Raw genomic sequence first — 57671 nt, forward strand, 5'->3', positions numbered from 1 at the left:
TAAATGGCAGGATATCAGCGAGGAGGAGCGTCAGGAGAAGGCGGAGGAATATTTCACGGAGGTGACGGATCAGTACAAGAACGGTCTGCTTCAGGATACCTTCCGGAGCGTCATATGATGCAGACTATGAAGCGTGTGCTTAATCGTACGATCAAGACCATTTCCAATCAGATGGGGGATGGTGAGTTTGAGACAATCGGAAGTGAGCTTCGTTTTGAGCAGGTTCACGGACCGCTTGTGCTTCGGGGAAGTGTGGACCGCATCGACCGGCTTTCAACGGAGGACACCGACTACATTTCCATTGTGGATTATAAGACCGGTGAGAAGGAAATCTCTCTGTCGGATTTTTATTACGGACTTCAAATGCAGCTTGTTATTTATCTGCAGGCGGCGGTCGATGAGGCAACCGGCAGACGCAGAAGTCTGAAGAAGGAGATCGTGCCGGCGGGAATCTTTTATTTCCATCCGAAGGATCCGATGTTGGACGGTTATACCACCGAAGAAAACAGAGAGGCAGAGATTATGAAATCCTTCCGGATGAAGGGGCTGATCAACGAAGCCGATGAGGTTTTGCATGCGGTGGATCACAGACTGCGCCCGGAGAGCGGAAGCGGTCTGGCGGCAGGAGTTCACTCCGGTGTTGTACCAATATCGACGAAAAAAGACGGAGATATCGCGAAGGTTTCCAAGAAATATCTTGCGACCGAGGATGAATTTGATCTGCTCATGCAGTATACGAGAGATACCCTTGAGGGAATGAGCGAGGACATCATGGGCGGCGGGATCGGCATCCGGCCTTACCGGAAGGAGGACGATTCGACCTCCTGCGATTATTGTCCGTATCATGCGGTGTGCCGGTTTGATCCGCGGCTGGGACAGGAATACAGAAATCTAAAGGAGCTGACTGACGATGAGGTGTACACGAATCTGCGCAGCCGGTATCCGGAGAAGGAATAGGAGGAGTTCGGGAATATGGGAGAGATGAAATGGACCAAAGACCAGCAGAAGGTCATCGACTTAAGGGACAGCAATATTCTCGTGTCTGCGGCAGCAGGCTCCGGAAAGACAGCCGTTCTCGTGGAAAGGATCATACAGGAGGTTACACAGGACGAGCATCCGATCGATATTGACCGGCTTCTGGTTGTGACATTTACAAAGGCGGCGGCAGCAGAGATGCGGCAGAGAGTAGGCAGAGCCATGGAAAATGCGCTTACCGACCGTCCGGGGGACAAGCGGCTTCAGCGCCAGCTTTCCCTGCTGCACAATGCACAGATCACAACGATCGACAGCTTTTGTCAGAATATTATCCGCAATTATTTTCATGTGATCGATCTGGATCCGGTGTTCCGTGTGGCGGATGATACCGAGATCAAGATCATGAAACAGGAGGTGCTTGAGGACGTTCTGGAGGAGTGCTATGAGCGGGCTGCAAATGCACCGGAGGAGCAGGAAAATATTGATTATATTGCGATGGCAGACATGCTTTCGACCGGACGTGATGACAGCGCGGTCGAGGCGCTTGTTCTGAGTATGTACGATATGGCGCAGAGTGCGCCGTGGCCGTCCGACTGGCTGGATCAGGCAGAGGGATTGTATCTGTACGAAAATGTGGACAGTTTACGGGAAGCACCGTGGCTTCATGAAATGGAACAGTTTGCCGGAGATATGATCCGGGGCTATCTGGCACAGGCGTGCCGGACGCTCAGAGTGTGTGAGACAGAGGGACCATTCGAGTACAGCAGTGCGATTCAATCTGATATTGAACAGCTCGAGATGTGTGCGCAGGAAACGACCTTTGAGGGCTATGCGGATAAGCTGTGCAATTATCTGAATAAGGCACGTCTGGCATCCAGCAAGGCGAACAAGGAGCTTCGGGAGAATATCCAGGGTATGCGCAAATCCTATATGGATAACGGAATTATGCAGCTTCGGGATAAATATTTCGGACAGACCTTAGAAGAGCTGTGGGAGCAGCTTCATCATATGGCACCTGCCATGAGAGGTCTGGTGCAGACGACAAGACGGTTTACACAGGCATTTGCGGCACGGAAAAGAGATGAGGGTGTTCTTGACTTTGATGATATGGAGCATTTTGCGCTGGAGATCCTTGTGGATCATGAGCATGATGATGCGCCGAGCGAGGTTGCGAAGGAGCTGCAGGAGTATTATCAGGAAATCATGATCGACGAGTATCAGGACAGCAGTTATATTCAGGAGGCACTTCTGTCCAGCATCAGCCGAGCAGATCAGGGCATGCGTCCGTATCTGTTTATGGTGGGTGATGTGAAGCAGAGTATTTACCGGTTCCGTCAGGCGAGACCGGAGCTGTTTAACAGCAAATACGAGGCTTACGGGTGTGACCCGGAAATGGGACAGAGGATCGATCTTCACCAGAACTTCCGAAGCAGGGAAATGGTGCTTGCTTCGGCGAATTTCCTGTTTGATAAGGTGATGCAGAAATGTCTGGGGGGCATCGTTTACGATGAGGCGGCAAGCCTTGTGCCGGGTGCGGCATTTCCAGAGAATGAACACAGAACGGCGGGGAAGAGCGAGGTGCTTCTGATCCAAGAGAATAAAAGCTTTCTGGACCGGGATTCGATGGAGATCTCGGTCATCGGTGAGAAGATCCGTCAGATGGTGCAGGGCGGGGATCCGCTTTATGTTTTTGACGATGACGGCTACCGTCCGGTGCGCTACCGGGATATTGTCATTCTGTTGCGGAGTCCGTCCAGAGTATCGGACAAATATATTGAGGTGCTGTCGAGCATGGGAATTCCGGCGTACTGTGAAACGAAGACCGGATATTTCAGCTCGATGGAGGTGGAGCTGATCCTTGATTTCCTGCGGGTTCTTGATAATCCGAGACAGGACATTCCACTGGCAGCAGTGCTTCGTTCGGTGCTGGGCGGTTTTACGGACAATGAACTTGCTGAGATCGGCGTGGATAAGGAGGGGATCAATTATTATGATGCGTTGATGCGGGATTCTCTGTCGGATGCAACGAAAAAGAAGGTGTCCGATTTTTGGGACATGGTCACAAAGTACCGAGAGAGAGCCGGAGTGCTTCCGGTGTATGATCTGTTGCAGCAGATTTACCGGGAAACGGGCTATTACAATATTATGGCGGCGATGCCTGCCGGGGAGAAGCGTGCGGCAAATCTGGATCTGCTTTTGCAGCGCGCGCTGGAATATGCGGGTAAAGGTAATCACGGCATATTTTCTTTTGTGCGTTACATTGAGAGCATGAAGAAATCCGAGATTGATTTCGGTGAAGCGTCCCTGACGAATGAGGGAATGAATGCGGTACGCATTATGAGTATCCACAAGAGTAAGGGGCTTGAGTTTCCGGTGGTGTTCCTTGCGGGAACGGCACGTCAGTTCAATCAGGTCGATGCCAGAGGTGTCGTGAAGGACAACGATTACGGCATGGGAATTGATTATATCAATCTGGAGGATCGCTATAAAATGAAGACGATCCTGAAAAATTATCTGGCAGACCGGAGCGTGGCGGGAAGCATGGCGGAGGAGATCCGTGTGCTTTATGTGGCACTGACAAGAGCTAAGGAGCTTCTGATCATAACGGGAACCTCCAAGGATCTGGAAAAGGATATGGCGAAGTGGCAGGCACAGCCGCCGGAATATGGTCTTGTCGATCTGATCGGGGCGAAAAGCTTTCTTGCAATGCTGATGCCGCTGATCACGGATGTGTCGGCGCAGCCTTATTTTGCGATCGAGACATGGGACAGCTCGCGGCTGACCACACAGGCGGCGGAAGAGATGGCGGAGGATATCTTAAGCTATGAGGATCTGAAGCATTGGGAAAGCAGTGTGTGCTATGACGAGGAGATCCGGGACGAGATCTGTGCGGAGGAAGCGTATGTGTATCCGTATGAAGCGGAGCAGAATGTACCGGTCAAGATTTCCGTGACCGAGTTGAAGCGTCTCGAGCTGCAGGCGCGGCAGATGGAGGAGGTCGTCTGGGTGGACAGCGAGCTTCCGGAAGTCGGGGCGGCTGAAGGAATCAGGATGCCTGATCTGACGCAGACCGGAGAGGGCGAAGAGTCTGAACCGGCACAGAGCGGAGCTGAGGAGAAGGCAGATCTGACGCAGACCGGGGAAGCGAAGAAGCGTGATTTGCCGCAGACCGGAGAGAATACTGAAGAAACTAATGAAATAAGCGATATTCCGAGACCACGGTTTCTCGCCGAAAAGGAGCAGCTTTCCGGCGCACAGAGAGGTACCGTTTACCATCTGGTGTTTGAGCATTTTCCTTATGAACTGCTCGATGAGCACTCGGATGCATCAGTGCTGGAACGCTGGCTGCAATCATTTGCGTCAAAGGGATATCTGACGCCGCAGGAGCTTGCCGTGATCCGGGCAGATGATTTCATTGCGTTTCTGCGTACTGGCATTGGCAGACGGATGCGGGCGGCTGCACTGGCGGGAAAGCTTCAGAGAGAGCAGCAGTTTATGATGGGCTTTGATGCCGATAAGCTGTATCCGGAGGTCACTCACGGCGATATGGTGCTGGTGCAGGGAATTATTGATGCGTGGTTCTGGGAGGATGACGAGATCGTGCTTGTGGATTATAAGACCGATCATGTCAGAAACGATCTCCGGGAGCTGGCAGACAAATACCGGATCCAGCTGGAGTATTATGCGGAGGCGCTGGAGCGTGTGACGGGGCATGCGGTCCGGGAAAAGATCATTTATTCCGTCCGCAAACGGGATTTCATCCGGGTGTGATATTCCGGGATTTTGACAATTTTTAACATTGCCATAATTCTGACAGAAAGATATGGTACAAGTTTGATAAATTTATATATGGCATTTTTAAGAAAAAACCTGCAGTTTGAGACTTGTAGGGGATGGGAAAGGAAATCAAATGAAAAACAAAAAATGGACAGCATGGTATATTTTGACAGCAATCTGCATTTGCATGGTATTGGAACCGATGGGGCAGATAAACACAGCTTCGGCTGCAGGAGAAGGAACATACAGTGAGTCCGGTTTTTGGGACAGTGATACATCTGCTACTCCGTCGGCGACAGCAACAGGAGGAGGGATCACGACACCGACACCGGTGCCGACTCCGACGAAAAGACCTGCGGTAACAGCAAAGCCAAAGGCAGATATTTCTCTGAAAAATGAGTTTCAGAATGTGGTATTAACGGTTGGTACAACCGGTGAATTTGATATTGACCGCGTAAGCTTTGCATCGTATCCGCTGGAGGATCTGGTGGAGTTACATTACAGCAGTAATGACAGCAGTGTGCTTCAGGTGACCGCAAACGGCGGCTATCATGCCATGAAGGTTGGGGAGACGGTAATGACCGTAACCGGTATCGACCGGGATGGCAATACGATGTTTTACTGTACTTATACGGTGTCCGTATATCCGGACATGTCCAAGGTAACACTTGCGAAGCAGGCGGTGCAGATATACATTGTGAAAAACAGCTATAACAGCACCAACAGTGCACAGATCGCCATTCAGGGCGGTGACAGCCAGATTTTTGACAGCGACAGGAATGAGAATCTGATCTACGAAGTGATCTCTTCCAATAAGAAAATGTATGTTTCGACAGAGATCACGAACGGTAAGATTGTGATCACCTGCAGCGATGCCGGGAGCACGACATTGACGCTCAAGCTTTATGGGAAAGAATATAAGATCCAGTTGAAGGTATCCGTGCTGGAAATGTCTGCCGGATCCGCTTTGCTGGCCGGTCATCAGACGAAGCAGCTCCGGGTGAAGGGATATCAGGGAAGCGTTGTCTGGAAGTCCAGCCGTCCGAAGGTGGCAAGTGTATCAAAGAATGGTAAGGTACGTGCGAAGAAGACCGGCAACACGATCATTACGGCGAAGGTTGGCAATGTCCGTGTGGGCTGCGTGGTGTCTGTGACAACGGCCACCAAGAAAAAGGTTATCCGCCGTGCGCAGAAGATGGCGTCCACAAGCCAGTACAGCCAGCCGAAGCGCATGTTGAAGGGATATTACGACTGTAGTTCTCTTGTCTGGAGAGCTTACGCAAAATACGGATATCGTTTTGGCGTCACCGGGTATGCACCGACAGCAGCCGGGGAGGCACAGTATCTTGCAAACAGAAACAAGCTTTTGAAGGGAGGATTTAGCCAGAAAAATGCACAGACGCTCAAGTTCAAGGCAGGCGATCTGATGTTTAAGACCGGCGCATCCAATGGCAGATACAAGGGAATTTATCATGTGGAAATGATCATTGGATATGAATTCTACGGATGGGATCAGAACAACAAGCCGGTTCTGCTGGTGAAATGGGCGAACCGTCCGGATGGGTATTACGGATACGGTATTGGAATTGTTGGGAAGATGTAAACCGCACAGGATAATGTATTGAAGGGGATGAAACTATGAAAAAGAAAAATGTATTATGGGTAGTGGTAATTGCTGCCGCTGTCGCAATGGCAGCAGGTGGCGGAATCGGAAACGGAGAGGGTAAGCAGGAAGACTGGCTTAGTGCACCGAAGGTGCAGGCAGAGGAACCGGGACCGAAAGTAACGCTGTCTCCTCTTCAGAGGGAGAAAATCTCTTTGAAACAGGATGGTCTTTGTTATCATAAGACAACAGCGGGAGAAACGTGGAGAAATCCAAAGGAATATGGATATGAGGAATCCGATCCTGTTTATGAGCTGTTTGCGTTTGAGCAGGAATTTGACGGGAATGGCAATGCAAAGTATACGGATATTGTGGTGCCGAGAGAAATTGACGGTGCTCCGGTAATTGACTGCAACAGCTTTATTGACCATTACGAGATCAAAAGCCTCCGGATGCAGGCGGCGTACAGTGGCTGGCGCGATTACTCCACGCGGTCGCAGGAGGAAGATATTCTATTCTGCCGTGTATCAGGCTGCAAAAATCTGGAATATTATGAGATGGCAGATGATACAGATTATCTGGATGATATAGACCTGAAGGGATGTACCTCATTGAAGGAAATCGTTATTCCGAAGGGGATGAAGTCAATGGAGGACGGTGCCTTCGGCTATTGTGAGAATTTAAAAAGCATAAAATTTGATGACTTTTCCAATCTGGATTGCGTTGATGCATTGAAGGATCTGCCTTGGTGGTGGGATAAGCGTGTTCGGAAAAATGGAATGGTTATCTATAAAAAATGTCTGTTAGATGCAGGAAAAGGCTCCAAAACAGTCACGATCCACGGTAATAAAATTAAAAAGATCATGTCACATGCATTTGAAAAAAGCAAGGCAAAAACAGTTAAGTTAGTCAACGTAAAAGAGCTGAGCGAGGAAACCTTCTGGGGCAGCAATGTAGAGAAGATCATTGTCGGAAAAGAGACAGACCCTGTCATTCCGGCGGGCTGCTTCGGATCGACAAGATCCCTGAAAGAGCTGCATATCATGTCACGCAAAAAGCTTATATGGGGACCGGAGCCGTGGGGATATTCGGGGCTGTGCCTGTTTGACGACGGAAAAGATAAAATAGATATTTACATACACAGTGATAAATTCCACACGGCATCGATGAAGGAGTGGAGCTGCGGTAAGAATGTTACGGTACATGTTCCGAAAAAAGTGGTCGCAAAATACCGAAAATATACCAAATGCACGGTCGTTGCGTTATAATAAGGCAAAGGGCAGAAAGATAACAATCGATGTTACGAGGTTATTACAAATGAAAATAGCAATTTGCGATGATGATCAGATTCTTTGTCATCATCTGGAGGAAATGTTACTGGAATTAGGAAGAAAAGAGCAGACGGTTTTACAGACGGAACTGTTTTTTGACGGAGATACTTTATGGAATTATCTCAAACAGGGTTACCGTTTTGATCTGCTCTTTCTGGATATTGAAATGGATCGCATGGACGGCATTGCGGTTGGTCGTGCGATCCGCAATATATTGGGCGATGAGGACTGCAGGATCGTTTATATTTCCTCGCAGGAAAGCTACGCCATGGATCTTTTCGCTGTAAGACCGATGGATTTTCTGATCAAGCCGGTGACGGAAGCACGATTAAAGGAAATATGGGAGCTGTACTGCCGTCTGTCCGAAAAGGGACAGGGAATGTTCCGCTATCAGATACAGGGCAATCAAAACCGGATCGCGTGGAACCGCATTATGTATTTCCGGGTTGATAACCGCAAGATCCTGCTTCACACAACGGATGGAAGAGTGATCGAATTTTACGGGAAAATGTCAGAGATCAAGAAGGAGACGGCGACCGGTAGGTTTGTACAGATCAGTCGTTCCGAACTTGTGAATTATCAGTCGATTGAGGAATACAGAGGAAATGAGATCGTACTTCCGACGGGAGATGTTCTTTCGATCGTTGCGTCGCGCAGAAAGGAAGTGGGGGTGCAGATTGCAGAGTATATGAGGGAGGATCTATGATCTATGTAATATTATTTTTCCTGTCGGAGCTGTGCGACAGCTATTGTATATACCGGCTGATTCGCGGTCTGTCCGGGGAATGCAGGGTAAAGCATGTCTGGGAGGTGCTTTGCTATCCCGTCTATGGTCTTGTGACCGGGGCGGTGTATCTGTTTTGGAATCTTCCTTTGCTGACGATGGTTTCCAGTATGATCGTGTTGTTTGCGCTGACGATGCTGTATGACGGAAAGCTGACAGCAAGGATCTTTTATGTGTTTCTTGTGTGTGGGCTGCTCGCCTGCAGCGAGACGGTGGCGATGGTTGTAATGGGAGAGGCTCCGATGTATGCAGCCTCTGAGAATATGCAGTATGCCAATATTTTTACGGTATATCTGTCACGTCTGATCGAGCTGTTTCTTTTTGAAACGATCGTCAAAGTGGGAGGACGGAAAAAGCGCGAATTTCATTTTTATCAATTGGGGATTTTGTTTCTGATCATGGCGGGCTGCGTGTATCTGGAGGTCGTAATCTATCAGGAAATATTTGCAAGAAAACCGTTTTTTGTGACGATCACCAGCGTGGTTATCCTGGCGCTCGTTATTTTGATCATATGGAGCTATGATATGCTGACGCAGCAGTATCAGAAGGCGAAGAAAAGTGATATGCTCGATATGAAAAATCAGGTCTACAAAAATGAGCTGACCATCCTGAGGGAGCAGGAGGAGGCAGTGCGCCGGATGCGGCATGACACGAAAAATCACTGCCTTGCATTGCGGGAGCTGGCAAGACAGGGCGAAAATGAAAAGGTGATCAAATATCTGCAGCAAGTGCTGGATAATGTGGAATCGGAACACATCTGGATGCAGACGGGCAATCCCGAGATGGACGGTTTTGTAAATTATAAATTTTCACAGGCACAAAAGCTGGGAATTACATGCAGTGTCGATGCCAGGATCCCGAGAGGACTGCAGTTGAATGAATTTGATCTTGCCGGCATTTTAGGCAATCTTCTTGACAATGCACTGGAGGCGGCGCAGGGGTGTACGGATGCGTGGATCAGACTTAGTTTAAGCTATGATAAGCAGGTGTTAAATTTACTTCTCAGCAATTCTTATCAGGGAAAACTTAAGATTCGTAACGGAAGATTGCTGACCCATAAATGGGACACATCAAAACACGGCTATGGTATGGAAAGTATGAAGCGGTCGGTGGAGAAGCTGCAGGGACAGTTTATGGTGGAACATACGACCGATCAATTTACCGTGCATGTGATGCTGCCGATCTATCATAGTGCGGATCGGGAAAGTCAGGGGTAATTCACAACATTTCAGATATCAATTCACAACATCGATCGGGCACAGGAAATGTTTTGTGTTACCATAGAAATAATAGGAGTAGTTTACGCAGGTAGGATGGGAATGCTTCTTAAAGCGCACGAAACAAAAGACAAGGAGGTATTTTTTATGCGAAACAGATTCCAATGCAGAAAGATTACTGCATTGATGCTCACGGCGTGTCTGCTGGTGGCGTTAATATTGCCGGGCGGTTTGCAAACGGTATCTGTGCAGGCGAAAAAGGCAGGGATGTCACTCAGTAAAAAGAAGCTCACGCTGACACTGGGGAAGAAGTCCACGGCGACAGCCACGTTAAAGGTGAAGAATCCGGCACAGAAGGTTGTCTGGAAAAGCAGCAATAAGAAGATTGCCGTCATCAAAAAGACAACCGGGAAGAAGAAACAGACCATCGTTCTTCAGGCGAAGAAAGCCGGAAAAACCGTGATCACCGCGAAGGTCGGTGCGAAGAAGTTCAAGTGCCGCGTTGTGGTCAAGAAGGCAAAGACTGAAGAGAAAAAGGATGTAACAAATGTTGTGACTCCGGGGGCAGTCGGCGTGTACGCAACAAGTGCGACAGCATCCGGAAGTGCGATCAGTGTACATGTGAAGTTTTATAACGGATCGGACGTGAACGCAACGTTCAGCTATCAGTTTTCCATTGAAAAGCTTGAAAACGGTCAGTGGATAAAAGTACAGTCTGCAAAGGATATGATCATTCCGGCTGTGATGGGGCTGATCAAACCACAGGGGCAGGCAGAGGCTTCCTTTGTGATATCGGAGACAAAAGAGCCGGTAACATCGGGAACCTACCGGATCAATACGGATCTGGCGAGACAGGATGGAACGCCGGTGAATAACAGCAGTACGGAGTTTGTGCTGATGGTTCAATGATGAATAGAGGGGAGTATAAGGGGGAACGATTATGAAGAGAACGGAGAAAATTATCTGTTATGTGTTGATGTGTGTAAGCAGTTTTAGTGGCATGTATATGCTGTATGAGACGGTGCTGCGGGAAGTTTCGTCATGGGAAGGCGGACTGAATGCATCGGCAGCATTCGGATTGACGCTTTTATTAAAATATCCGGTGCTTTTTCTGATGATCTTAGGACTTATTGTTATGGGTGGCGTCGGCTTTTTCTGTATCGGAAGTGTAAAACCGATGCAGTTAAGGCTGCGGTGTCAGAAGCTGCCGGAGATCGTATTTTATGGAGTGGTTCAGATCGGCTTTCTTCTGCTTACGATTGACAGAGTGCATTTTGGAGACTGGTACGGTGCGGCTTCCTTTATTCCGCTTTCGGTTGCACTGTATCTGCTTGTGGTTTGGATCGGAAATATACACGCCAGCATCACAGCTTCGGAGGTGCAGGACGGAGGCAATGTATGATACAGCATCCGATCGCACCGGTTTACGATGAGGCTTCCAATGTTCTGATCCTCGGCAGTTTTCCGTCAGTGAAATCAAGAGAGCAGGGATTTTTCTATGGTCATCCGCAGAACCGTTTCTGGCGGGTGCTGTCGGCGGTGTATGAAAAGCCTGTGCCGCAGACCGTCGAGGACAAGAAAGCGTTTCTGCTGGAGAATGGCGTGGCAGTCTGGGATGTGATTGCATCCTGTGATATTCAGGGTTCTGCGGACAGCAGCATCCGGAACGCACAGCCGACAGATCTGGGAGAGATCCTGGCAAAGGGGAAGATCCGTCAGATCTATGTGAACGGCAGGAAGGCAGAGCAGCTTTACCGCAAATATCAGGAGAAGCAGACCGGTCTTAAGGCGGTCTGTCTGCCGTCAACCAGTCCCGCAAATGCGGCGTGGAGCGTTGACCGGCTGGTAGAGGCGTGGAAGGTGATCAGGGAGTAGATGTTAGAAAAATAAATTTCGTAGAAATTTCGTTATGCGCGAAGGCAAAAGGAGACATAGCAATTAGCAGAATACGGGTGCTTACGTTTGTTATCTGCGGAACGGAGGGCGATATGAAGAAAAGGTTATTAGCGGTGCTGACAGTATTCGGGCTGGCAGTGACGCTTTGTGCCTGCGGAAATACCGGTGGGAATGGAGATTCATCGAAGGCATCGTCCTTGAATGCGGCTGAGCCGACACAGACAGTGGCAGAGCAGTCCGGGGATGAGATCGCAGATCTGCTCGGTAAGAAGCTGATTCCGGACGAGGAGCGAGATTATTACCAGAAGTATTTTACAGAGCAGTATGATAAGGTGCGAAAGGATAATATTTCTGACTGGAAGGATTCCGATGGAAACTGGTGTTATCCAAAGGATTATGAAATTCAGTGGATCCCGTCGGATGATGAGGTGATGGCGGCGCAGCAGTTTCCGCAGGAAATGCTGGATGCGATGAGTACCGATGAGCTGTACCGGTTTATCCGGAAAGCTCCGGGTTCCTGGTCACAGCTTGCATTTGACAGTTATGCTCAGGCGTTAAGCTATTACTATTGTCGTTACAATTTTATTGCGGAGCTTATGAGACGTGAGGACTGCGCAGAGGTCATCCATACATATTACGAGAAGACGCCGGCGGATGATGTAAAGCAGTATTCTAAGACAAATTCCGTACAGTCGACCGACCGGAAGAAGCTTGCAAAGCGGGAGCAGTTCCAACTGCTGGAGGGACTGGAGTGGTTCTTCCTTTACAAGGACGGCAAAGCGGTTCCTGACGAGGAAGCGTTTGGAATGTCGTTGATCTCACAAGATTAGACAGCAAAAGGGAAATAAATAAAAGAAGATCGAAAAGAAGACTCGTTGTGTACGTTTTTATGAACGTATATGATGGGTCTTTTTCTGTATCGGGGAACGGGATGTTTTTTGTGAAAGCAGTTTTGTCCACTCTGATCTTGTCCGTTCTTGGCGGCTTTAATTTTGTCAGTTTTTTCCTCTTGACATTGCACGGGGACGAGCGTATGATAATAGAACAGATGTTCGGAACAAATGTTTATTAAGAGATATTGATCAGAAGATGATTTGTCTGTGGCAGCAGCTACAGCGGTTGACTTGAGAGGGGGAGATTACGATGATCTTTGCGGAGCATGCGTCTCTGGAGGAGAAGCTGAGGATATTGTCGGATGCCGCCAAGTATGATGTGGCGTGTACCTCCAGTGGTGTGTCCCGTCAGGGGAAGGATGGATATATTGGCAATTCGAGTGCGGCGGGAATCTGTCACAGCTTTTCGGCGGACGGGCGATGTATTTCTCTGCTTAAGATTTTATTTACGAATGAGTGCATTTATAACTGTAAGTATTGTATCAACCGTGTGACGAATGACGTTCCGAGGGCGACGTTTACGCCGGAGGAGGTCTGTCAGCTGACCATGGAGTTTTACCGGAGGAATTATATCGAGGGACTTTTCTTAAGCTCCGGGATCATACAGTCGGCGGATCATACGATGGAGCTGATCTGTCAGACGCTTCATGATCTGCGGACGGTACATCGGTTTCACGGCTATATTCATTGCAAGGCGATACCGGGAGCTTCGCCGGAGCTGGTGGAGATGGCGGGCTGGTATGCGGATCGCATGAGTGTGAATATGGAGCTTCCTACGGCGGACGGGCTGCGGCAGCTTGCGCCGAATAAGGATCGCCGGCAGATTCTGACACCGATGCGCCAGATCCAGTCCGGGATGGAGGAGAGCCGCGAAGCGCTGGGGATGAAGGGAGGCAACCGCAGTGCGTACTGGCATACCAGCGCAGGCTGGGGAGGAGCATGCCCGATGGGATCAGTCAGAGGAGTGAGGCACCGAGGCTGAAGGCGCTGAACCGCGAGGAGAGTCATGTGGGGAAGGTGGCTGTGGTTCCCGGAGGAAAGGCAGCTAATGCGGAGGGTGCGTTTTCCAAACGGGCAGATAGAAGCGGTGGTGTATATAAGAATGCTGAGAGCGATCGTTCCGGTGCGGTTATGCAGGATCATTTATTACAGAAGCGCAGCGGTGCTGCGCATCAACAGCAATCTTCCGGTATACCTGCGCAGCAGTCGGCAGTACCGAAGAGGGAAGCATCCTCACTCGTACTGCCGGATACCGCTGCCGGGTTGACCCAGTGGCGGCGTCACGATACGGGCAGGGGCTTTGTGCCGGCGGGTCAGAGCACCCAGATGATCATCGGAGCAGCCGGGGAGAGCGATTATGAGATCATGACCGTGTCGGAGGCACTCTATCAGCGTTTTGATCTGAAGCGGGTGTTTTATTCTGCATTTATCAATGTTAATCAGGATGCCGATCTTCCGACACTGGAGAGCGGACCACCGCTTCGCAGGGAGCACCGGCTGTATCAGGCAGATTTCCTGCTTCGGTATTATGGTTTTGAGGCAGATGAACTGTTATCGCCGTCCCGACCGAATTTCAATGTATTTCTGGATCCGAAATGTGACTGGGCGCTGGGGCATATGGAGTCGTTTCCGGTGGAGATCAACACTGCGGATTACGATACGCTGCTTCGTGTGCCGGGCATTGGTGTGAAGTCTGCCAGCCGCATTATTAGGGCGAGACGGACAGGTTCGCTGGATTACCGCCATCTGAAGAAGATGGGAGTTGTGCTCAAGCGGGCGATCTATTTTATCACCTGCAACGGGCGGATGATGTATGATTTCCTGAAGGTGGAGGAGGATTTTATTACGAGGCGGCTTGTGGGAGAGGAGAAGGCACTGCAGCAAAGCTATGAACAGGATCAGATCCATTATCAGCAGTTATCATTGTTTGACTTTATGACGTGATGCGGGAGGGAAAGATCGTGGTGCAGGTTTGCCGATAAGCGGTTATCTGTTTGCGGGGTTTTGGTGGAAGGACAGGTTTTTGGAAGGCGTGGTGAGTATTATGAAACAGATGCGTGTATATCGGTGTGAGGATACACCGGAGGGCATATTTACAGCAGTTTACGATGCAGGAAAGTCTGCTTACGGACACGACCACATCCGTTTGGAGGTGATCATGCCGGAGTCAGAACAGAACTATACCCTGTTCAGTGAGTATGTGGATGTACAGCCGGATCCGGAGAAGATGCAGAAGGTTCTGCGAACTGTGCGCAGCCGGATATCGGAGACGGCATACGAGTATATTATGACGGCGGCAGGAAGCCGTCAGCCGGATAAGGCAGATGTGATCTATCATTTCATCGTGTATGGTTTTGCACTGGGCCGGAAGGTCACGGAGGCACTTCATGTGCCGTGGGTACAGAGGATGTTTGAGATATACCGTAGATCGCGCAATGAGGCGCACTATTATCTGGAGTTTATCCGTTTCGAGGAGATTTCATGGCAGGGACAGGCGGTCCTGTATGCTGTGATCGAGCCGGAGAATGAGGTGATCGATACGGTAGCGTCTCATTTTACGGACAGACTGAATCCGGAGTGGTTTATCATCTATGACAAGACGCATCACAAGGCAGCGTTTCACAATCCGGGGAGACGATGGTATCAACGGATGCTCGAACCGGACGAATGCATTTTATTAGACCGGCTTGAGCACAGTGGAGAACGGGAGTATGCGGATCTGTGGAAGGCATTCTTTGAAAGTATTGCGATCCCGGAGCGGGAGAATGCAGATCTGCAGAGAACGAATCTTCCTTTGCATTACCGGAAGCATATGACGGAGTTTGAATCTCACAGAATATCACAAAATTGAGAATCTTTTTGTTTTCTCTGTTCAAGGAGGCGGACTGTGTTACAATAAGGCACATACAGTTTTACTCCAGGGGAGGAAGAGATATGCACAATATATTGGTGGTAGAGGATGACAGTGATCTGAATCAGGCGGTCTGCTATGCACTTCAGAAGGCCGGATACGGTGTGGTAAGTGCGGAAAGTATTGCAGAAGCCCGGAGGATATTTGTAAGTCGGCAGGTGGAGCTTGTCTTGTTGGATGTAAATCTTCCGGATGGTGAGGGATATACGTTGTGCCGGTGGCTGAAGGAACAGCAGGCGGAGCTCCCGGTGATTTATCTGACGGCAAGAGATCTCGAGGAGGATGCGATCAACGGATACGAATCCGGAGCGGAGGATTATATTATGAAGCCTTTTTCCATGCGGATCCTGCTTCATAAACTGGATGTGATCTTAAGGAGAAATTCCCGCTCCGGACGGCTTATCTTTTCGGATGATCATTTGCAGATCGATCTGGAGCAAGCCGTGGTGACAGTGGACGGTCAGGAATGCTCGGTCACGCCGACGGAGAGCAGGATGCTGCGACAGTTTCTGATCAACAGAGGGCAGCTTCTGACGTACGATGTTTTACTGGATCGTTTGTGGGACAGCGGTGGACAGTTTGTTGATAAGCATGCGCTGGCGGTGAATGTCAACCGTCTGAGAGCGAAGCTTGAGGATGAACAGCATAGATATATTTCTAATGTATACGGGGTGGGATATCAATGGATTGGATGATGTGGATCGTGCCGGTGGCGGCGGGAGCCATTGTTATGGCACTGCTGTGGCGTAATTACCGGCTGCATAAGAATATAGAAGAATTTGCCGGAAAGGTGGAGCAGGCTCTGGACGTGATTTCTTCCGGTGGGGAATGGAAGCCAGAGGCACAGATGGAGGACAGCCTTTGGGGCAGAACGGAGACGCAGTTAGCAAGGGCGGCACATTTGTTTCAGCGTAAGTCCGAGGAGAGCCGGAGAGAGCGGGTGCAGATCAAAGGACTGATCTCGGATATTTCTCATCAGACGAGGACACCGGTTTCCAACATAAAACTATATATAGAGTTTCTTGGTGAGGAGGAACTTTCGGAGGACGGACGACAATTCCTTAAGAAGCTGCAGACTCAGGTGGAGCGGCTCGATTTTCTGATGCAGAGTATGGTGAAAATGTCCCGGCTGGAGACGGGGATCCTGCAGATACAGAAGGAACCGGGTGATATTTGTGAGACGCTGCGGCGGGCTGTGGCAGCGGTTGTTCCGGATGCAGCAGTGAAACAGATCGACCTTTTCATGGAGAGCAGTGGAGAAGTGATGATCGATCATGATGGCAGGTGGACGCAGGAGGCTGTTTTTAATATTCTGGACAATGCAGTGAAGTACACGGAGTCCGGCGGTGAGATTCATGTCGCATTGACGAGACAGGAAATCTTCTTGAAGATCAGTATTTCGGATACCGGAAAGGGAATTGTGCCGGAGAGACAGGCGGAGATCTTTACGAGATTCTACCGGGAACCGGAGGTTCACGATAAGCCGGGAGTTGGGATTGGTTTGTATCTTGCACGCAGGATTATGGAATTGCAGAAGGGTTACATAGAAGTGGAGTCGGAGCCGGGAGAGGGTGCAGAGTTCCATCTGTATCTTCCATGGCGGGATGCTCAGGACAAGGTGTGATCACAATATTGTGATATTTCGTAATTGAGACAGGTTTGTGATTTTTACCGGGTATTCTGTGAATATCAAAATAAGGAGGCAGACCAATGGACAATTATATTGTACAAACCAATCATCTAAAGAAATATTACCAAATGGGTAAGAACACGATCCGGGCATTGGATGGCGTTGATTTTTGTGTGAAGGAGCATGAATTTGTGGCGATCATCGGCAAGAGCGGCTCCGGCAAAAGTACACTGCTGCATATGCTCGGGGGACTTGATATACCGACGGAGGGAGAGGTGTATGTGGAGGGGAAGAGTATTCAGGGGCTGAAGAAGGATCAGCTTGCCGTTTTCCGCCGCAGGAAGATAGGCTTCATCTTTCAGAATTATAATCTGGTTCCGGATCTGAATGTTTACGAGAATGTGATCCTACCGGTCGAGTTAGATGGGAGAAGGGTCGATACTGCGTATGTGGATGAGATTCTGGGACTTTTGGGGCTGACCGAGAAGAGAGACGCATTACCGGGGAATCTGTCGGGAGGGCAGCAGCAACGGGCGGCAATTGCCAGAGCGCTTGCGGCGAAGCCTGCGATCATATTGGCGGACGAGCCGACGGGTAATCTTGACTCTGCAACGAGTCACGACGTACTTGGACTTCTAAAGACGGCATCAAAACAGTTTTGCCAGACACTGATTCTTATTACACATGACAGGGACATTGCACAACTTGCTGACCGCATTGTACATATTGAAGATGGCAGGATCATCGGGGGTTTAGAGAAGGGAAGTGATCCGGATGCTTAAGAATACTAACAACGCTGTTGTTAAGCGGATGGCACGTCATTCCCTAAAGACCGGACGAAGGAGAACAGCGACAATGTTTCTTGCGGTTTTTCTTTCCTCCTTCATGATATTTACGATATTTACGGTGGGTGTCACTTACTTCAAAATGCTAAAGATTCAAAACATCCGGATGTCCGGGGCAAAGTTTGATGCGCTCATGTATGGTGTGACGGATGAGCAGGCACAGAAATGTGAGAATAATCCGGATATTACACTGACCGGTTTTCTTGGCATCTGTGGGTGGATCGAGAAAACAGACCGCGATGATACGCCGAGTGTTGGGCTTGGCTGGGCGGATGAGAATTACTGGTCGAAGATGATGAAACCGGCGAGAGAGAAGCTGGAGGGGGAATACCCGGTTGCGGAAGATGAGATCATGGTGACCAGAGAAGCATTGGAGGAATGTGGATATGACGAGCTGGGAGTCGGCGATTCGATCACAGTGACGTATGGCGTATACGATGGTGTTCAGAAAGGCACCTTTCGGATCAGTGGCATATGGGATGGCTATGGAACGAAGAAGATGTTCTATATGTCCAAAGCGTTTTATGAAAAGTCGGGATGGAAGCGCTCCGATGCTGCATCAGGAAGATATTTCATGGACTTTCGGCAGAGACTGATGACAAAGAAGACGCAGAATGCATTTATAAAAAGTATGAAACTGGGGAAACAGCAGGCTCTTTTCTTTGTCTCAGATCTGGGAGAATCGGTTGAGATCCTTGGAGGATTGATCGGACTGATCTTTGTTACCTGTCTGTGTGCGTATCTGCTGATCTATAACATCATGTATCTTTCGGTGGCAGGCAGAGTAAGACATTATGGACTGCTTCAGACAATCGGTATGACAGAATGGCAGATCAAGGTGATGCTCAAAGAGCAGCTGCTTCTGATAGGATCGATGGGGATAGGAACCGGCTGTGTGACGGGGGCGTTCGTTTCGTTCTTTCTGATCCCGGTGATCGTGAAAAATCTCGGAATCCAAAGCGGATATATTGATGGAATCGGAGTGCAGTTTCATCCGGCGGTTCTGGTGGTGACCGTATTGCTGGCGGGTATCACGATCAGTCTGGCGGGTTGGAAACCGGTGCGCAAGGCAGCAAAGGTTTCTCCGATAGAAGCGCTTGGATATCGTCCGGGGGCTGGAATGAAGGTGTCCCGAAGGAAAGGAACTGGGATAAGAAGCGGCAGGAAAGCGGCACGGGGGAATGTGATTGCGCGGATTTCCTGGGAGCAGTTTGTAAAGGATAAGAAGCGGACGGCGATGGTGCTTGTGTCTCTGGCGATGAGTCTGTCGGTGTATCTTTGCGTTGTTACATTGATCTCCAGTCAGGCGGCGCGCACAATCGTATCGAATAGTATGAACACAGATCTCGTCATTAAGAATGATACCGGCATAAAGGAAAAAGCAAAGGATCGGAAGGATATTCTGACCGGCTCCATCGAGAAGTCGATTAGCAGTAATCAAGGTGTTGCCGAAATGCATTCCATTGTATTTTCGGAAATTACGATTCCGTGGGAACCGGATCTTATGGAAAAGTGGATGAAGGAATTTTATGCAAAATGGATGAGCATTCCTTATAAAAAGGATCGAAAGGAGTACAAAGAGCATCCGGAGAACTTTGGAACAAGTATGCTTGGCATCGACGAGGACGAATTTGATCATCTGAATCAGACGCTCGACATGCCGGTGTCCAAAAACGATTTTCTCGCGGGAAAGGTGTGTATTGTTTACCGAAATGGTGTGGAGCTTGCGGATAAAGATCTTATCGGCAAAACAGTGACATGCACGCTCTATCGGAATCTTAAAAAGAGTAAAAGCTTTACAGTGTCAGGTGTGACGGATGATTCGTATTACACGGTACTTTTAGGATATCCGCCAACGCTCATTGTCAGTGATCAGGTGGTAAAGGCATTTGATGCGAAAGCATTTATCCTAAAGACAGGGATCCGGTATAAGAAGGAGTATGACCGTAGGACGGAGGAAGAGATTCTGGCAATTCTGAAGAAAGATGCCAATACACGAAATTTTTCCTGGGAATCCAAGCTCGAGGAGGCAGATGAGATGCGAAAGGCACAGGGGAATATGCCTCAGATCGGTATGGGGATTGTGTTGATCCTTGCATTTATTGGAACTATGAATTATATGAACACCTTTGTGGTAAATATACAGAACAGACGAACCGAGCTCTCAGTCATGGAAAGTATCGGGATGACGCAGTGGCAGATACTTAAGATGCTGATCCGGGAGGGAATCCTGTATGCAGGGGGAGCATGGCTTGTGACAATGTCCGTTGGCATGGCAGCTGTTTACGAGATTTATCAGTCTATGAACTATTGTCAGGTTGCATTCTGCGTGCCGGTTGTTCCGCTTCTGGGAGCGGCGCTTGTAACGGTAATCGTGTGTGTTGTCATTCCGGTGGCAGCATGGAAGAGGTTGTCCGGGCAGGGCAGCGTGATAGAACGCATTCGTGGAATTGAATAAAAAGCAGTTCACAAAACTTTCACAAAAATTATTAGCACTCGCTCTTGACGAGTGCTAATAAAAGTGGTATAACATATTACAGAACAAGGGAAGAGGTAATAGGAAGTCAGAAATGACCGGGACTTCATCCTACTTGCTCTGAGAAGAACAGTTCAATAAGGTTTAATTGAAGGAGGAATGACTTATGTTGATGCCTAGTATTTTTGGAGAGAATTTATTTGATGATCTGTTTGATGATTTTGCAAGACCAATGAATGTGATTCATTATGCAACCCCGACGCCAAGCGCTATGAAGACCGATGTGAAAGAGACAGATGCCGGTTATGAGCTTGATATAGATCTGCCAGGGTATAAGAAAGAGGATGTCAAGGCCGAATTGAAGGACGGTTACATGACCATCAGCGCAGAGAAGAAATCCGAGAACGATGAGAAGGATGACAAGAGCGGCAAGTACCTTCGCCGTGAGAGATATTACGGAAGCTGCAGCCGTAGCTTCTATGTTGGTGAGGAGGTTACCGAGGAGGATATCAAAGCGAAGTTTGAGGATGGTATCCTGAAGATTTCCGTCCCAAAGAAGGAACCACAGCCGGCGGTTGAACAAACCAAGACCATCGCTATTGAGGGATAAAGCAGTTGCACCGCTAAGGCGGTGAGTGATACCCATTCATGCCAATAAAATTGCACCCGGTCAGGAATCGAAAGGTTTCTGACCGGGTGTTGTTTTGTCCTTTTTATATTTGACAAACAAAAGCAATATGTATAAAATGAAGAGGAGCAGAAACTACAGGCTTCTGTGCAGGATTAGTACATCGGTAGTATATCAGCTTCCCAAGCTGAGGAGGCGGGTTCGACTCCCGTATCCTGCTTGACCGCATCGCAGGATTCTTATGGATTCTGCGATTTTTGTTGTATATTTAGGAAATAGTGTTTATGGAGGGTTATTTCATGGTAATTGAACCAAAGGTAAAAGCATTTATCTGCACCACGGCACATCCGGCAGGATGCCGCGCAGCAGTACAGGCACAGATTGATTATGTAAAGGCACAGCCTAAGACAGTAGGACCGAAGAAGGTTCTTGTGATCGGCTGTTCCATGGGATACGGACTTGCTTCCCGTATTGCGGCAGCATATTCCTGCGGCGCAGATACGCTCGGAATTATTTTTGATAAGCCGGCAAAGGGCAAGAGAACAGCAACAGCGGGATGGTATAATACAGCAGCGTTTGAGCAGATCGCACAGGCGGACGGGTTGTATGCGAAGACATTGAACGGTGATGCGTATTCTGCAGAGATGAAGGAGCAGACCATTGAGACGATCAAAAAGGATCTCGGTCAGGTAGACATGGTGATCTACAGTATTGCGGCACCGCGCCGTACGGCTCCGGACGGAGTGACATACAAGTCTGTACTTAAGACAACCGGTGAGGCGTACACAAACCGCACGATTGATCTGCGCAGCAACCAGCTTACGGAAGCGACGATCGAGCCGGCGACACAGGAGGAGATCAACAACACGATCAAGGTTATGGGCGGCGAGGACTGGATCCTCTGGATCAAGGCACTGAAGGATGCCGGTGTTCTTGCGGACGGTGCCAAGACGGTTGCATATTCCTATATCGGACCGGAGCTGACTTATCCGATCTATAAGGAAGGCTCTATTGGACAGGCAAAGAAGGATCTTTACGCTTCTGCAGACAAGATTCAGGAAGAGGTTGACGGCGTGGAGGCATACGTTTCCGTGAATAAGGCAGTTGTGACACAGTCCAGCGCAGCCATTCCGATCGTGCCATTGTATCTGGCGATCCTGTTCAAGGTGATGAAGGAGCAGAATGTGCAGGAGGGCTGTATTGAGCAGATGTACCGCATGATCCATGACCGTCTCTGTAATGGTGGCGAGGTGGTGACCGATGAGAACCGTCTGATCCGCATGGATGACTGGGAGATGGAGCCGAAGGTGCAGGAGGCAGTCGCTGCAATCTGGGAGAAGATTGATCAGGACAATCTCGAGGAAGTGACAGATCTGGAAGGATACTGGCAGGAGTTCTATGAGATTTTCGGATTCTGCATTGATGGCGTGGACTACAGCGCAGATGTGGATGCCGATGTACAGATCCCGAGCATCGCACCGGTGGAGTAATGATGCAATAATAAGTATTTACAAAATGAAACCGGTATGCTAATCTTTTTGTAAATTGACAAGGGCGTTGATAGAGATATCAGCGTCCTTTTGTATATTGGGAAATCTGTTTCCGAAGACAAAAAATATTCCATGAGAAAACATAGAACGAGAAAAACGTAGTATTAAAAATATTACCAAATTAACACGAAATAATTAGGAATATTTCACAATAAATGACAATAAAATATAAAAATCCTTGTGAAAATAACCAAAATGATGTATAATAAATCTATAAAATTGTTTATGTGAACGTGAAAAGGGGGCCTTTATATGAACAAAGTAATTACAATCAGCAGACAGTATGGCAGTGGCGGCAGAGAGGTTGGTCAGAAGCTTGCCGGGCATTATGGTATCCCGTTTTATGACAACGAGTTAATCACGCGTGCTGCAAAGGAGAGCGGATTTGCGGAGGAGACCTTTGCAAAGGCAGAGGATAAGGCAACGAACAGCCTTTTATATTCTCTGGCAATGGGAATTAATGTTTACGGGAATCAGGACTTTGGATTTTCCGGGTTGTCTCTGGATGACAGAATTTTCCTGGCACAGTCCGATGTGATCCGTAAGGTTGCCGATGACGGACCATGTGTTATTGTTGGCAGATGTGCCGACTACGTATTAAAGGAGCGGGTCAATATTTTTAACGTATTTGTACAGGCTTCTTTGGATTATCGTCTCAAGCGTGTCGTTGATGTTTACGGTGAGAGCGAGAAGAAAGCAGGGGAGATTATTTTAAAGAATGATAAGCGCCGTGCGAACTACTACAATTATCATGTGGGTGAAAAGTGGACGAATCTGACCAACTATGACATGGTTGTCCGCAGTGATATTGCCGGTATTGATAAAGCGGTGGAGAGTATTTGCACTTACCTTGGCGAGTAATTGGCAGAGGGGGATGTGTTATGGAGAAGATTGCAGAAAGAATTAAGGAGATTATTGATAAGAGCAGAAATATTGTTGTGCTGAGTGGACTGAATACGATGCGTGAGACCGGACTGAACGGTGTGCGGGCAGAGCATCTGGCGTATGAGACGGAGGAAAAGTACGGATATTCCAACGATGAGATTGTATCCTCCGCATTTTATGCAAGACGTAGTGATATATTTTATGATTATATTAAGAATGTGACGATTAATAAGGAGGCAGTGCCGACGGTTGTTCACAAGGCGGTCCGTCAGCTGCAGCAGAAGGGGAAGGTGCCTCATATCATCACGCGTACCGTTTATGAGCTTTATCAGAAGGCGGGCTGTGAGCATGTGCTTGACATGCATGGTTCCATTGAGAAGAATATATGTCCGGCGTGTGGGAAACTTTTTGATATGAAGTACATAAAGGAGTCGAAGGGAGAGCCGGTGTGCGACAAGTGTCGGATTCCGATCCGTCCCGGATTTATCCTGCTTGGTGAGCGCGTGGACAATGGCAAGGTGTCCGAGGTGTGCGACATCGTCGAGTCAGCGGATGTGCTGCTTGTGCTTGGTTCTGCTGTCAGAGATCCGATCTGCCAGCATTTCGAGAGATACTACAAAGGTAATAAGTTTATTCTTGTAAATACAGAGGAAAAGCTGGGGGATACGCGGGCAGATTACAGGCTGTATGGGTGTCTGAGCGAGATTGTTCCTTACATTACCGGTTATGATCCAGATGCGGTTTTTCCGGAGAAGGCAGAAGAAAAGATGGCACAAGTTAAGAAATAAAGCCGGATAAGGTTGCAAAACGCCTAAAACGGTTTAAAATAAATCTCTGTCCGGAGTTTTTTCGGATGGAGATTTTTCTTTAGTGGAGGATTGTTAAAATGAGCAAGGTTAGAACAAGATTTGCGCCAAGTCCTACCGGCAGAATGCATGTAGGAAACTTAAGAACGGCGTTGTACACCTATCTGATCGCCAAGCATGAGGGCGGCGACTTTGTACTTAGAATAGAAGATACTGATCAGGAGCGTTTTTTTGATGAAGCACTGCAGATCATTTACCGTACTTTGGAGAAGACCGGACTCAAGCATGATGAAGGTCCGGACAAGGATGGTGGCTATGGTCCGTACATCCAGAGCGAGCGCTGTGAGAGCGGTCTTTATATGAAATATGCCAAGGAGCTGATCGACAAGGGCGAGGCTTATTACTGTTTCTGTGATAAGGAGCGTCTTGAGTCCCTGAAGCAGAACATTGGCGGCAAGGAGATCACCGCATATGACAAGCATTGTCTCCATCTGTCCAAGGAGGAGATCGAAGCAAATCTGGCAGCAGGCAAGCCGTATGTTATCCGTGCCAATGTGCCGAATGAGGGCGTGACGACATTCCATGATGAGATTTATGGTGATATTTCCCAGCCTAACGAAGAGCTGGACGATATGATCCTGATCAAGTCCGATGGATATCCAACCTACAATTTTGCGAACGTGATCGATGATCATCTGATGAAGATCACACACGTTGTGCGTGGAAATGAGTACCTTTCCTCCGCACCGAAATATACCAGACTGTACCATGCATTTGGCTGGGAAGAGCCGAAATATATCCACTGTCCGCTGATCACTAACGAGGAGCATCAGAAGCTCAGCAAGCGTAGCGGTCATTCCTCTTATGAGGATCTGATCGAGCAGGGATTTTTGTCAGAGGCCGTTGTCAATTATGTGGCACTTCTCGGATGGAGTCCGACAGATAACCGTGAGATCTTCAGTCTTGAGGAACTGGTGGAGAACTTTGATTATCATCATATCAGCAAGTCACCGGCGGTATTTGATATTGTCAAGCTGAAATGGATGAATGGCGAATATATCAAGGCGATGGACAATGAGGCGTATTATGAGCATGCGCTTCCTGTGATCAAAGAGGTTATTACAAAGGATTACGATCTCAGGAAGATTGCAGATCTTGTGAAGACAAGAATTGAGATCTTCCCGGATATCAAGGAGAAGATCGACTTTTTTGAGGAGCTTCCGGAGTATGATATCGCAATGTATACGCACAAGAAAATGAAAACAAACAGCGAAAATTCACTTGTTGTATTAAAGGATATGCTTCCACGTCTGGAGCAGCTTGAGGACTACAGTCATGAGGGTATTGAGGCTGTTTGCAAGGAGTATATTGCCGAGAAGGAGATCAAGAACGGGCTGTGTTTATGGCCACTTCGTACTGCAGTTTCCGGCAAGCAGATGACACCGGGTGGAGCGTATGAGATCATTGAGATCATCGGTAAGGATGAGACGATCGCCCGCATCAAAAAGGGAATTGAACTGTTGGAAGCAGCGCAGTAATATGTTATCAGATTCCGTGTGGATATGATTTTCGCACGGCAGACTTTGTGGACTGAGAAAGACATATGGGTTTAGTATGGAATTAAACGAATCACAAAAGAAAGCGGTCTCTCATTTCGAGGGACCGATGATGGTCCTGGCGGGTCCGGGCTCTGGCAAAACCAGAGTCATAACCCACCGGGTCCGTTTTTTAATAGAGCAAAAAGGCATAGATCCGTCCAATATTCTTGTTATCACATTTACCAGGGCGGCTGCCGTGGAGATGCGCCAGCGTTATCAGCAGATGGCACCGGCATACAGTGCACCGGTATCTTTCAGTACATTTCATTCGATTTTTTTCACTATTTTGAAGCATGCATATCATTATAAGGCGAGCAATATCATCAAGGAGGACGTCAGACGTCAGCTTTTGAAGGAGATTGTGGACGAGACCGATATTGAGATTCAGGACGAAAATGAATTTTTGAATGATCTTGGTTCGGAGATCAGCCGTGTGAAAGGCGGCAGAATGGATCTGGCACATTACTATTCGCCAAATTGTCCGGGAGATACGTTTCGGCGGATCTATGAGAAATATCAGAATGGTCTGGCAAAGCGGCGGCTGATTGATTTTGATGATATGCTTGTGTACTGCTATGAGCTGCTGGAGCAGCGTCCGGATATCCGTAAGATGTGGCAGCAGCGGTTTCCGTTTATTTTGATCGATGAGTTTCAGGATATCAATCAGGTGCAATACGATGTGGTGAAGTTGTTAGCGCAGCCTGCCAATAATATTTTCATCGTGGGCGATGATGACCAGTCGATCTATGGTTTCCGCGGGGCGAGACCGGATATTATGCAGAGCTTTGGAAAGGAATTTTCTCCGGAGATCTGTAAATTGAACGTAAATTATAGGAGTAAAAGTGAGATCATTGCGCTTGCCGGACGTGTGATCGGTCACAATAAGAATCGTCTGGACAAGAAAATTACTGGAGCCGAGAAGGATTTTAAGCCGGGTTCTGCCGTGCAAGTGCAGGAATTTCAGGGGATGACGGAGCAAAATGAAAAGATCCGTGAGGAGATTCTTGCCTATCGCAATCGGGGAATCCCTTACCGGGAGATGGCGGTGCTTTTCCGGACGAATACGCAGGCGCGTGCGATCAGCGCGAAGCTGAAGGAATATAATATTCCGTTTGTCATGAAGGAGATGGTGCCGAATCTTTACGATCACTGGATCGTGCGGGATATTCTCACGTATATTAAGGTGGCGTGCGGCAACCGCGAGCGTGGCAATGTCATGCGTATTATTAACCGTCCGAAACGTTATGTCCACCGGAATGCACTGGCGGATGCCTATATTGATCTGGAGGAGCTGGAGCTTTTCTATGAGGATAAGGACTGGATGGTGGACCGCATTGTGAATTTGCGCGCGGATCTGGGATTGATCGCAGATATGCGTCCGTATGCAGCGGTCAATTTTATCCGCCGTGGCGTGGGGTATGACGATTATATTCAGGAATATGCGGAGTACCGCGGGATCCGTGCGGGAGATATGTATGAGATCTTAGACGAGCTGCAGGAGGCGAGCAAGGGCTTTAAGGATTTTGAGGAGTGGTTTGCCTATATTGAAAGCTATGGGGAAGAGTTGAAAAAGCAGAGCGAGAAAAGCCGCCAGAGGGATAACGGGCAGCCGGAGGATGCCGTGTTGTTGATGACGATGCATGGTGCCAAGGGGCTGGAGTTTGAGTGCGTGTTTATCCCGGATGTCAATGAGGGAGTGACGCCGTACAGTAAGGCAGTGCTGACAGAGGACATCGAGGAGGAGCGGCGGATGTTTTATGTTGCAATGACGCGTGCAAAGTCGCATCTGCATATCTATTATCTGAAAGAACGGTTCAGCAAAGAGGTGTCGGTTTCCAGGTTTGTCGGGGAGATGCTCGGTGCAGAAGACGCAGAAAGCTCACGCATTTCCTTGAGCAGAAAACGGTAGCGCACATTTGCAGCGTTCATTTCATAAATATATCGGTCGATCAAATCCGGCTCGTTGGTATTTTGCAGACCGAGATAGGCGTCATTGATCGCCTGTTGACAATCACAGATTGCTTTTTAGGAAATCCTTCCGTTTTGGGGGGATTTCCTTTTTTTCTTTCCATAATAATCGGATCATGAATCATTACCTCCATATTTTTGTACAAGACTCATATCTAAAGTATAGGTATGCAAATAGGAAATTATACATTTCACACGTGAAATTTTATCGGTAAAATTTTATCGGGAATACTGCCGATGGACGTGCATATACTGTTAGTAATTATGAGTGAATAAAAAGAAATGCAACGTACAAAGTTGCAAATGGAGAAAATTGCAGTGTATATGGCGGCATTTATCATTTTATGTACTTTATTTATCATTTGTATCTGGGGAAATCTTGGGAAAATTATTTTGAATGCACTGATCAGGTGCCTGTTTTGCTTGGTTTGTGTCTATGTGTGTAACGGTCTGATCAGCTGTTTTGGCGGAAATATTGTCGTCAAAATTAACGAAATTACAATCTGTGTATCCACGATTTTAGGAATAAGTGGTGTAGCAGGTCTCTATCTTTTGCAGTTGTTTTTTACAATTCATGGGTAAAAACTTTGGCAGAAATGCACAGAATTGCTCCGTTTGACAGGCCGGATCGCCGGGTGCTATAGTGGGCGGCACCAAGCAAAGGGAGGTGGGAGAATCCATTGTGTTGCTATGACGATCCTGCTGGTGTTAAGCTCCGTCAGCGATCTGAAACAGTATCGGATTCCGAACGATCTGATCGTGGCAGGATGGCTGGTGGCGTTGTTACTACGCTGGTATGAACAGGGACTTGTCGGAGTGGGAGCCGGAGTCTGCTGTGTTCTGTTAGGGACAGCTGCGTTACTGCCGATGTTTTGTATCCACGGAATGGGAGCGGGGGATATTAAGCTGTTATCGGTAATTGCAGGAATGTATGGAATGAAATTCTGGGTACATACCGGAATTGTGTTTGCCGTTCTGGCGGCGGTGGCGTCGTTGCTTCATATGCTGGGAAAGCGGCAATTTTTAAAAAGAATGAAGTATTTCGTTTGTTGTGCGGTCTTACACAGGAGGAAGACATATTACGATGTGAAAAGGGATGGCTATGAGATGGTAATTCCGTTGGCACCATTGGCGGCAATGGCGTATTATATCGTGTGCCTTGAGAGAACAGGGGGGATTTTTTGAATAAATTACTGGTGGCTTTGTATGACACGCAGGGGTATATGAGGTCGTTGGCGGATTATTTTGGCAGAAAGAATTTTCTGTTAGACAGCCGATTGTTTACAAAGCTCGAGAGTTTGAATGAATTTTTGAAGGACAGGCAGCCGGATGTTCTGCTTCTGGGAGAGGATGTCGACCGGACCGGGGTAAAATACCTTGACCGGGCGAGACATCTTGTGATCATGTCGGAGGGCAACGGCGTGGCAGAGGGTGGAGAGACATGTCCATTGATCTTTAAGTATCAGTCGGCAGAAAAGATTCTGCAGGAAATTTTTCAGATTCTGGAAGAGGGGGAGGGAGCTTCGTCTGTTACCGCCACCAAAACGGGAGGACAGACCGAGTTTATAGGGATTTACCGCCCGTACGGGGCACCGGTTCCATTGCAGCGGCTCCTGCCGGAGGTGAAGGACCGGAGACAGAGTATTCTTGTTGATCTGGAGCTTTTCGGGGAAGAACAACAGGTGATGAAAGCTGCCGGGACTACAGAGAACAGTGGTATGTCGGAGGTGATCTTTTATCTGAAGCAGCATAGCGAAAAGCTGGCAGCGAAACTTCGGAGAATGATCACGCAGTGCGACGGAATGGATTATCTGGGACCGGTTGAGGATTTCAGAGATTTGTATACGCTTTGTCGGGAGGATGTGGACAGGCTGTTATCACTGTTTGCACACGAAACCGGATATGAAAGAGTTGTGTTTGACGTGGGATTTCTCACCGATTCTTCGTTGTATCTGCTGTACTGCTGTGACCGCATCTATATACCGAGAGCACAAAGCCGCTGGGAGGAACAAAGACGTGCCGCATTGGAACGATTGCTGGTGCGCGAAGGACTGGAGGAAGTAATTGACAATATACAGTATGTATGACGCAAGGGGCAAAAGCAGATGAAAGTGGAGCGGCCTACAGCATCTTATACAATGTGAGGGAGGGAACATATGAGTGAGAAAAGTCTGGAGAAGATTCAGCAGGAGATACAGGAGGAATTGTTACGGGAACTGGAGCAGGGTGTCAGCTTCTCAGATGAACAGATGCAGGATGAAATTGAGATACGTGTCCTGAAACGTGGACAGATGGAATATCTGACTATCGAAGAGAAGATGGAGCTTGTCAAAAAAATCTTTAATTCTGTGCGCAGGTTAGATGTGCTGCAGGAACTTTTGGAGGATCCGGATATTACGGAGATCATGATCAACGGACCGGATCACATTTTTATCGAGAAGGGAGGACGATTGCTGGATTCGGGTAAGAAGTTTCCGAGTCAGGCAAAGCTGGAGGATGTAATCCAGCAGATCGTGTCGAAGGTGAACCGGGTGGTTAATGAGGCATCACCGATCGTGGATGTGCGGCTGCTTGACGGCTCCAGGGTGAATGTCGTGCTTCCACCGGTTGCGCTGGATGGACCTGTCATGACAATACGGCGGTTTCCGGAGAATCCGTTTGATATGGACAAGCTTCTGGAGCTTGGAAGCATCACGGAAGAGGCGGCCGTGTTTTTGCGGACACTGGTAGAGGCGAGATATAACATTTTCATCAGTGGTGGCACCGGATCCGGCAAAACCACCTTTCTCAATGCATTGTCAAACTATATTCCATCCACAGAGCGTATTGTGACAATTGAAGATTCGGCAGAATTACAGATTCAGAATATTGCGAACCTGGTTCGTCTGGAAACACGCAATGCCAATCTGGAGGGGAAGAATGAGATTACGGTGCGGGATCTGGTACGGTCAGCACTTCGCCAGCGTCCGGACAGAATTATTATCGGCGAGATCAGGGATGCGGCGGTGATTGAACTGCTTAGTGCCATGAACACCGGACATGATGGAAGTATATCAACCGGTCATGCGAACAGTCCGGTCGATATGCTGCGCCGGTTGGAGACGCTTGTGCTTACAGGAATGGATATTCCGTTGCAGGCAGTGCGTAGTCAGATCGCATCGGCGATCGAGATCGTGGTGCAGCTTGGCAGACTGCGCGATAAGTCAAGAAAGGTCTTGGAGATTGATGAGGTATGCGGCATTGAGGATGGCGAGATTGTATTGCGTCCGTTGTATAAGTTTCAAGAGACGAAGGGCAGCAGTAAGGAGCATGTGAAAGGGCATCTGGTGGCGACTGATCACCGGCTGGCGAACAGGGACAAACTGATCATGGCAGGAAAGGAGACAGCGGATGAACAATAGACGGGTCTGGGACTGCATCCGCGCCGGAGGAGAGGTGATTGTATTGCTGATCCTGTTTTACCGGAGTCTGTTATGGGTTTTGCTGATTGGAACGCCATTGTGTTTTTTACAGTATCGGCGGCTGAAAAGAAAGTGGGAGCAGCAGCACCGCTGGCAGCTTAATCTGGAATTTAAAGAGGGGCTTCAGGGGATTGCAGCAGCTTTAAATGCAGGCTATTCCATTGAAAATGCAATAGAAGAAAGCCGGCGGGATCTGCTGGTTGTATACGGCAAAGAATCTTTGCTTAGCTGGGAATTTCAGGTGATGCTGGAGCAGTTAAAGCTGAATCGGCCGGTGGAACAGGTTATGGATGAATTTGCCGCGCGAAGCGGCGTGCAGGATATCAAAAGCTTTGCGGAGGTGTTCCGGACAGCTCGCCGGTCGGGTGGCAATCTGGTTGAGGTCACGAGGGCCAGCGCAGACCGGATCGGGGAGAAGATAGAGGTGAGCAGGGAGATTCACACGATGATCGCCGGAAAGCAGATGGAAGGACGTATTATGAATATCGTACCTTTGGGGATGATCCTTTATTTTTGGATATGTTCGCCGGGCTTTCTGGATGGCTTTTACGGTGGAATCCGGGGACGGATCGAGATGAGTGTGTTTTTGCTGATCTATCTTGCGGCATACCTGCTCAGTGAAAAAATATGCCGGATCACTGTCTGAGCTTGCGGATATGCACACATTAGAGGATAAGTGGAAAATGAGCTGTTACAGGGAGGAAGACAGGATGAAGAGCGTCAAAGGGATTGACAATTTAGCATATTGTCTGCATCGGTTCTGGAGATTACGGCTGCATGTGCCATTTTCGGAGGGTCGGCGAAAGCATCTGCAGATGCTCCGACCGGGAAGTCCGGTAAAGGAGCTTGAGGTGTGGGATGATTGCCGGAGGTTTCAGGCAGGGCTGTGGACTGTGCTTTTTACGATTGTACTTGTGGCGATTGCAGCGTTTGCGGGACAGGGAACAAAGGTGCTTACAGGAACCGGAGAATTGAAACGGCTTGAACCCGGGGGAGGGAGCAGGAAGACGGAGATTACCGTTCAGGGAGGTGGCAACCGGAAAACCATAGAGATAGAGATTCCTGAGAGGGAGTATCGGAAGGAGGAACTTGCAGCAAAGCTTGCCGAAGGCAGGGAGTATATTAAAAAACATTATCTGGGAGAGAATCCGTCTGCAGACAAGATAACAAAACCACTTCGGTTGGTGTCCACAATACAGGACAGTGCAGTCAAGGTGCGATGGAAACTGGATGCAGCCGGATATGTCAATAAAGACGGAACATTAAATACAGACGATCTGAAGGAAGAGACCGAAGTCACGCTTACAGCAGAGATGGTTTACTGTGATGTAAAGGAGCCGATGATGCTTAATTTACTGCTGTGTCCCCCAAACAAAAGCAGAGAACAGAGATTTTGGGAGAGTTGGGAAAAGCAGTGGCAGATGGAAAAAGAGAACTCATCACAGGAGAAACGTGTGTCGCTGCCGGGACGTATTGGGAATCAGACAATGCATTACAGCGAGGTGAACCATCCGTTATGGCGCAGGATTTTGCTGATGGGGATATTATTTAGCCTGATTTTGCCGTTTCTTTTCGATTATCAGTTAGAGCAGGGGGTAAGGAAAAGAGAACTGCAGCTGCAGCAGGAGTATCCCGAGATGATAGAGCGTTTTATTTTGCTTCTTGGAGCAGGTCTTACAATACGAGGGGCATGGCAGCGGATCACAAAGGATTACGAGGCACGCAGAGAGTGTGGTGAGATTTCCGGTCATTATTTGTATGAAGAGATGATATTGACCCGGATGGAAATGGAGAACGGGAAAAACGAGGCGGCAGCGTACCAGGCGTTTGGCAGGCGGATCTCCATGCTTTCGTATATGAAGTTCAGCACGCTTCTGGTGCAGAATTTAAGGAAGGGCTCGGACGATCTGCTGCGGCGGATGGAGCTTGAGGCAGAGGATGCATTGCGTGCAAGAAGAGAGTTTGCCAGACAGCTCGGAGAAGAGGCCGGAACAAAGCTTTTATTGCCAATGATCATGATGCTTGTCGTCGTATTTGCATTGATCATGGCGGCAGCATTTCAGTCGATGTAAGAGGAACAGAAAGGAAGGAAAGGTGAGTATATGGGACTTATGAAAGAATTTTGGGATAACGAGGATGGAATTGGTGTAGTGGAGATTGTGTTAATTCTTGTAATTTTGATTGCGTTGATCGTAATTTTCAAGGATAAGATATCAACCATTATCAGTAATGCATTTTCACAGATTGACGACGGGGCAGGAACGATCAATGATGAGATCACTATGTAGAGAGAATGGTATAGAGGATGGGAGTATTACTGTTTTCATGACATTTATTTTCCTGCTGTTGTTCACCCTTACCGGGGCGGCGCTGGATAGTGCCAGATATTTTGGATCAGGAGGTTATGTGAAAACGTCGGCATATGGAGCAGACGTTGCCGTGTATGGAGAATATAACAGGGAGCTTTTTACGGAGTATGGTCTGTTTGGCTATGGCGGCTGCAACGGAAAAGGAGGTGGGGACTGGCTGGAACGTTATGAAGAGATTCTGTCAGACAATCTGCGGGAGCGACCGGTATCACAGGAAAAGAGCATTCTTCCCGGGAGGTATGCTTCCATCTACCAGATGAGTGCGATTAGCACGCAGCTGGAGGAGGTGCATTATCTGACCGAGGAGAAATATTTTCGAAAGCAGCTACGTCAGTGGATCACTACAGAAGGTCTTCGGGACATGACCAAATCGCTGCTTGGACAGGTTCGTGGAACGGATCGTGGACAGAGAGAAGGTCTTCTTGATGATATGGAACAAAATGATCGATTGCAGAAGGAAAAAGAGTCTTCGGATACAAAGCAGGCGGATCAGGGTGAGGAGAAATCCGGTGCTGATGCAGACGGTGGAACCGACACAAGGCAAAATGAGAGTGGAAATAGGGATAAAGAGAATCCGCTGGAGTTTGTTAAAGAGCTGATGAGGGATGGTGTACTGTCTCTGGTATGCGATGAATCCGCCTTCTGTGAACGTCAGCTTGAGGCAAGGGAGGCTTCTGCGATGGAGAATGAGGAGCTGGAATGGACAAAAGGAAAGTCGGGAACAGGTATACTTAAGAAGTTTCTTGCGCAGTCGGATTCTATGTGGAACGATGAAATGCTGGATGATCAGAAGAAAAAGGGTGAATTGATCGTGTATGCGATGGACAAGCTGGGATCGTATATTTCCCATCAGGGAGAGGCGGTTCCGTATGGTCTGGAGTATTTAGTCAGTGGGAAAAGCAGTCAGAAGGATGCTTTTGCATCCGTTGTCAGTCGTTTGTTTACAATGCGCGCATTGATCAATTTTCTGTATGTCGAAAAGGATCCGATCCTGCTCTCACAGAGCCTGGAGACAGCGACAGCCTTGGCAGCAATGCTGATGGCAGAAGCATTTATTCCGGTGATTCAGCACGGCATATTGCTGGTGCTTGCCATGGAAGAAGCCTGCGTGGATGTCACGGCATTACTGCTGGGCAGAAGAGTTCCTGTCCTTAAGAATCAGAGCAGCTTCCAGATGAAGTATGCCCAGATCTGTACAGCCGGGAAGGCACTGTTTCGTGCGAAAGCACAGAATTATCCCAAAGCAGAAAGTGCGACGCGGTTGACAGATATGAGAAGTGGGCTGGGATACATGCAGTATCTCTGGCTTATGCTTCTGATGAATACCTGGGAGGATCTTTATCAGAGAACCTTGGATGTGATCCAGTTTGATCTGCGTGAGCAGTTTAACCAGACCTTTTCCATCGACAAATGCATCTGCAGCACAAGGGTAGAGATTACCTATTCGATTCCGGTTCTGCTTTCCGGGCTCGCGGGCGGGCTGGTATCAGAACGGGGAAAGATAAGCCGTAATGGAACGCTTCAGCGAAGAATTTGTGTTGTGTATGGATACACTTGATGTGATTTCAGATAATGGTCTGTCGAGTATGCCGGAGGTTATGTGGGACGCCTTCCTTTGCGGAATTTATAGAATGAAACGCATTGAAAATTATCGGAGGCTTTCCCTACCAATATATTATAGATATAGAATGTTCATTCTCAATAAAACTTTTTTGATAAACGAAACCTTTTTGATAACTAAAAATTCAGTATAATTCTCTTCAATAATTTTGAGAAGGCGTTCTACATAACTTCCGGCAGAATCGAGGGATGACAGCGGTTTACACAACAGACGCAGTATAAACAGTGTGTCAGTAACAGAAATGTAGGGGGGGATTAGATGGTCAATCGGAATGGTTTGATGAAAAGGCGGTGGGAGCAGGCTTCCTATACGGTCGAAGCGGCCTTTGTGGTGCCGCTTGGATTTCTGGTGTTGATGTCTCTTAGTTGTCTGTTTACCGGTGCGGTAAAGCAGAATAATGTCCAGATGGCGCTTTTGAAGACGGTTCAGGCATATGGAATGACACAGAGCAGGACATCAGCGCTGCAGGGAATAGCAGATCAGAAGGTGCTGATCCGTTGGGAGGAGCAGGGAGGAGAAGAGTTTGTCTGTACCGATTATTATCAGAGAATTCCGTTTCTTGGCTCACGATTGTTTGGACTGCACCGGTACCAGCAGATGGCAGCGGTTGATTATTCCGGTCTCAGCATGGTTTCGGATGAGGAGGGAGATTATTTTGTTTATATCGCAGAGAATGGACGGGTATACCATATGGACCGCGAATGTACTTATCTGCGACCGAGGATCAGGCAGGATACGGTGTTCGTATTGAAAAGAAAACGGAACCAGTCAGGTGGAATTTATTATCCGTGTGAGAGCTGTTGCCGGTCGGAAACGCAGCCGGCAGGAATGCATGTTTACTATGCTTCATACGGGGAACGGTATCATATTCGGGAAGATTGTCCCAAATTAAAGAGAACCGTCCGGTCAGTTCGCCGGTCGAAGACGGGCAGTCTGCCGCCTTGCAGCAAATGTGGGAATAGAAAGGAAACAACAGAGTGACGGAAATTGGATGGAATGTGGGAGTGATCGTTATAATGGGGATTTGTGCTGTGATGGACTGCCTTTGGAAAAAGGTCTGGATGCCGCTTGTCTGGGGAATGGGTGTTTATATTTTGATCTGGACACTGATGTCAGGAGAATTTTCGGGTGAAAGAATTATGACACAGTTTCTTCCCGGCGTGCTTGTAGCGGTTATTCTGTATACGGCAAGTGTCCTGACACAGGGACAGATTGGCAGGGCAGATGGGATCGTAATGGGGATGTTGGTTATGGCAGCAGGCATGGAACAGGGAATCTGTTTCATGGCGTACAGCCTGTTTTATGCATTTGCGGTGGCAGTTTTTCTGGTGGCGTTCCTGCGTAAAAAGAGAAAGACGAGGATACCATTTCTGCCATTTTTGCTGTTGGGATATTTGACGATGCTCTGGCAGCAGATAACGCTTTCGTAGCGGTTGTTATTAAAATTAATTAACGGTATGAGGAGGAAGTGAGAGGAATGAATCGTTACATGTGGGATGGAAGTTACACGGTGGAGGCTGCATTTATTGTTCCTATGGTACTGGGGATTATGTATGCGTGGATGTTTCAACTGTTTTATCTGCATGATCAGATGGTGATGGACGGCATGCTGCAGGAAATGATTTTGCAATCGCTGGCAGAAGAAGGAGCTGACTGGAAAGCGGAGCTCGATGACTGGGAAGAAAAGATACAGAAATGCCTCTGGATCGCAGCGGTGGATCAGTTGGATATCAAACAGAATGCATTGGTGGTCAAAGGCAGGCTGTCGGCATCGGCAGTATGGCACATGCCGGTAATGCAGATGTTTTTAGGAAATCGTTTTCAGAGTAATATAACGCATAGCATTTCTGCAGTACAGCCGGAAAAAGCATTGCGGATCAAAGGAAAGGAGGGAACGGAGCATGGCAGGAACGAGCCGGGATAGCTGGGAGCTTCGGGAGGAGAGTGGATCTCTGGTGGTAGAGGGAGCGGAGGATTACGGAGAGCAGCTTGATATTAAGATGCTTCTGCATAATGAGGTTGCGGGAATTGTGCCATTGCAGCTTCGATATGTGGATAATCAGTGCATTTATTATTATTTGGTTCGTGGCAAGCTTTCGCTTTCCGGGTTATTAGAAAAAAACAAACTAAATTATACGACGGCATATCAGTTGTGCAGTGATATCTGTCAGTGTTGTCACCAAAGTGAAAAGTTTTTTTTGAATCCGGATCACTTTCTGATGCAGCCGGAGTACATTTTCTGGAATCCGGATGTGAAGGAATTCTCGTTTTGCTATTTTCCGGGAAGACAGGAGCTTTTGGGAAAACAGATGCAATCTTTGTGCGAATATCTTCTGACAGTGACCGATCACCGGGACAAGGAAGGGAGGACATTTGTATATGGTCTGTATGACCGGATCCGGGAGAGGGAGTTTTATATTTCAGAACTGGATGCCTATCTGAAAGAATATGGCAAAGAACGTGGTGGAGGAAAAAGGGAGGGGTATCAAAGTGAGGAAATGCATCGAGGAAAAGAAGACCTGCCGCCGTTAGAAACAGATCCATCAAAAGCGGATGGGGCAGTTCAGACAGTTGTAGAAACGGTTGCCGGTAGAGATAGCTTTTCAAGTGATATAAGGAGGAATAGTGATACACGGAAGAAGTTATCCGGAAAAGTCGCAGCAACACCGATATCAAAGAGAAAAAAGAGTCGAAAGGAGGTGTTTCCGTATTATCTTAAAAACACATCAAAATATTCTTATGTGCCGGAAAGAGTGGAGCTTGACCGGGAGATGCTGGTAGTGGGGAGAGGTTTGGAGAGTGACGTTGTGATACCGGCAGCCCAGGTGAGCTGGCAGCATGCACGGCTGGAGACTGGTGAAGATGGAATTTATCTGACCGATCTTTCCTCGGTGAATGGAGTGTTTCTGAATCGAAAACGTCTGATAAAAGAACATCCGGTACTTTGCCGGGTGGGTGATATCGTTTCATTTGCGGATATCACATACCTGCTATGTACCGGATGAGATAATACATTAATACACTTCCACGCGTAATGTTTCGTAATGGTGCTCATATCCCTCGTGTTCCATGGAGACAGAGAGTTCTCCATCTTTGTCCGCCCGGAACCGATAGAGGTTGTATTCTCCGGCCTCGTAGGCGAAGTCAGCACCATTGTCCTGATAGTGGACATATTTTGAAGAATCGGCAGAAGCCGGATAATATTCCAGAATCAGTTCTTCGGAACCGCCATCCGGAATATGATCAAGCTGTGGCCATGCCGGGATGATGCTGTCGCCTTTGATGTAGATCGGACAAACATCGATCGGAGCATCGCGGAGGATGTATTTGCCACCTGAGATGCGCTCCTTTGTCCAGTAGTCTATCCAGGTTCCCTGCGGAAGATAAACAGCTTTGACATGCACTCCCTGGTCCGTGACCGGAGCAACAAGGATGCGGTCGCCGACCAGATATTCATCATTGCATTCGCGTACCTCAGGGTCGCTCTGGTAATGCATGACGAGAGGTCGGATGATTGGCATACCGGTGCGGGACTCCTCGTAGAACAGATCATACAGATACGGAATGAACCGATATCTTAAGCGCACATAGGTGCGATAGATATCAAGCGTCTGTTTGTCGAACTGCCATGGTTCCTGGCAGCGGGAGAATTTAGCACAGTGATTACGGAAAAGTGGTGCAAAGCAGCTTGCCTGGATCCAACGGCTAAGAAGCTCCGGATTTGTATTGGAACCAAATCCGCCGATGTCGGTTCCTACGAAAGGCATACCGGACATGCCGAGGTTAAGTAACTGAGGAATGGAAAGTTTAAGGTGTGCCCAGATACTCTGGTTGTCACCGGTCCATGCTGTGGAGTATTTCTGTGTGCCGCTATAGCAGGCTCTGGTTATGACAAAAGGACGTTTTCCGCTGTTCTTTTTAATACCCTCGTAGGTTGCCTTTGCCATAAGATGACCAAATACATTGTGGACCTCTTTGTGCTGACGAGGCATGTCATCCCCCGGGAAGACCACATCATCCGGTAAAGGTCCACGGAAGCTGGCAGGTTCGTTCATATCATTCCAGATACCGGAGATTCCCTGATCTAACAGGAACTTTGTCTGACTTCCCCACCAGTTGCGGACAATGGAGGAGGTGTAATCAGGGAACACAGAGTCTCCCGGCCATACAACGTTTTCGTAGACTTCTCCGTCCGGAGTCTGAGCAAAGTAGTTGTTTTTAATACCTTCCTCATACATGTGGTATCCATTCTCAACTTTGGTGCCCGGATCGATAATAGTAACCAGACGGATACCTTTCTGGTGGAGAACGTCACTGAGGGCTGTCAGATCCGGGAAACGGTTCTTGTCCACAGTGAACACCTTGTAGTTATCCATGTAGTCAATATCCATATGGATGACATCGCAGGGAAGATCATTGTCAATGAAATTCTGAGCCAGATCAAGAACCTCCTGCTGTGAGGAGTAACCCCAGCGGGACTGATGGTAGCCAAGGGTCCAGAGCTGAGGCAGAGGACAGCGACCGGTCAGGGCAGTGTACTGACTGATGATATCTGCGATGGTGTCTCCGTAGAAGAAGAAGTAGTCAAGTTCGCCGTCGGCAGCACCGAAGGAATAGTAGTCGGTAGAACTGTATCCCATATCGAAGTTTGTCTTAAAGTGGTTATCAAAGAAGATACCGTAGACACAGTCATTTCGCAGTGCAATGAAGAAAGGAATGGACTTGTACAGTGCCTTGAAGGTTGGATTCTCTACATGTGGATCAGGGTTGTCTGTATTCCACATGGTGTAGTCATAGCCAATCTTATTGAGAAAACCGGTTTTGTCTCCGAGACCGTAGAAAGCTTCATCACCAAAATTTTGGTAATCTGGAAACGGCAGGCGTCATCCCCGGCATGAACAACATGTCCTTCCTGGCGCATCTGCTCAATTTCTTCCTCTGTGAGAGATTCTGCTTCTTGTAAAGATCCGGTATAATCGGAACAAAGAACAGTACCATCGGAAGAGGAAATCTGCAGATGAAGTGCGTCATCAATGGTGATGCGGAGAGAATCTGTGGCAAGAACAAGAACAGACGTCTCTGCTGAATCGCCGGAAGCAGCTTCGACAAGCTGCAGAGTACCGGTTGAAGACGGGGCTGTCTCGACTGCAAAGGACTTCTGTGTTCTTGCGTGGATGCGTAGAGTGCTGTCGGTAACCGCTTCGATCTGAAGCGGTGTACCCGGACAGTTTGTATATTTGTTTAAGAGATCCCCTGCTTCGATGGCACAGGAGTGATCAGATAACTGATATTTCCATGGAAATGCTGGCATAGTATAAGCTCCTTTTCTGTAATTCGGCAAATAAATGTAATACTTTTGTTTATTTTACAAAATAAGGGGAGGGGATTCAATGTTGTAAAAGTTAGAAATGTATGAATATTTTATGAAAAGGTAACAGGTGCATCAATAAATTCTGTTTTGATCACAATATAAGGATATGTCTGGGACTGGCTGATTTCTTCATTTTTGTGGGGACCGGTCAGCTCTGTGTCAAAAACGAGTCCGTCTGCTGACTGATAGAAGTTATTGACTGTAATGTTGTAGCCTTCTGTCTGCTGACAGCCATAGCCCTTGACGATATAAAGGCATGTGCCGTCGGAGTAGGTCAGTTCAAACGGATCCTTCAGACGTTCATCGATGAGCTCCTGCAGCTCGGCAGGGATATCCGTTCCTGCGACCACGGTAAAGTCAAGCTCCTTTTCTTTGGCGGGAAGCTCATTTTTGTGACAGCCGGTAAGGGAAAATGAGAGTGCAAGCAGGATAAGCAGCGCAGGAATGCGGTATAAACAGTGGAATGGGTGACGAAAGGCTGCTCGGAAAGGGATATGAAATGAAAACATAAGAGTCTCCTCATATGGATGTGATCAGGAAAATGCCTGATGCACAGGACGAAATACAATTTTGATATATTTTATTCAAAATAATGTTACGTATGTCAAAAACGTGGGAAACCGTTGTATAAATCAGGTTATTTTATCAAGAAATTGCATACCATTCGTTGATTTTTTGACTTTTATAGTATATGATGATATGGTGACTATGAATAGAATCTTTAAGTAGATAATTTCAGGGAGGATACTACGAATGAACGAAATTAACAAGGAAGAATTCAAAAAAGACATTGAGAATTATGCAAAGGTCTTGTTCCGTAAATCCATCAAAGAGGCAAACGATCAGGAGAAGTTTCAGGCAGTTTCTTATGCGGTAAAGGATATTGTGGTAGACCAGTGGATGGCAACTCATAAGACTTATGAAGAGCAGGATGTAAAGACGGTTTACTATCTGTCCATGGAGTTTTTGACAGGACGTGCATTAGGAAACATTATTATTAACCTCAAAGGCAATCAGGCAATCAAGGAAGCTGTTGAGGAGCTTGGAATGAATCTGGATGTTATTGAGGATCAGGAGCCGGATGCCGCACTTGGTAACGGTGGACTTGGACGTCTTGCAGCATGTTTCCTGGATTCTCTTTCTACGCTGGGCTATCCGGCATATGGATGTGGTATCCGTTATAAATATGGTATGTTTAAGCAGGTTATTGAGAATGGTTATCAGATTGAGAAGCCGGATGACTGGCTTAAGAATGGCAATCCATTCGAGATCAAGCGTCCTGAGTACGCTGTCGAGGTTAAATTTGGCGGCTATGTAGCAATGCGCAAAGACGAGTTTGGCAGAGACAAGTTCGTACAGGAGAACTACCAGTCAGTTTTGGCAGTGCCTTACGATCTGCCGGTTGTTGGATATAACAATAATGTAGTAAATACACTTCGTATCTGGGATGCGGAGGCAATTGATACCTTCAATCTGGATTCCTTTGACAAGGGTGATTATCAGAAGGCAGTAGAGCAGCAGAATCTGGCACGTACATCTGCGAGGTGCTTTATCCGAATGATAACCATATGGCAGGTAAAGAGCTTCGTCTGAAACAGCAGTATTTCTTCGTATCTGCAAGTGTTCAGAGAGCCGTTGCAAAATACATGGAGAAGCATGACGATATCCGTAAGATTTACGAGAAGGTATGTTTCCAGTTAAATGATACACATCCAACCGTAACAGTATCTGAGTTGATGCGTATTCTCGTAGATGATTATGGTCTTGAGTGGGATGAGGCATGGAGCATTACTAATAAGACATGTGCATATACAAACCATACGATCATGTCAGAGGCACTGGAGAAATGGCCACTCGAGCTGTTCTCAAGACTGCTTCCTCGTATTTATCAGATTACAGAGGAGATCAACCGCCGTTTCATTCTTCAGATTCAGGCTGCTTATCCGGGAGATAACAGCAAGGTTGAGAAGATGGCTATTATTTATGATGGTCAGGTTAAGATGGCTCATCTGGCAATTGCAGCAAGTTTCTCTGTAAACGGTGTTGCAAAGCTTCATACAGAGATTCTCAAGAATCAGGAGCTTAAGGATTTCTATCTGATGATGCCGGAGAAGTTCAACAACAAGACAAACGGTATCACACAGAGACGATTCCTGCTTCACGGCAACCCGCTTCTGGCCGATTGGGTGACTAAGAAGATCGGTGATGACTGGATCACAAATCTGGCACATATCAACGAGCTTGGCATTTATGCAGACGATGAGCTGAGCCGTAAGGAGTTCATGAACATCAAGTATCAGAACAAGGTTCGTCTTGCAAAATACATCAAGGAGCACAACGGTGTAGAGGTAAATCCTCGTTCCATCTTTGATGTACAGGTTAAGAGACTTCACGAATATAAGCGTCAGCTTTTGAATATTCTTCATATTATGTATCTGTATAACGAGCTGAAGAAGAATCCGGATATGGACTTCTATCCACGTACTTTCATCTTCGGAGCTAAGGCATCTGCCGGTTATCACAGAGCAAAATCAATCATTAAGCTGATCAACAGTGTTGGTGATGTGATCAACAACGATAAAGACATCAAGGATAAGATCAAGGTTGTATTTATTGAGAACTATCGTGTATCCAATGCAGAGATCATCTTTGCGGCTGCTGATGTATCTGAGCAGATTTCTACTGCCAGCAAGGAAGCATCCGGTACCGGTAACATGAAGTTCATGCTTAATGGTGCGCTGACACTGGGAACAATGGACGGAGCCAATGTAGAGATTGTTGACGAGGTTGGCGAGGAGAATGCATTTATCTTCGGTCTTTCTTCCGATGAGGTTATCGCATATGAGCAGAATGGTCAGTACAATCCACGCGATATCTACAACATCGATTCTGATATCCGTGCCGTAATGACACAGCTTGTTGACGGTACTTATGCATCAGGCAATCTTGATGAGTTCCGTGATATCTACAACTCCCTGCTTGATGGCAACGGAGGACGTCCGGATATGTACTTTATCCTCAAGGATTTCCGTTCTTACGCAGATGCACAGAAGAGAGTAGAGGAAGCATATCGCGATGAGGAAGGCTGGGCCAGATCAGCACTTCTGAACGTATCTAAGAGTGGTAAGTTCACATCGGATCGTACCATTGAGGAGTATGCAAAGGAAATCTGGCATCTTGAGAAGGTAAAAGTAGAAGTACCTGAGGATCACGAATAATTAAATAACCGTTTCAGTTTATGAAACATTGTATCGCTGCCCTATGCATTGTGTTTGCATAGGGCAGTTATGAAAAGAAGGGAAGGTGGACACAATGAGTATGGACAACATTATTAAGATTCCTGCAAAGTGCAATCGTAAGATCGAGTTAAAGGCGATCCCGGGACATTTTGCAACAAATCATTCGCACATCAATTATTATCTGGATATGACGCCGATCAAATACCGTCATACCGAGGCACAGCTTGTGGCAAAGGAAATGGTTAAGAAATATCGTCACACGACTGCGGTTGATGCGATTGTTTGTATGGATGGGTGCGAAGTCATCGGAGCTTATCTTGCGGAGGAGCTTACAGCAGCGGGAATCATGTCACTCAATTCGCATGAGTGTGTCAATGTAATTACGCCGGAGATCAACTCCAGTGGTCAGATCATTTTCCGTGAGAATGTAGAGCCGATGGTATTACATAAGCATGTTGTGGTATTGATTGCAAGTGCAACCACGGGTAAGACGATTCAGCAGAGTATTGATGGTATCAGCTACTATGGCGGTATCGTAGAGGGTGTATCCGCATTGTTCTCTGCTGTAGATAATGTGGGAGGCGTGGATGTGGATTCCATCTTCACCACCAGTGATATCCCAGACTATGCGACATACCGTCCGGGTTCCTGTCCGTTCTGTGATCAGAAACAGAAGCTTGATGCGATCGTAAATAGTTTTGGATATTCTAAGATCTGACGAAACATGTAGGAGGCATTATGAAGAAGAAACAGTTAATCGGAATCGTTGTGGCAGGTGCCGTATTTATTGCGGTATGTGCAACAGGGATTCTCTCTAATGTGGTTCAGTCAAAGCTGACTGCAGCAACCGAAGACAAGAAAAATACTACGGATGTGCTGAGCAGTATCTGGGGAAAGTCAGAGGAAGAGATTACCCTTCCGACAAACGATTTTGTTGGAGTTCTTAATATTGTAGGTACTATACAGGCAAGCTCTTCCAGAAGTGTCAGCCTGACCGGATCAGATGACGGACAGTACAACCATGATCTTTATATGAACTATGTTGATCAGCTTGAAAAATCAAAGAACAATAAAGCGATCCTTTTATATGTGAACAGCCCGGGTGGAACAGTGTACGAGAGCGATGAGCTTTATCTGAAGCTGATGGAGTACAAGGAGAAAACAAAGCGACCGGTATACGCATACTTTGGATCGCAGGCTTGCTCCGGTGCATACTATATCTCCATGGCAGCAGATAAGATCTATACCAACCGTAATACATGGACCGGCTCCATCGGTGTGATCGTATCCCTGACCAATTACAAGAAGCTCTACGATAAGCTTGGTATCAAGGAAATTGATATTACAAGTGGTAAGAATAAGTCTATGGGTTCCGGCGGACTTGATCTGACCGGTGAGCAGCGCGATATTCTGCAGAGTCTTGTTGACGAGGCGTACGACCAGTTTGCCGGAATTGTCAGCGAAGGACGTGGACTGGATATCAATACGGTCAAGAAGATTGCTGATGGTCGTATTTATTCGGCAAAGCAGGCGAAGGAGAAAGGTCTTGTGGACGAGATCGGTTCCGAGGATGAGCTGAAGGCACTGATCCGGAAGGAAAATAAGCTCGGCAAGGACGTTGTTTATGATGTTGCCAAGAGTTCCGGCTCTGATTTTCTTTCCGGTCTGATGGGATCTGTACAGAAGATAATGCCAAAGTCTGACAGTGAGCTGGCAGTCGACATTGTTGAAAATAAGGGAAAAGGAGTGTTGATGTATTATGCAGACTAATACGAAGGATCAGGTATATGCCGGATTTTTCGTACGTCTGACGGCATTCCTGATAGACATGATCATCGTCAGTGTTGCATTAGCCGTGATTCGGGTACCCATGTGGTTTGTATCGCTGAATAATCCGGATAATGTTCTGGTACGGAATTTTATTTTTCAGTATTCGATCGTGGATATCGTCTGCTATCTGCTGACGGTACTCTACTTCGTGCTGATGACCTATTACACAGGCGCAACGCTTGGCAAAAAGCTATTCCAGCTTCGTGTGGTCAGCACAGAGGATCGTAAAATGACGTTTTTTGAGGTGCTGTACCGTGAGAGCATCGGTCGCTTTCTGTCAGGGGTTATTATGAATCTCGGCTATCTGCTGATCCTTGCGCAGAAGGAGCACCGTGGGATTCACGATCTGCTGGCAGACACCAGTGTGATCTATTACCATGAAAAGAAAGTATATGTGCATACACAGATGAATTATCGCAATATGGTGCCACAGCCGGGATATACTGTGCCACCGCAGGGTAATGCGAATTCACAGACACCGCAGAATGCAGACAGCAACAGCATGTCACCACAGAGTAATGCGAATCCACCGATGGCACAGGAGGCAGACAGCATGCCACCGCAGAGCAAAGCGGATATGTCGACGGCGGTGTCACAGGAGACAGCGGTTCAGCAGGAAAATGATCCGACAGATTTTTAAAGTCATTGAATAAATTCAAAAATGCCTGTCAAAAATAAAAACAGAAGATATCGGAAAGCATCTCGATAGATTTGAGATGCTTTTCTTTCTTTTATAGGTGCGCCTTTGTACCTGCAGCCCGAAGCTTATGGGCTGGGAAAAGAATAAGGTTTTTATGAAAAGAGGCGGCAGCGTCTCAGAATGGAGGGACAGGATGAAATACACACGCAATGATTTTAAAAATCAGAACTCGCAGTCAAAGAAAAGCTTTTATGTAGCAGCGTGCGCTGTACTTGCATGCGCTGCTGTGCTGGGAACAGCATATTTTCAGACACAGAAAACCGGAAATACCGGGAACAGCAAGCTCGCAGAGCAGCCGGTGGCAACAACAGCCGGGGAGGCGGCGATCAACAAAAAGTGGGAAGCGGATGCACAGGACATCACAGGGAATGACAGCAAGCAGGCAAGCACCACGATGAATGCAGCAAAGCCAACAACAGCCAAAAACAAAAAGAATGTGGAAGTGAAAGCGAACAAAAAGCAGACCACAGCCAGAAAATCATCCAAAGCGACCATGATGTCAGCGTCACAGCGAACCTTTAATGAGGAAAAGGGATTAAGCTGGCCGGTCAAGGGCGATGTATTGATGAAATTCAGCCAAAGCAACAATATTTATTTTAAGACGTTGGCACAGTATAAAAGCAACCCGGCAATCGAGATATCCGCAGATGAAGGAACTAAGGTTATAGCGTCAGCGGCAGGAACCGTGACGGAGATCAGCAAGGATGACGTCACCGGCACAATGGTTACGACAGATATCGGAAGCAATTATAAGATCACCTACGGTCAGTTGAAAAACATCAAGGTGAAAAAGGGAGATGAGATCAAGGAAGGTCAGCTCCTGGGAAATGTTGCAGCACCGACCAAATATTTCAGCGAGGAAGGAAGCAATCTTTTCTTCCAGGTAAAAGAAAATGACAAGGCAGTGGATCCGCTTCTGCTGTTGAATTAGAACAATAAGAAAGTGAATCCGTGCATATAGTTAAATTAGAGAACAGTATAAGCCGGATTTTAACAAGCATTGCGGTACCCGCACCTTATTTGAAAATAAAGAACACGTTCATTTTGTACTGCGGAGTAATACCTGTGACATTCCTGAATTGTACAGAATCCGGGATGGTCAAACAGACACCTTTATGGTACACTATAAGCATACGTAACATGATAACGCATAAGTATGTTTAGAGACACATGTACTAATACAACAATTGTTGTATAGGGAAAGGTAGGAAAATGCAGTACAAAATCGTAGGAAATACCATGCCGGCGGTGGAAATTTTATTTGATCAGCCGGGAGAATCCATGTATACACAGTCCGGAGGAATGGCATGGATGTCAGATGGTGTCGAGATGGATACCAATACCAGAGGCGGTCTGTTTAAAGGCGTTGGCAGAATGTTTGCGGGGGAATCACTCTTCATGGCAAACTATACCGCAAGCAAGCCGGGAGCAACGATTGCATTTGCCTCTACGGTGGCAGGTGAGGTTATGCCGCTCAATGTCGGTGAGTCCGGTGGAATGATCTGCCAGAAGGGAGCATTTCTCTGCGCAGAGCCAACGGTCAACTTAAACGTTACACTGACCAAGAAGTTTTCTTCCGGTCTTTTCGGTGGTGAGGGATTTATTCTCGAGGAGATCAGTGGAGAGGGAATGGCATTTCTGGAGATCGATGGCGATAAGGTCATCAAGGATCTGGCACCGGGCGAGGTTCTCAAGGTTGATACCGGAAATGTCGTTGCATTTCAGAAGGGAATGGCATACGAGATCGAGATGGTCAAGGGGCTGAAGAATATCTTCCTTGGCGGTGAGGGTTTATTCCTTACCAAGCTCACCGGTCCGGGACGCGTCATTCTGCAGACACAGAACTTTGCCGAATTTGCCGGACGAATCGCCAAAATGATTCCCAGTAAAGGCTGATCGTGGCAGTGTGATCGGTAATGTCGTAGATGGCGTGGCGGACTCTATGGATATTTTTGATCTGTTCTCATGAGAGCGGACATTTCGAAATAGATAAGCCGGTCTGCAACTTTGAACGCACAGATGAAAGCGCAGGCATAGCCGGATCAGCAGAATGAATTGGAATAGCTTGACACAGCAAAGATAGTTTTGTTATTTTTGCTGTGTCTTTTCCTTTTGGTAATACAACAAGAGAAAAGAGGATGACAATGAAAATAAACCGTGAACATATAAAAAAGACCTTTCAGGAATATACCGACCGTTATGACAGTACAAATCCGAAAATCAAATTAAAGATCGATCATACCTACCGCGTTGCCAATCTGTGTGAGCAGATTGCGCAGTCTCTGGAGCTTTCGGCGGCAGAGGTTGACCTTGCGTGGCTTAGCGGGATGCTGCATGACGTCGGAAGATTCGAGCAGTTGCGCCGGTACAATACATTTTCGGATGCGCAGTCCATTGATCATGCAAGGTTTGCGGTGGAGCTGCTTTATGACGATGGATTGATCGCGGATTATGTGCCGGAGATATCGACGACAGAATTAGTTGCTGACGCGAGGACGTGGCGGTCGATGGGGGGAGCGAATGAGTCCCCCACTGCCCAGAGTGAGGATATACCGTTATCCGATATATTGCAGACGCTTCGCATAGCCATTGGGGAACACAGTGCGTACCGGATTCAGAAGGGACTGGATGAACGGACACGGATGTTTTGCCAAATTCTGCGGGATGCGGACAAGGTCGACATTTTCCGGGTGATCTGCGATACGCCAATGGAGGAAGTGTATGGCTTTCAGACCAAAGACATTCTCCGTTCGGCAATCACGCCGGAAGTTATGCAGGCATTTTACGAGCATCATGCCGTGCTTCGCAAGCTGAAAAAATGTCCCGCAGATTACATCGTAGCGCACGGGTCACTGACATTTGAACTCGTTTATCCGGAAAGCCTGCGGATTGCAAAAGAGCAGGGATATTTAAAGCAAATGATGTCATTTCAGTCCGAAAATCCGGACACAGCGGAGATATTCGAGGATTTGCGGAAGGATCTGAACGGTTATCTGGAAGAAAGATCGTAGATCGAAAGCGTCATTTTACAGGCGCAAAGAAAAATAGAAGTTACAATTTTATTCACGCGAAGACAAAGAGAGGATAGAAAAATAAATTTGTTCCATCCGAGCGCATCCGCAGGGGATTTGACTTCAGAGCAGGAAGGGAAAGTGTAAAATGCCCTTGTTATTATTGGGGCAGTAATTTATAATGAAAGAAGGGTGCATGCCGGTACGACGAATCATTCGTAAACAACAATAAATGAAGAATCTAATTTGTTGTGTCAGGGGGCATGCTGATTATTGCACAGAAAGAGAGGAAGACACAGATGAATCAGGAAAAGGTTATTGTTATTGACTTCGGTGGTCAATATAACCAACTGGTGGCAAGACGTGTGCGCGAGTGCAACGTTTATTGCGAAATCTATTCCTATAAAACGGATTTAGAGCAGATCAAGGCAATGAATCCGAAAGGAATCATTCTGACAGGAGGACCGAACAGCTGCTACGAAGCAGATTCTCCAACTTATCAGAAAGAATTATTTGAAATTGGTGTACCGGTTTTAGGACTTTGCTATGGTGCACAGTTAATGATGCATGTGCTCGGCGGAAAGGTTGAGAAAGCACCTGTCCGCGAATATGGTAAAACAGAGGTGTCCGTAAATCAGGACTCTCCGATTTTTCAGGATGTCAGCAAGAACACCATCTGCTGGATGAGTCATTTCGATTATATTTCACAGACAGCACCGGGATTTGAGGTCATTGCGACAACAGCAGATTGTCCGGTAGCGGCAGCACAGAATCTGGATCAGAAGCTTTTCGCAATCCAGTTCCATCCGGAGGTACTTCATACAAAGGAAGGTACCAAAATGCTTCACAACTTCGTGCGCAACATCTGTGGCTGTGCCGGCACATGGAGAATGGACTCCTTCGTAGAGCATTCGATTCAGGAGATCCGCGAGAAGGTTGGCGATGGAAAAGTGCTTTGCGCTCTTTCCGGCGGTGTCGACTCTTCTGTTGCAGCCGTTATGCTTTCCAAGGCAATCGGCAGCCAGCTCACATGTGTATTTGTTGATCACGGTCTGCTCAGAAAGGACGAGGGCGACGAGGTCGAGGAAGTATTCGGACCGAACGGTCCATACGAGCTGAACTTCATTCGCGTCAATGCGCAGGAGCGTTACTATAAGAAGCTTGCCGGTGTTACCGAGCCGGAGGCAAAGCGAAAGATTATCGGCGAAGAGTTCATCCGCGTATTCGAGGAAGAGGCGAAAAAGATTGGTGCCGTTGACTTCCTTGTTCAGGGAACCATTTATCCGGATGTTGTTGAGAGTGGTCTCGGCGGTGAGTCAGCAGTCATCAAATCCCACCACAATGTTGGAGGACTGCCTGACTATGTAGATTTCAAAGAGATTATTGAGCCGCTTCGCAACCTCTTCAAGGACGAGGTTCGTAAGGCTGGTCTCGAAATGGGTATTCCTGAGAAGCTCGTTTTCCGTCAGCCATTCCCTGGTCCGGGACTTGGCATTCGTATCATCGGCGAAGTAACCGGCGAGAAAGTCAAGATCGTTCAGGATTCCGATGCGATTTACCGCGAGGAAGTGGACAAGGCTGCGAAAGAGTATGAGCAGCAGAACGGCGAAGCACCGGCATGGATGCCGAACCAGTATTTCGCTGCACTCACAAACATGCGCTCCGTGGGCGTTATGGGCGATGAGCGTACCTACGATTATGCCGTGGCACTGCGTGCCGTGAACACGATCGATTTCATGACCGCTGAGGCGGCGCAGATCCCATTTGAGGTGCTGCAGAAGGTGATGAGCAGGATCATCAACGAGGTGAAGGGGGTCAATCGAGTATTCTATGATCTGACCAGCAAGCCACCGGGGACGATAGAATTTGAATAAATCGAGTTGCTTAAAAAAGCCAGTGTTTATGCGGGTTTCAGCGATTTCGATTAGTCTTTTGATAACAAATTGATAACAGTCATAGCAAGTGCCATTATTCTTGTTATCCAGTGGTTTATGGGTAACGGAACAATTAACAGGTGGCTTGCAGACTAAAGTTCGGAGCTTGGCTCTGAACAAATTCCATATTATAAACTAAGCCCTTAGCTGTGGTTAATAACCATAGTTAAGGGCTTTTTTGTCGTTGCCAAAGCATCTGTAGGGAGCTGCCAGTGGCAGGTCCTGTAGGTGCTTATTTATCTTTCAAGTGGTCTTTGAATGCTTCCACGAGAGCGTCACTTAATTCCTGTGATGGAACTTTTGCCCAACGCTGTGTGGTGTCGAACTCTGGATAATGGTAACGCCAGTTATCGTATTCTTCTCTGTTGATTTCTTCGGAAGATAGCTTGTCTGCCTGTTCTTTCCAAGCATACAGCATTTTGAGGAGTTCATATGCTTCTCTGCCTTTGTCCTTGTTGACCTTTAAGCATACCTCTCCGTCTGCTTCACTGACAGTAAGACCGTAAATATCTTCAAGGGTAAACAGAGTGTGCATAAGACCGATATAGCTGTCTATGTCAGGAACATCAAGAGCCTGTGGAGAAACATCAAGCACCTGTGCCAATGCATTTGTAAGGTCTGCTTTCGGTTTGCGTGTACCAGTTTCGTACTGTGCCAAACGCACATCAGCACTCTTTTCTGGAAAACCGATTGCTGTACCGAGATACTTTTGTGTCATACCACGCATTAGTCTGAAAAAATGTATTCTTTCGCTGATAGCCATAATGATACGCTCCTTTTATATTTAGTGAAATAAGTATAGCAGAAATGTTTAGTGGAAGTCAAGAAAAACCGAAACAAAAATGTTTAATATTTTCTTTGCAACCACTTGACAATAGCAAATATGTTTAGTAAAATAAATTACGAATTAAACAAATATGCTTAATGCGACAACTGAATGACCGTCCGAAAAGCCAAACCGCCAAGACCTCGTCGGAGCAAGTTCCGTATCGTTCGCTTGTGTGCAAGCACAAAAGCTCATTCGCTGCACTGCTCCTCCTCTTCCCCAAAAGTCTCCGACTTTTCGGGAACCCCTATACGAGCGAGCGCCTGATGTACTGCGGTGCATTGGGACAGCACAGCGCCTGCCGACAAGCAGGAGTGCCTGTTGGAACTTTAACACGGAGAAAGCGGCAAGCAAAAAATTATTTTAAGAAAGGAAGAAAAAGGATATGGAAAACAGATTTATCCGAGCCGAAGATGTGGCTCAGGAACTAAACGTATCAAAACCTTATGCATATAAACTCATCAGACAATTAAATGAGGAATTGAAAGCAAAGGGCTTTATTACGATTGCAGGGCGTGTAAATCGCCAGTATTTTTACGAAAGGCTCTACGGAGCAGGAAAGGGGGAAATGTAAATGCCGGTATTTAAGAATGAAGATAACGGTACTTGGTATGTGATGGCAAGGTATGTGAACTGGAAAGGGGAACGCAAGCAGAAATGCAAGCGTGGCTTTGCTACCAAACGAGAAGCACAGGAATGGGAAAGAATGTTCAAATTGCAGACTTCTTCAGACCTTGATATGAGTTTTGAAGCCTTTACGGAGCTTTATATCAATGATGTGAAGAACCGTTTGAAGGAAAACACGTGGCTTACCAAAGAGCATATCATACGCACAAAGATACTTCCGTATTTCGGGAAACTGAAAATCAGCGAGATTTCCACAAAGGAGATTATTACTTGGCAGAATGAAATGCTTGCCTATCGTGATGAGAAGAAAAAGCCTTATTCACAGACGTATCTGAAAACGCTGCACAATCAGTTGTCCGCCATTTTCAATCACGCTGTCCGCTACTATGAACTGCGTTCCAATCCTGCGGCAAAGGTGGGAAATATGGGACGTGAGGAACACAAGGAAATGCTGTTCTGGACAAAGGAAGAATACAAGAAATTCTCTTTTGAGATGATGGACAAGCCTGTTTCCTTTTATGCGTTTGAAATGCTTTACTGGTGCGGTATCCGAGAGGGCGAGCTGTTAGCTTTGACTCCGGCAGATTTCAACTTTGATAAGGAAACAGTCACAATCAATAAATCCTATCAGCGTTTGAAAGGGCAGGATGTGATTACTTCTCCGAAAACGAAAAAGAGCAACCGCACGATTAAAATGCCGAAGTTTCTGTGTGAGGAAATGAAAGAATATCTCGGTATGCTTTACGGATTGAAGAAGAAAGACCGTATCTTTACGGTGACGAAAAGCTATCTTCATCACGAGATGGACAGAGGGGCAAAGGCGGCAGGCGTGAAGCGTATCCGCATTCACGATCTCCGTCACAGCCACATTTCACTCTTGATTGATATGGGCTTTTCTGCGGTGGCGATTGCTGACCGAGTTGGTCACGAAAGTATTGATATTACTTATCAGTACGCACACCTCTTTCCGTCAAAGCAGATTGAGATGGCAGAAAAATTAGATGATTTAGGGAAAGGAGATTTTGAAAATGTCAGCTAAGAACAGAGATAACAAAAATCGTTGGAGGAATATCACAGTAGGGTTTCGAGTATCGCCCGAAGAAAACGAACTCATTAACAGAGCTGTAGCTCTATCAGGATTGCCAAAACAGGAGTATTGTTACCGCCGTTGCTTAAATCAGGATGTGGTGGTACAGGGCAATCCGAGAGTGTATAAGGCGTTGAAAACGGAATTTGCCACAGCCTTGCGGAACTGAAAAGGATTGAAGCAGGAAAAGGTGTGGATGATGAACTGCTGAGTGTAATAGAACTGATTTCCATTATTCTCGGCGGTTTGAAAGGAGAGGATGCGAATGGAGAATAAAAAAGAAATGACTATTCCAAATGTATCTGCGGCAACAGATGCGGAACAGTCACTTTCCAAATGTACTGACAATAGTATAGTCAATCAGGATACGGATTTCAAGGGGTACGAGCAATCTTTTGAAGAAATGCAAAGGGAAATACTCAGACAGTTAGACCCTTCCTATCTGAAAACAGTATCAATGACAACGCTGTATGATACGGTGTTTGAGGTTCAGACACCACTTATCGACGGTCTGCTCCAAAGGGGAACTTACCTTTTCGTAGGTTCCCCGAAAGTGGGAAAGAGCTTTATGATGGCACAGCTTGCCTATCATATCAGCACAGGCACACCGCTTTGGGAGTATAAGGTGCGTAAGGCAACGGTGCTTTATTTTGCCCTTGAAGATGATTACCCACGTTTGCAGAAGCGATTGTTTCAGATGTTCGGTGCAAAGGAGACAGGCAATCTGTATTTCGCAACGGAATGTAAAACGGTCAATGGCGGACTGGAAGAACAGATAAGAGGGTTTATGAGGGAACACCCAGACACAGGCTTGATTATCATAGACACCTTAAAGCGTGTGCGTGAAGCAGGCGGAGCAGATTACAGCTACGCAAGTGATTATGATGTTGTGGCAAGGCTGAAAGCGTTGGCAGACAGTTACAAGGTTTCAATGCTTATTGTTCATCATACACGCAAACAAAAATCGGAAGATATATTCGATATGATTTCAGGCACGAATGGTCTGATGGGTGCGGCAGACGGTGCATTTGTTCTCAGTAAGGACAAGCGTACTTCCAACAATGCCACACTTGATGTTGCTGGCAGAGACCAGCAGGATATGAAAATCCATCTTGTAAGGGACAGCGAGCGATTGGTGTGGAACTTTGCAAAATCGGAAACGGAGATGTGGAAAGAACCGCCCGAACCTCTGCTTGAGAAGATAGCGGATACGCTCTTTTCGGAAAGTGACAGATGGGAAGGAACTGCTTCGGAACTTTGCGAAAGGCTTGCGGTGGATATAAAGCCGAATGTACTTTCTTTAAGGCTCAGTATCAACGCAAGCAGGCTGTTTCGTGATTACGGTATCCGTTATCAGAACAGCCGCACACACGACGGAAGAAAGGTTTCACTTTGGAAAGAAACCGAGCAGACGGCGTGACAAACGGTGTCAAAGGTGTCAATGTTTTTGAGAGCAGCACGCTGTGAAAAACATTGTCACCATCGTCACACTTTGACACCGGATAAAGTTTAGGGGAGTGTGCAGAGAGTGCCTTTTCAAAGGCGGCTCTTTGGTCTCGCCTGCTGGCTCGGTCGGTTCGCAGGCGTGTGTGCCACCGGCACACGCTCACCCCTCGGAGAGCCTCGGAGAACGCAAAACCTGTTTACAGGTCGCATTTTTGATGGGTGTACCCGTCAAAAGTGCTTTTGCGTTACTTTTGACAAAAGTAACAAACCTGAGAATGTTGAAATTTACAGATGGGAGATGAAAAAATGCAGAGAACGATAAGTGCAATGGTCGGTAAAGGCTCGGTCAATCACAATAGCCGAAAGTTCCGAGCAGAAAATGTAGACGGAACTCGTACTCATCTCAATATCGACTACTGCAATGAAAATATAAAGACAGTTTATCACGAATTGTTTGATGAAGCATTGGAAAGATACAATGCCAAGCAGATAAGGTCAGACCGAAAGATAAAAGATTATTATGAAAAAATCCGAAGTTCCAAGCAGGAAAAACCGTTCCACGAAATCATTTTACAGGTGGGCGGTAAGGGAAATATGAACGCCGATACGGAAAACGGAGAACTGGCAAAGCAGATTTTAGATGAATACTATCAGGGTTTTCAGGAGCGAAATCCACAGCTTCGGGTGTTCTCGGCTCATCTGCATATGGATGAAGCTACACCACATCTGCACATAGATTTTGTACCTTTTACCACAGGCAGCAAGCGTGGACTTGATACAAGAGTGTCACTAAAGCAGGCTCTTGCAACGCAAGGTTTTAAGGGCGGCAGTCGTGGCGATACGGAGTGGTCGCAATGGATACAGTCCGAAAAAGAACAGCTTGCGGCGGTGATGGAACGTTATGGGATTGAGTGGGAACATTTAGGCACACACGAAAAACATCTTTCTGTTTTGGATTATAAAAAGCAGGAAAGAGAAAAAGAAGTGGCGGCATTAGGTGCGAAAATCGAGCAGAAACAGATTGAATTTGATGTGTTGTCGGAACGAGTATTGAACTATGATAAGGCAAAAGACGAGCTGTCAAATCTTGAAATAGAGCTTGATACTGCACCGAAATATCAGTTGCCAGAACCAGAGAAATTTATGACTGCAAAGGCATATAAAACCAAAATGGCAGAGCCGGTTGTAAGGAAATTGAAGCAACTTGTCAAAACGGTGCTTGCCCGCTGCTTTGAGGGGTGGGACAACTATCATAGGCTGAATACAGCGAATGCACAGTTATACCGCACCAATCAGCGTTTGGAGAAAGTCAATGAAAGATTGACCGAAGAAAACAAAATCCTAAAAGCAGAAAATAAAGATTACAGCCTGCTCCGTAAGGTTTTTGGTCGCAAACAGATAGATGATTTGTTGGAGCAGGCAAGAACAGTTAAAGGTCGCAAGCGTGATAATACACGATCACGATAGACAAAAATCACAGGAGGAAAAGGAAAATGACAAAGACAATTTTTGAAGAAATGGGCGGAACTTATAGACAGGTGGGTGATTATTTATTGCCGAACATCACAGTACCAGCCGAAGAAGAAATAGAGCCGATTGGTTTATGGGGGAAACGACATGCAAGGCATTTAAAGGAACACTATAAAGTGTTATATATGAACCTGCTGACAAGCGGAAAGCTGCATAGTTATCTTGCAGAAGTCGATAAGCAAGCAGAGGATATGTTTCTTCGACTGGTAAAGGAATATGCCGACAGACAAGATGTGACGGAACAATTAAAGAAAGATAATCCCTACGAATGGATTGGAAGAATGAATAATATTCAGGCTTGTGTGAGGGAAGTTGTAGGAACGGAGTTGATTTACACATAAGCGTTTTACGGTATGGTGCTCCTGCGTTTGCTGGAGTGCTGTGGTTGTGGTTGTAAAGAGGTTGTGAAAGATTGAATTTCGTAATGGTTGGATGTATAATTAGAAAGTGAAAATTTTAATTTGCACTTCCATAAGGTGAAATGTATTGACACAAAAAATACAGTATGATAGTATTGCCATTAGAAGAAAGAAAGGCACATTTTGTGTAAGGTGAGGAAATGATTAATAGATAATTTGATTTAAGTAAGACACATATAGTTATTGAGCCTGTAGAGAATAGGTTTGTTTTGTGTACGCTTAAGTTGGATTATCGCAAGAGGCATTTCCTTTGTTTTCCTTTTGGAAAAGAAATAAGGGGCTATTTAGCGAGTCTATTTTTGCGTATGCAAAAAAGACTCGTTTTTGTGTGTTCAAAATAATAATTGGCTCAGACTTCGAAAAGGAGAAACTTTAATGTTGCAGATAAAAAAATTAAATTTAACACATAAAAAAGACCTGAGAATAA

Annotated in this window: 51 protein-coding genes, 1 tRNA gene and 5 pseudogenes (2 of these 57 cut by a window edge); 52 read left to right on the forward strand and 5 right to left on the reverse strand. The window is 47.1% G+C overall.

Annotation, left to right across the window (positions count from 1 at the left end; all coding sequences use genetic code 11):
* From DXA20_RS17120 to DXA20_RS05380, 25 genes and pseudogenes are all read left to right on the forward strand, one after another.
* On the forward strand, positions 1–118 hold the 3' end of the coding sequence (locus DXA20_RS17120) for a PD-(D/E)XK nuclease family protein (RefSeq protein WP_158577146.1). It extends 137 nt beyond the left edge of the window; only the last 118 of its 255 coding nucleotides appear in the window; its start codon lies off the left edge, out of view; the stop codon is at positions 116–118.
* Positions 115–957: a PD-(D/E)XK nuclease family protein gene (locus DXA20_RS05260; RefSeq protein ID WP_158577147.1), complete on the forward strand. Its 843-nt coding sequence runs from the start codon at positions 115–117 to the stop codon at positions 955–957. Before DXA20_RS17120 ends, DXA20_RS05260 begins: the two co-directional genes overlap by 4 nt.
* A 15-nt stretch (positions 958–972) precedes the next feature.
* Positions 973–4746, forward strand: a complete 3774-nt coding sequence (addA, locus tag DXA20_RS05265) for a helicase-exonuclease AddAB subunit AddA (RefSeq protein WP_118559561.1) — start codon at positions 973–975, stop codon at positions 4744–4746.
* Between the two features lie 139 nt (positions 4747–4885).
* Entirely contained in the window at positions 4886–6355 is a 1470-nt protein-coding gene (locus tag DXA20_RS05270) for an Ig-like domain-containing protein (RefSeq protein WP_118559562.1), read from the forward strand.
* Between the two features lie 35 nt (positions 6356–6390).
* Entirely contained in the window at positions 6391–7623 is a 1233-nt protein-coding gene (locus tag DXA20_RS05275; protein ID WP_118559563.1) for a leucine-rich repeat protein, read from the forward strand.
* A gap of 49 nt (positions 7624–7672) precedes the next feature.
* The gene (locus tag DXA20_RS05280) at positions 7673–8392 is read left to right on the forward strand and encodes a LytR/AlgR family response regulator transcription factor (protein ID WP_022305597.1); all 720 of its coding nucleotides are present in this window, start codon (positions 7673–7675) and stop codon (positions 8390–8392) included.
* Positions 8389–9687: a sensor histidine kinase gene (locus DXA20_RS05285; protein WP_118559565.1), complete on the forward strand. Its 1299-nt coding sequence runs from the start codon at positions 8389–8391 to the stop codon at positions 9685–9687. The genes DXA20_RS05280 and DXA20_RS05285 overlap by 4 nt, the downstream gene beginning before the upstream one ends.
* A gap of 147 nt (positions 9688–9834) precedes the next feature.
* Positions 9835–10596, forward strand: coding sequence for an immunoglobulin-like domain-containing protein (locus DXA20_RS05290; RefSeq protein ID WP_147403700.1), 762 nt, complete (start codon positions 9835–9837; stop codon positions 10594–10596).
* A 31-nt stretch (positions 10597–10627) separates the two neighbouring features.
* Positions 10628–11089, forward strand: a complete 462-nt coding sequence (locus DXA20_RS05295) for a hypothetical protein (RefSeq protein ID WP_022305593.1) — start codon at positions 10628–10630, stop codon at positions 11087–11089.
* Positions 11086–11562, forward strand: a complete 477-nt coding sequence (locus DXA20_RS05300; RefSeq protein WP_118559567.1) for a DNA-deoxyinosine glycosylase — start codon at positions 11086–11088, stop codon at positions 11560–11562. Before DXA20_RS05295 ends, DXA20_RS05300 begins: the two co-directional genes overlap by 4 nt.
* 113 nt (positions 11563–11675) lie before the next feature.
* Positions 11676–12413 carry a hypothetical protein gene (locus DXA20_RS05305; protein ID WP_147403701.1) on the forward strand — a complete coding sequence of 246 codons (738 nt, stop codon included), beginning with the start codon at positions 11676–11678 and terminating at the stop codon, positions 12411–12413.
* 313 nt (positions 12414–12726) lie between these two features.
* Positions 12727–13333: pseudogene (locus tag DXA20_RS05315) on the forward strand (putative DNA modification/repair radical SAM protein); the annotation flags it as partial.
* Positions 13334–13775: 442 nt separating this feature from the next.
* A pseudogene (locus DXA20_RS18330) lies at positions 13776–14420 on the forward strand (helix-hairpin-helix domain-containing protein); the annotation flags it as partial.
* 100 nt (positions 14421–14520) lie between these two features.
* Positions 14521–15327, forward strand: a complete 807-nt coding sequence (locus DXA20_RS05325) for a TIGR03915 family putative DNA repair protein (protein ID WP_118559572.1) — start codon at positions 14521–14523, stop codon at positions 15325–15327.
* 83 nt (positions 15328–15410) lie between these two features.
* On the forward strand, positions 15411–16082 hold the full coding sequence (locus tag DXA20_RS05330; RefSeq protein WP_118559573.1) for a response regulator transcription factor: 672 nt from the start codon (positions 15411–15413) through the stop codon (positions 16080–16082).
* A complete protein-coding gene (locus DXA20_RS05335) occupies positions 16070–17011 on the forward strand; it encodes a sensor histidine kinase (RefSeq protein ID WP_118559574.1) in 942 nt (313 codons plus the stop codon). Before DXA20_RS05330 ends, DXA20_RS05335 begins: the two co-directional genes overlap by 13 nt.
* An 86-nt stretch (positions 17012–17097) precedes the next feature.
* Positions 17098–17799, forward strand: coding sequence for an ABC transporter ATP-binding protein (locus DXA20_RS05340; protein ID WP_118559575.1), 702 nt, complete (start codon positions 17098–17100; stop codon positions 17797–17799).
* Positions 17792–20320, forward strand: coding sequence for an FtsX-like permease family protein (locus tag DXA20_RS05345; RefSeq protein WP_118559576.1), 2529 nt, complete (start codon positions 17792–17794; stop codon positions 20318–20320). The genes DXA20_RS05340 and DXA20_RS05345 overlap by 8 nt, the downstream gene beginning before the upstream one ends.
* Before the next feature lie 184 nt (positions 20321–20504).
* Positions 20505–20948, forward strand: coding sequence for an Hsp20/alpha crystallin family protein (locus DXA20_RS05350; protein ID WP_118559577.1), 444 nt, complete (start codon positions 20505–20507; stop codon positions 20946–20948).
* A 167-nt stretch (positions 20949–21115) separates the two neighbouring features.
* A tRNA-Gly gene (locus DXA20_RS05355) sits at positions 21116–21186 on the forward strand.
* Between the two features lie 79 nt (positions 21187–21265).
* Positions 21266–22456, forward strand: a complete 1191-nt coding sequence (gene fabV, locus DXA20_RS05360) for an enoyl-ACP reductase FabV (RefSeq protein WP_022305583.1) — start codon at positions 21266–21268, stop codon at positions 22454–22456.
* A gap of 312 nt (positions 22457–22768) precedes the next feature.
* Positions 22769–23377, forward strand: coding sequence for a cytidylate kinase-like family protein (locus DXA20_RS05365; protein WP_022305582.1), 609 nt, complete (start codon positions 22769–22771; stop codon positions 23375–23377).
* Between the two features lie 20 nt (positions 23378–23397).
* On the forward strand, positions 23398–24189 hold the full coding sequence (locus DXA20_RS05370) for an SIR2 family NAD-dependent protein deacylase (protein ID WP_022305581.1): 792 nt from the start codon (positions 23398–23400) through the stop codon (positions 24187–24189).
* Between the two features lie 98 nt (positions 24190–24287).
* Positions 24288–25745, forward strand: a complete 1458-nt coding sequence (gene gltX / locus DXA20_RS05375; RefSeq protein ID WP_118559578.1) for a glutamate--tRNA ligase — start codon at positions 24288–24290, stop codon at positions 25743–25745.
* A 76-nt stretch (positions 25746–25821) separates the two neighbouring features.
* Positions 25822–27714, forward strand: a complete 1893-nt coding sequence (locus DXA20_RS05380) for an ATP-dependent helicase (protein ID WP_118559579.1) — start codon at positions 25822–25824, stop codon at positions 27712–27714.
* A gap of 29 nt (positions 27715–27743) precedes the next feature.
* On the opposite strand, the pseudogene DXA20_RS18600 reads toward DXA20_RS05380, so the two are convergent.
* Positions 27744–27824, reverse strand: a pseudogene (locus DXA20_RS18600) (hypothetical protein); the annotation flags it as partial.
* A 273-nt stretch (positions 27825–28097) separates the two neighbouring features.
* On the opposite strand from DXA20_RS18600, the gene DXA20_RS18605 reads away from it, so the two are divergent.
* The 12 genes from DXA20_RS18605 to DXA20_RS05445 all read left to right on the forward strand — a co-directional run bounded on the left by DXA20_RS18605 (position 28098) and on the right by DXA20_RS05445 (position 38229).
* Positions 28098–28355, forward strand: a complete 258-nt coding sequence (locus DXA20_RS18605) for a pro-sigmaK processing inhibitor BofA family protein (RefSeq protein ID WP_158577148.1) — start codon at positions 28098–28100, stop codon at positions 28353–28355.
* Positions 28356–28379: 24 nt separating this feature from the next.
* Entirely contained in the window at positions 28380–28958 is a 579-nt protein-coding gene (locus tag DXA20_RS05395) for an A24 family peptidase (protein WP_147403702.1), read from the forward strand.
* Positions 28955–29860: a hypothetical protein gene (locus tag DXA20_RS05400; protein ID WP_118559583.1), complete on the forward strand. Its 906-nt coding sequence runs from the start codon at positions 28955–28957 to the stop codon at positions 29858–29860. The genes DXA20_RS05395 and DXA20_RS05400 overlap by 4 nt, the downstream gene beginning before the upstream one ends.
* A gap of 69 nt (positions 29861–29929) precedes the next feature.
* On the forward strand, positions 29930–31174 hold the full coding sequence (locus tag DXA20_RS05405; protein WP_118559584.1) for a CpaF family protein: 1245 nt from the start codon (positions 29930–29932) through the stop codon (positions 31172–31174).
* Positions 31164–31880 carry a type II secretion system F family protein gene (locus DXA20_RS05410; RefSeq protein WP_118559585.1) on the forward strand — a complete coding sequence of 239 codons (717 nt, stop codon included), beginning with the start codon at positions 31164–31166 and terminating at the stop codon, positions 31878–31880. Before DXA20_RS05405 ends, DXA20_RS05410 begins: the two co-directional genes overlap by 11 nt.
* A gap of 64 nt (positions 31881–31944) precedes the next feature.
* Complete coding sequence (locus DXA20_RS05415; protein WP_147403703.1) at positions 31945–33306, forward strand: type II secretion system F family protein; 1362 nt, start codon at positions 31945–31947, stop codon at positions 33304–33306.
* Between the two features lie 30 nt (positions 33307–33336).
* Entirely contained in the window at positions 33337–33522 is a 186-nt protein-coding gene (locus DXA20_RS05420) for a Flp1 family type IVb pilin (protein WP_199877057.1), read from the forward strand.
* Complete coding sequence (locus DXA20_RS05425; protein ID WP_147403704.1) at positions 33503–35161, forward strand: DUF5702 domain-containing protein; 1659 nt, start codon at positions 33503–33505, stop codon at positions 35159–35161. The genes DXA20_RS05420 and DXA20_RS05425 overlap by 20 nt, the downstream gene beginning before the upstream one ends.
* Positions 35162–35482: 321 nt before the next feature.
* Positions 35483–36205, forward strand: coding sequence for a hypothetical protein (locus DXA20_RS05430; protein ID WP_147403705.1), 723 nt, complete (start codon positions 35483–35485; stop codon positions 36203–36205).
* Complete coding sequence (locus tag DXA20_RS05435) at positions 36202–36654, forward strand: hypothetical protein (RefSeq protein ID WP_118559589.1); 453 nt, start codon at positions 36202–36204, stop codon at positions 36652–36654. The genes DXA20_RS05430 and DXA20_RS05435 overlap by 4 nt, the downstream gene beginning before the upstream one ends.
* 47 nt (positions 36655–36701) lie before the next feature.
* Positions 36702–37148, forward strand: a complete 447-nt coding sequence (locus tag DXA20_RS05440) for a hypothetical protein (protein ID WP_147403706.1) — start codon at positions 36702–36704, stop codon at positions 37146–37148.
* Entirely contained in the window at positions 37126–38229 is a 1104-nt protein-coding gene (locus DXA20_RS05445) for a DUF6382 domain-containing protein (protein ID WP_118559591.1), read from the forward strand. The genes DXA20_RS05440 and DXA20_RS05445 overlap by 23 nt, the downstream gene beginning before the upstream one ends.
* Positions 38230–38238: 9 nt before the next feature.
* On the opposite strand, the gene DXA20_RS05450 is transcribed toward DXA20_RS05445, so the two are convergent.
* The 3 genes from DXA20_RS05450 to DXA20_RS05460 form a co-directional block, all read right to left on the reverse strand.
* Positions 38239–40026: a glycoside hydrolase family 31 protein gene (locus DXA20_RS05450; protein WP_243100547.1), complete on the reverse strand. Its 1788-nt coding sequence runs from the start codon at positions 40024–40026 to the stop codon at positions 38239–38241.
* Complete coding sequence (locus DXA20_RS05455; protein WP_118559593.1) at positions 39975–40535, reverse strand: alpha-glucosidase domain-containing protein; 561 nt, start codon at positions 40533–40535, stop codon at positions 39975–39977. The genes DXA20_RS05450 and DXA20_RS05455 overlap by 52 nt, the downstream gene beginning before the upstream one ends.
* A 110-nt stretch (positions 40536–40645) precedes the next feature.
* Positions 40646–41104 carry a protease complex subunit PrcB family protein gene (locus DXA20_RS05460; RefSeq protein WP_022305564.1) on the reverse strand — a complete coding sequence of 153 codons (459 nt, stop codon included), beginning with the start codon at positions 41102–41104 and terminating at the stop codon, positions 40646–40648.
* Positions 41105–41348: 244 nt separating this feature from the next.
* On the opposite strand from DXA20_RS05460, the pseudogene DXA20_RS05465 reads away from it, so the two are divergent.
* From DXA20_RS05465 to guaA, 8 genes and pseudogenes are all read left to right on the forward strand, one after another.
* Positions 41349–43813, forward strand: a pseudogene (locus DXA20_RS05465) (glycogen/starch/alpha-glucan phosphorylase).
* A 94-nt stretch (positions 43814–43907) separates the two neighbouring features.
* Positions 43908–44552, forward strand: a complete 645-nt coding sequence (locus DXA20_RS05470; protein ID WP_022305562.1) for a hypothetical protein — start codon at positions 43908–43910, stop codon at positions 44550–44552.
* Positions 44553–44572: 20 nt separating this feature from the next.
* Positions 44573–45604: a signal peptide peptidase SppA gene (gene sppA, locus DXA20_RS05475; protein ID WP_118559594.1), complete on the forward strand. Its 1032-nt coding sequence runs from the start codon at positions 44573–44575 to the stop codon at positions 45602–45604.
* Positions 45594–46304, forward strand: a complete 711-nt coding sequence (locus DXA20_RS05480; protein WP_243100545.1) for an RDD family protein — start codon at positions 45594–45596, stop codon at positions 46302–46304. Before sppA ends, DXA20_RS05480 begins: the two co-directional genes overlap by 11 nt.
* Positions 46305–46497: 193 nt before the next feature.
* The gene (locus DXA20_RS05485; RefSeq protein ID WP_158577149.1) at positions 46498–47295 is read left to right on the forward strand and encodes a M23 family metallopeptidase; all 798 of its coding nucleotides are present in this window, start codon (positions 46498–46500) and stop codon (positions 47293–47295) included.
* A 281-nt stretch (positions 47296–47576) separates the two neighbouring features.
* Positions 47577–48260: a TIGR00266 family protein gene (locus DXA20_RS05490; protein WP_118559597.1), complete on the forward strand. Its 684-nt coding sequence runs from the start codon at positions 47577–47579 to the stop codon at positions 48258–48260.
* Positions 48261–48508: 248 nt separating this feature from the next.
* Positions 48509–49375: an HD domain-containing protein gene (locus DXA20_RS05495; protein ID WP_118559598.1), complete on the forward strand. Its 867-nt coding sequence runs from the start codon at positions 48509–48511 to the stop codon at positions 49373–49375.
* Positions 49376–49674: 299 nt separating this feature from the next.
* On the forward strand, positions 49675–51249 hold the full coding sequence (gene guaA / locus DXA20_RS05500; RefSeq protein ID WP_118559612.1) for a glutamine-hydrolyzing GMP synthase: 1575 nt from the start codon (positions 49675–49677) through the stop codon (positions 51247–51249).
* 292 nt (positions 51250–51541) lie between these two features.
* Here guaA and DXA20_RS05505 read toward each other — a convergent pair whose 3' ends face one another.
* Positions 51542–52072 (reverse strand): helix-turn-helix domain-containing protein, encoded by a 531-nt coding sequence (locus DXA20_RS05505; RefSeq protein ID WP_009247529.1) that lies wholly within the window; start codon positions 52070–52072, stop codon positions 51542–51544.
* A 448-nt stretch (positions 52073–52520) separates the two neighbouring features.
* Here DXA20_RS05505 and DXA20_RS05510 point away from each other — a divergent pair, with 448 nt between their 5' ends.
* The 7 genes and pseudogenes from DXA20_RS05510 to DXA20_RS05540 all read left to right on the forward strand — a co-directional run.
* Positions 52521–52709 (forward strand): transcriptional regulator, encoded by a 189-nt coding sequence (locus DXA20_RS05510; RefSeq protein ID WP_009247528.1) that lies wholly within the window; start codon positions 52521–52523, stop codon positions 52707–52709.
* Positions 52710–53801, forward strand: a complete 1092-nt coding sequence (locus tag DXA20_RS05515; RefSeq protein ID WP_009247527.1) for a site-specific integrase — start codon at positions 52710–52712, stop codon at positions 53799–53801.
* Positions 53791–54125, forward strand: a pseudogene (locus DXA20_RS16695) (plasmid mobilization protein). The gene DXA20_RS05515 and the pseudogene DXA20_RS16695 overlap by 11 nt, the downstream one beginning before the upstream one ends.
* Positions 54115–55269: an AAA family ATPase gene (locus tag DXA20_RS05525; RefSeq protein WP_009247525.1), complete on the forward strand. Its 1155-nt coding sequence runs from the start codon at positions 54115–54117 to the stop codon at positions 55267–55269. Before DXA20_RS16695 ends, DXA20_RS05525 begins: the two are co-directional and overlap by 11 nt.
* A 353-nt stretch (positions 55270–55622) precedes the next feature.
* Complete coding sequence (locus DXA20_RS05530) at positions 55623–56762, forward strand: plasmid recombination protein (protein WP_019190307.1); 1140 nt, start codon at positions 55623–55625, stop codon at positions 56760–56762.
* 26 nt (positions 56763–56788) lie between these two features.
* Positions 56789–57166, forward strand: a complete 378-nt coding sequence (locus tag DXA20_RS05535) for a TnpV protein (protein ID WP_009247523.1) — start codon at positions 56789–56791, stop codon at positions 57164–57166.
* 453 nt (positions 57167–57619) lie between these two features.
* Positions 57620–57671, forward strand: partial view of an ATP-binding cassette domain-containing protein gene (locus tag DXA20_RS05540; RefSeq protein WP_009247522.1) — the 5' end (the start) only. Its footprint extends 1493 nt past the window's final position; only the first 52 of its 1545 coding nucleotides appear in the window; it begins with the start codon at positions 57620–57622; the stop codon falls past the right edge of the window.

The organism is Roseburia sp. AM59-24XD, assembly GCF_003478445.1.
Lineage (GTDB): Bacteria > Bacillota > Clostridia > Lachnospirales > Lachnospiraceae > Jutongia.

What these genes read in the sequence shown, in the direction of transcription:
- DXA20_RS05525 (WP_009247525.1), top strand. Translation starts at nt 54,115, where the DNA reads ATGGAGAATAAAAAAGAAATGACTATTCCAAATGTATCTGCGGCAACA.
- DXA20_RS05530 (WP_019190307.1), top strand. Translation starts at nt 55,623, where the DNA reads ATGGTCGGTAAAGGCTCGGTCAATCACAATAGCCGAAAGTTCCGAGCA.
- DXA20_RS05300 (WP_118559567.1), top strand. Translation starts at nt 11,086, where the DNA reads ATGATACAGCATCCGATCGCACCGGTTTACGATGAGGCTTCCAATGTT.
- DXA20_RS05295 (WP_022305593.1), top strand. Translation starts at nt 10,628, where the DNA reads ATGAAGAGAACGGAGAAAATTATCTGTTATGTGTTGATGTGTGTAAGC.
- DXA20_RS05270 (WP_118559562.1), top strand. Translation starts at nt 4,886, where the DNA reads ATGAAAAACAAAAAATGGACAGCATGGTATATTTTGACAGCAATCTGC.
- DXA20_RS05345 (WP_118559576.1), top strand. Translation starts at nt 17,792, where the DNA reads ATGCTTAAGAATACTAACAACGCTGTTGTTAAGCGGATGGCACGTCAT.
- DXA20_RS05340 (WP_118559575.1), top strand. Translation starts at nt 17,098, where the DNA reads ATGGACAATTATATTGTACAAACCAATCATCTAAAGAAATATTACCAA.
- DXA20_RS05445 (WP_118559591.1), top strand. Translation starts at nt 37,126, where the DNA reads ATGGCAGGAACGAGCCGGGATAGCTGGGAGCTTCGGGAGGAGAGTGGA.
- DXA20_RS05490 (WP_118559597.1), top strand. Translation starts at nt 47,577, where the DNA reads ATGCAGTACAAAATCGTAGGAAATACCATGCCGGCGGTGGAAATTTTA.
- DXA20_RS05280 (WP_022305597.1), top strand. Translation starts at nt 7,673, where the DNA reads ATGAAAATAGCAATTTGCGATGATGATCAGATTCTTTGTCATCATCTG.
- DXA20_RS05380 (WP_118559579.1), top strand. Translation starts at nt 25,822, where the DNA reads ATGGAATTAAACGAATCACAAAAGAAAGCGGTCTCTCATTTCGAGGGA.
- DXA20_RS05470 (WP_022305562.1), top strand. Translation starts at nt 43,908, where the DNA reads ATGAGTATGGACAACATTATTAAGATTCCTGCAAAGTGCAATCGTAAG.
- DXA20_RS05350 (WP_118559577.1), top strand. Translation starts at nt 20,505, where the DNA reads ATGTTGATGCCTAGTATTTTTGGAGAGAATTTATTTGATGATCTGTTT.
- DXA20_RS05285 (WP_118559565.1), top strand. Translation starts at nt 8,389, where the DNA reads ATGATCTATGTAATATTATTTTTCCTGTCGGAGCTGTGCGACAGCTAT.
- DXA20_RS05325 (WP_118559572.1), top strand. Translation starts at nt 14,521, where the DNA reads ATGAAACAGATGCGTGTATATCGGTGTGAGGATACACCGGAGGGCATA.
- DXA20_RS05290 (WP_147403700.1), top strand. Translation starts at nt 9,835, where the DNA reads ATGCGAAACAGATTCCAATGCAGAAAGATTACTGCATTGATGCTCACG.
- guaA (WP_118559612.1), top strand. Translation starts at nt 49,675, where the DNA reads ATGAATCAGGAAAAGGTTATTGTTATTGACTTCGGTGGTCAATATAAC.
- DXA20_RS05480 (WP_243100545.1), top strand. Translation starts at nt 45,594, where the DNA reads ATGCAGACTAATACGAAGGATCAGGTATATGCCGGATTTTTCGTACGT.
- DXA20_RS05275 (WP_118559563.1), top strand. Translation starts at nt 6,391, where the DNA reads ATGAAAAAGAAAAATGTATTATGGGTAGTGGTAATTGCTGCCGCTGTC.
- gltX (WP_118559578.1), top strand. Translation starts at nt 24,288, where the DNA reads ATGAGCAAGGTTAGAACAAGATTTGCGCCAAGTCCTACCGGCAGAATG.
- DXA20_RS05420 (WP_199877057.1), top strand. Translation starts at nt 33,337, where the DNA reads ATGGGACTTATGAAAGAATTTTGGGATAACGAGGATGGAATTGGTGTA.
- DXA20_RS05330 (WP_118559573.1), top strand. Translation starts at nt 15,411, where the DNA reads ATGCACAATATATTGGTGGTAGAGGATGACAGTGATCTGAATCAGGCG.
- sppA (WP_118559594.1), top strand. Translation starts at nt 44,573, where the DNA reads ATGAAGAAGAAACAGTTAATCGGAATCGTTGTGGCAGGTGCCGTATTT.
- addA (WP_118559561.1), top strand. Translation starts at nt 973, where the DNA reads ATGGGAGAGATGAAATGGACCAAAGACCAGCAGAAGGTCATCGACTTA.
- DXA20_RS05440 (WP_147403706.1), top strand. Translation starts at nt 36,702, where the DNA reads ATGAATCGTTACATGTGGGATGGAAGTTACACGGTGGAGGCTGCATTT.
- DXA20_RS05430 (WP_147403705.1), top strand. Translation starts at nt 35,483, where the DNA reads ATGGTCAATCGGAATGGTTTGATGAAAAGGCGGTGGGAGCAGGCTTCC.
- DXA20_RS18605 (WP_158577148.1), top strand. Translation starts at nt 28,098, where the DNA reads ATGGCGGCATTTATCATTTTATGTACTTTATTTATCATTTGTATCTGG.
- DXA20_RS05365 (WP_022305582.1), top strand. Translation starts at nt 22,769, where the DNA reads ATGAACAAAGTAATTACAATCAGCAGACAGTATGGCAGTGGCGGCAGA.
- DXA20_RS05260 (WP_158577147.1), top strand. Translation starts at nt 115, where the DNA reads ATGATGCAGACTATGAAGCGTGTGCTTAATCGTACGATCAAGACCATT.
- DXA20_RS05335 (WP_118559574.1), top strand. Translation starts at nt 16,070, where the DNA reads ATGGATTGGATGATGTGGATCGTGCCGGTGGCGGCGGGAGCCATTGTT.
- DXA20_RS05515 (WP_009247527.1), top strand. Translation starts at nt 52,710, where the DNA reads ATGCCGGTATTTAAGAATGAAGATAACGGTACTTGGTATGTGATGGCA.
- DXA20_RS05305 (WP_147403701.1), top strand. Translation starts at nt 11,676, where the DNA reads ATGAAGAAAAGGTTATTAGCGGTGCTGACAGTATTCGGGCTGGCAGTG.
- DXA20_RS05505 (WP_009247529.1), bottom strand. Translation starts at nt 52,072, where the DNA reads ATGGCTATCAGCGAAAGAATACATTTTTTCAGACTAATGCGTGGTATG.
- DXA20_RS05535 (WP_009247523.1), top strand. Translation starts at nt 56,789, where the DNA reads ATGACAAAGACAATTTTTGAAGAAATGGGCGGAACTTATAGACAGGTG.
- DXA20_RS05405 (WP_118559584.1), top strand. Translation starts at nt 29,930, where the DNA reads ATGAGTGAGAAAAGTCTGGAGAAGATTCAGCAGGAGATACAGGAGGAA.
- DXA20_RS05485 (WP_158577149.1), top strand. Translation starts at nt 46,498, where the DNA reads ATGAAATACACACGCAATGATTTTAAAAATCAGAACTCGCAGTCAAAG.
- DXA20_RS05495 (WP_118559598.1), top strand. Translation starts at nt 48,509, where the DNA reads ATGAAAATAAACCGTGAACATATAAAAAAGACCTTTCAGGAATATACC.
- DXA20_RS05370 (WP_022305581.1), top strand. Translation starts at nt 23,398, where the DNA reads ATGGAGAAGATTGCAGAAAGAATTAAGGAGATTATTGATAAGAGCAGA.
- DXA20_RS05425 (WP_147403704.1), top strand. Translation starts at nt 33,503, where the DNA reads ATGATGAGATCACTATGTAGAGAGAATGGTATAGAGGATGGGAGTATT.
- DXA20_RS05460 (WP_022305564.1), bottom strand. Translation starts at nt 41,104, where the DNA reads ATGTTTTCATTTCATATCCCTTTCCGAGCAGCCTTTCGTCACCCATTC.
- DXA20_RS05510 (WP_009247528.1), top strand. Translation starts at nt 52,521, where the DNA reads ATGGAAAACAGATTTATCCGAGCCGAAGATGTGGCTCAGGAACTAAAC.
- DXA20_RS05455 (WP_118559593.1), bottom strand. Translation starts at nt 40,535, where the DNA reads ATGCCAGCATTTCCATGGAAATATCAGTTATCTGATCACTCCTGTGCC.
- DXA20_RS05415 (WP_147403703.1), top strand. Translation starts at nt 31,945, where the DNA reads ATGAAGAGCGTCAAAGGGATTGACAATTTAGCATATTGTCTGCATCGG.
- fabV (WP_022305583.1), top strand. Translation starts at nt 21,266, where the DNA reads ATGGTAATTGAACCAAAGGTAAAAGCATTTATCTGCACCACGGCACAT.
- DXA20_RS05410 (WP_118559585.1), top strand. Translation starts at nt 31,164, where the DNA reads ATGAACAATAGACGGGTCTGGGACTGCATCCGCGCCGGAGGAGAGGTG.